The organism is Enterobacter sp. Bisph1 (genome assembly GCF_000814905.1).
In the GTDB taxonomy this organism is placed as follows: Bacteria; Pseudomonadota; Gammaproteobacteria; order Enterobacterales; family Enterobacteriaceae; genus Kosakonia.
Genome location: NZ_JXAG01000047.1, coordinates 1 through 56,368, shown reverse-complemented (window position 1 = coordinate 56,368; position 56,368 = coordinate 1). Strand labels below are relative to the sequence as shown.

59 protein-coding genes and 1 pseudogene (1 of these 60 cut by a window edge) are annotated in these 56,368 nt (G+C 54.9%); 44 read left to right on the top strand and 16 right to left on the bottom strand.

From position 1 onward, the window contains the following. The 3 genes from hslR to RW65_RS15695 form a co-directional block, all read right to left on the bottom strand. Positions 1–49, bottom strand: partial view of a ribosome-associated heat shock protein Hsp15 gene (gene hslR / locus RW65_RS15705; protein ID WP_039057721.1) — the start only. 353 nt of this gene lie to the left of the window's left edge; only the first 49 of its 402 coding nucleotides appear in the window; the start codon lies at positions 47–49; its stop codon lies off the left edge, out of view. Then, the gene (yrfG, locus tag RW65_RS15700) at positions 49–726 is read right to left on the bottom strand and encodes a GMP/IMP nucleotidase (RefSeq protein ID WP_039057720.1); all 678 of its coding nucleotides are present in this window, start codon (positions 724–726) and stop codon (positions 49–51) included. Before yrfG ends, hslR begins: the two co-directional genes overlap by 1 nt. A gap of 61 nt (positions 727–787) precedes the next feature. Then, complete coding sequence (locus tag RW65_RS15695; protein ID WP_039057719.1) at positions 788–2,932, bottom strand: intracellular growth attenuator family protein; 2,145 nt, start codon at positions 2,930–2,932, stop codon at positions 788–790. A gap of 315 nt (positions 2,933–3,247) precedes the next feature. Between RW65_RS15695 and nudE the strand changes: the two genes are divergently transcribed. Beyond that, complete coding sequence (nudE, locus tag RW65_RS15690) at positions 3,248–3,808, top strand: ADP compounds hydrolase NudE (protein WP_039057718.1); 561 nt, start codon at positions 3,248–3,250, stop codon at positions 3,806–3,808. Positions 3,809–3,885: 77 nt separating this feature from the next. On the opposite strand, the gene mrcA is transcribed toward nudE, so the two are convergent. After that, the gene (gene mrcA, locus RW65_RS15685; protein WP_039057717.1) at positions 3,886–6,438 is read right to left on the bottom strand and encodes a peptidoglycan glycosyltransferase/peptidoglycan DD-transpeptidase MrcA; all 2,553 of its coding nucleotides are present in this window, start codon (positions 6,436–6,438) and stop codon (positions 3,886–3,888) included. A gap of 119 nt (positions 6,439–6,557) precedes the next feature. Between mrcA and RW65_RS15680 the strand changes: the two genes are divergently transcribed. The 12 genes from RW65_RS15680 (at position 6,558) to trpS (ending at position 16,593) form a co-directional block, all read left to right on the top strand. Further along, positions 6,558–7,343, top strand: a complete 786-nt coding sequence (locus RW65_RS15680) for a hypothetical protein (protein ID WP_039057716.1) — start codon at positions 6,558–6,560, stop codon at positions 7,341–7,343. Continuing rightward, positions 7,343–7,879 (top strand): PilN domain-containing protein, encoded by a 537-nt coding sequence (locus RW65_RS15675; protein WP_039057715.1) that lies wholly within the window; start codon positions 7,343–7,345, stop codon positions 7,877–7,879. The genes RW65_RS15680 and RW65_RS15675 overlap by 1 nt, the downstream gene beginning before the upstream one ends. Then, on the top strand, positions 7,863–8,324 hold the full coding sequence (locus RW65_RS15670) for a HofO family protein (protein ID WP_231564397.1): 462 nt from the start codon (positions 7,863–7,865) through the stop codon (positions 8,322–8,324). The genes RW65_RS15675 and RW65_RS15670 overlap by 17 nt, the downstream gene beginning before the upstream one ends. Continuing rightward, on the top strand, positions 8,314–8,661 hold the full coding sequence (locus tag RW65_RS15665) for a HofP DNA utilization family protein (protein ID WP_039057714.1): 348 nt from the start codon (positions 8,314–8,316) through the stop codon (positions 8,659–8,661). Before RW65_RS15670 ends, RW65_RS15665 begins: the two co-directional genes overlap by 11 nt. Then, positions 8,627–9,862 carry a DNA uptake porin HofQ gene (hofQ, locus tag RW65_RS15660; protein ID WP_039057713.1) on the top strand — a complete coding sequence of 412 codons (1,236 nt, stop codon included), beginning with the start codon at positions 8,627–8,629 and terminating at the stop codon, positions 9,860–9,862. Before RW65_RS15665 ends, hofQ begins: the two co-directional genes overlap by 35 nt. 286 nt (positions 9,863–10,148) lie before the next feature. Further along, positions 10,149–10,670 carry a shikimate kinase AroK gene (gene aroK / locus RW65_RS15655; protein WP_039057712.1) on the top strand — a complete coding sequence of 174 codons (522 nt, stop codon included), beginning with the start codon at positions 10,149–10,151 and terminating at the stop codon, positions 10,668–10,670. Between the two features lie 55 nt (positions 10,671–10,725). Beyond that, positions 10,726–11,814 (top strand): 3-dehydroquinate synthase, encoded by a 1,089-nt coding sequence (gene aroB, locus RW65_RS15650; RefSeq protein WP_039057711.1) that lies wholly within the window; start codon positions 10,726–10,728, stop codon positions 11,812–11,814. Positions 11,815–11,901: 87 nt separating this feature from the next. After that, positions 11,902–13,227: a cell division protein DamX gene (gene damX, locus RW65_RS15645; RefSeq protein WP_039057710.1), complete on the top strand. Its 1,326-nt coding sequence runs from the start codon at positions 11,902–11,904 to the stop codon at positions 13,225–13,227. Between the two features lie 67 nt (positions 13,228–13,294). After that, on the top strand, positions 13,295–14,116 hold the full coding sequence (dam, locus tag RW65_RS15640) for an adenine-specific DNA-methyltransferase (protein ID WP_039057709.1): 822 nt from the start codon (positions 13,295–13,297) through the stop codon (positions 14,114–14,116). A 51-nt stretch (positions 14,117–14,167) separates the two neighbouring features. Then, a complete protein-coding gene (rpe, locus tag RW65_RS15635; RefSeq protein WP_039057708.1) occupies positions 14,168–14,845 on the top strand; it encodes a ribulose-phosphate 3-epimerase in 678 nt (225 codons plus the stop codon). Further along, complete coding sequence (gph, locus tag RW65_RS15630) at positions 14,838–15,596, top strand: phosphoglycolate phosphatase (protein WP_039057707.1); 759 nt, start codon at positions 14,838–14,840, stop codon at positions 15,594–15,596. The genes rpe and gph overlap by 8 nt, the downstream gene beginning before the upstream one ends. Further along, the gene (gene trpS, locus RW65_RS15625; protein ID WP_039057706.1) at positions 15,589–16,593 is read left to right on the top strand and encodes a tryptophan--tRNA ligase; all 1,005 of its coding nucleotides are present in this window, start codon (positions 15,589–15,591) and stop codon (positions 16,591–16,593) included. The genes gph and trpS overlap by 8 nt, the downstream gene beginning before the upstream one ends. A gap of 46 nt (positions 16,594–16,639) precedes the next feature. Here trpS and cysG read toward each other — a convergent pair whose 3' ends face one another. The 4 genes from cysG to nirB form a co-directional block, all read right to left on the bottom strand. After that, complete coding sequence (gene cysG, locus RW65_RS15620; RefSeq protein ID WP_039057705.1) at positions 16,640–18,004, bottom strand: siroheme synthase CysG; 1,365 nt, start codon at positions 18,002–18,004, stop codon at positions 16,640–16,642. 18 nt (positions 18,005–18,022) lie between these two features. Next, entirely contained in the window at positions 18,023–18,832 is an 810-nt protein-coding gene (nirC, locus tag RW65_RS15615; RefSeq protein ID WP_039057704.1) for a nitrite transporter NirC, read from the bottom strand. A gap of 79 nt (positions 18,833–18,911) precedes the next feature. Beyond that, the gene (gene nirD, locus RW65_RS15610; protein WP_039057703.1) at positions 18,912–19,238 is read right to left on the bottom strand and encodes a nitrite reductase small subunit NirD; all 327 of its coding nucleotides are present in this window, start codon (positions 19,236–19,238) and stop codon (positions 18,912–18,914) included. Next, positions 19,235–21,778 carry a nitrite reductase large subunit NirB gene (gene nirB / locus RW65_RS15605; RefSeq protein ID WP_039057702.1) on the bottom strand — a complete coding sequence of 848 codons (2,544 nt, stop codon included), beginning with the start codon at positions 21,776–21,778 and terminating at the stop codon, positions 19,235–19,237. The genes nirD and nirB overlap by 4 nt, the downstream gene beginning before the upstream one ends. 240 nt (positions 21,779–22,018) lie before the next feature. Here nirB and RW65_RS15600 point away from each other — a divergent pair, with 240 nt between their 5' ends. The 6 genes from RW65_RS15600 (at position 22,019) to argD (ending at position 26,814) form a co-directional block, all read left to right on the top strand. Beyond that, on the top strand, positions 22,019–23,314 hold the full coding sequence (locus RW65_RS15600; RefSeq protein WP_039057701.1) for a cytosine deaminase: 1,296 nt from the start codon (positions 22,019–22,021) through the stop codon (positions 23,312–23,314). A gap of 156 nt (positions 23,315–23,470) precedes the next feature. Continuing rightward, positions 23,471–24,043 carry a peptidylprolyl isomerase A gene (gene ppiA, locus RW65_RS15595; RefSeq protein ID WP_039057700.1) on the top strand — a complete coding sequence of 191 codons (573 nt, stop codon included), beginning with the start codon at positions 23,471–23,473 and terminating at the stop codon, positions 24,041–24,043. Between the two features lie 105 nt (positions 24,044–24,148). Next, positions 24,149–24,319, top strand: a complete 171-nt coding sequence (gene ficA, locus RW65_RS22125; RefSeq protein ID WP_072037775.1) for a FicA/YhfG family antitoxin — start codon at positions 24,149–24,151, stop codon at positions 24,317–24,319. Continuing rightward, a complete protein-coding gene (locus RW65_RS15590) occupies positions 24,309–24,911 on the top strand; it encodes a putative adenosine monophosphate-protein transferase Fic (protein WP_039057699.1) in 603 nt (200 codons plus the stop codon). Before ficA ends, RW65_RS15590 begins: the two co-directional genes overlap by 11 nt. 31 nt (positions 24,912–24,942) lie before the next feature. Continuing rightward, complete coding sequence (gene pabA, locus RW65_RS15585) at positions 24,943–25,506, top strand: aminodeoxychorismate synthase component 2 (protein ID WP_039057698.1); 564 nt, start codon at positions 24,943–24,945, stop codon at positions 25,504–25,506. 87 nt (positions 25,507–25,593) lie between these two features. Next, positions 25,594–26,814, top strand: a complete 1,221-nt coding sequence (argD, locus tag RW65_RS15580) for a bifunctional acetylornithine/succinyldiaminopimelate transaminase (RefSeq protein WP_039057697.1) — start codon at positions 25,594–25,596, stop codon at positions 26,812–26,814. Here the strand turns inward: argD and RW65_RS15575 are convergent. Both RW65_RS15575 and crp read right to left on the bottom strand, forming a co-directional pair. Beyond that, the gene (locus RW65_RS15575; RefSeq protein WP_039057696.1) at positions 26,804–28,882 is read right to left on the bottom strand and encodes a YccS/YhfK family putative transporter; all 2,079 of its coding nucleotides are present in this window, start codon (positions 28,880–28,882) and stop codon (positions 26,804–26,806) included. The two genes, argD and RW65_RS15575, sit on opposite strands and share 11 nt — an antisense overlap. 45 nt (positions 28,883–28,927) lie before the next feature. Continuing rightward, positions 28,928–29,560, bottom strand: coding sequence for a cAMP-activated global transcriptional regulator CRP (gene crp / locus RW65_RS15570; protein WP_000242758.1), 633 nt, complete (start codon positions 29,558–29,560; stop codon positions 28,928–28,930). A gap of 308 nt (positions 29,561–29,868) precedes the next feature. Between crp and RW65_RS15565 the strand changes: the two genes are divergently transcribed. Next, a complete protein-coding gene (locus RW65_RS15565; RefSeq protein ID WP_039057695.1) occupies positions 29,869–30,273 on the top strand; it encodes an OsmC family protein in 405 nt (134 codons plus the stop codon). A gap of 41 nt (positions 30,274–30,314) precedes the next feature. Here RW65_RS15565 and RW65_RS15560 read toward each other — a convergent pair whose 3' ends face one another. From RW65_RS15560 to RW65_RS15550, 3 genes are read right to left on the bottom strand one after another with little or no spacing between them, the layout of a single operon-like run. Continuing rightward, complete coding sequence (locus tag RW65_RS15560) at positions 30,315–31,184, bottom strand: phosphoribulokinase (protein ID WP_039057694.1); 870 nt, start codon at positions 31,182–31,184, stop codon at positions 30,315–30,317. A 55-nt stretch (positions 31,185–31,239) separates the two neighbouring features. Beyond that, positions 31,240–31,458, bottom strand: coding sequence for a YheU family protein (locus RW65_RS15555; protein ID WP_039057693.1), 219 nt, complete (start codon positions 31,456–31,458; stop codon positions 31,240–31,242). Continuing rightward, entirely contained in the window at positions 31,455–32,474 is a 1,020-nt protein-coding gene (locus RW65_RS15550) for a hydrolase (protein ID WP_039057869.1), read from the bottom strand. The genes RW65_RS15555 and RW65_RS15550 overlap by 4 nt, the downstream gene beginning before the upstream one ends. A 176-nt stretch (positions 32,475–32,650) precedes the next feature. On the opposite strand from RW65_RS15550, the gene RW65_RS15545 reads away from it, so the two are divergent. The 11 genes and pseudogenes from RW65_RS15545 (at position 32,651) to mdcH (ending at position 42,384) form a co-directional block, all read left to right on the top strand. Further along, complete coding sequence (locus tag RW65_RS15545; RefSeq protein ID WP_039057692.1) at positions 32,651–33,775, top strand: toxic anion resistance protein; 1,125 nt, start codon at positions 32,651–32,653, stop codon at positions 33,773–33,775. Between the two features lie 14 nt (positions 33,776–33,789). Next, the gene (locus tag RW65_RS15540) at positions 33,790–34,755 is read left to right on the top strand and encodes a 5-bromo-4-chloroindolyl phosphate hydrolysis family protein (protein ID WP_039057691.1); all 966 of its coding nucleotides are present in this window, start codon (positions 33,790–33,792) and stop codon (positions 34,753–34,755) included. Between the two features lies 1 nt (position 34,756). After that, positions 34,757–34,999 (top strand): annotated as a pseudogene (locus RW65_RS15535) (nicotinate phosphoribosyltransferase); the annotation flags it as partial. Positions 35,000–35,210: 211 nt separating this feature from the next. Then, positions 35,211–36,866: a malonate decarboxylase subunit alpha gene (gene mdcA / locus RW65_RS15530; RefSeq protein WP_039057690.1), complete on the top strand. Its 1,656-nt coding sequence runs from the start codon at positions 35,211–35,213 to the stop codon at positions 36,864–36,866. Beyond that, entirely contained in the window at positions 36,866–37,723 is an 858-nt protein-coding gene (locus RW65_RS15525) for a triphosphoribosyl-dephospho-CoA synthase (RefSeq protein WP_039057689.1), read from the top strand. The genes mdcA and RW65_RS15525 overlap by 1 nt, the downstream gene beginning before the upstream one ends. A gap of 9 nt (positions 37,724–37,732) precedes the next feature. Further along, positions 37,733–38,032: a malonate decarboxylase acyl carrier protein gene (gene mdcC, locus RW65_RS15520; RefSeq protein ID WP_039057688.1), complete on the top strand. Its 300-nt coding sequence runs from the start codon at positions 37,733–37,735 to the stop codon at positions 38,030–38,032. Beyond that, positions 38,025–38,861, top strand: coding sequence for a biotin-independent malonate decarboxylase subunit beta (locus tag RW65_RS15515; RefSeq protein WP_039057687.1), 837 nt, complete (start codon positions 38,025–38,027; stop codon positions 38,859–38,861). The genes mdcC and RW65_RS15515 overlap by 8 nt, the downstream gene beginning before the upstream one ends. Next, entirely contained in the window at positions 38,858–39,658 is an 801-nt protein-coding gene (gene mdcE, locus RW65_RS15510) for a biotin-independent malonate decarboxylase subunit gamma (protein WP_039057686.1), read from the top strand. The genes RW65_RS15515 and mdcE overlap by 4 nt, the downstream gene beginning before the upstream one ends. A 244-nt stretch (positions 39,659–39,902) precedes the next feature. Further along, entirely contained in the window at positions 39,903–40,862 is a 960-nt protein-coding gene (locus tag RW65_RS15505) for an AEC family transporter (protein WP_039057684.1), read from the top strand. A 2-nt stretch (positions 40,863–40,864) separates the two neighbouring features. Continuing rightward, positions 40,865–41,482, top strand: coding sequence for a malonate decarboxylase holo-ACP synthase (locus RW65_RS15500; RefSeq protein ID WP_039057683.1), 618 nt, complete (start codon positions 40,865–40,867; stop codon positions 41,480–41,482). Further along, entirely contained in the window at positions 41,482–42,384 is a 903-nt protein-coding gene (gene mdcH, locus RW65_RS15495; protein WP_039057682.1) for a malonate decarboxylase subunit epsilon, read from the top strand. Before RW65_RS15500 ends, mdcH begins: the two co-directional genes overlap by 1 nt. Here mdcH and RW65_RS15490 read toward each other — a convergent pair. Continuing rightward, positions 42,368–43,312: a LysR family transcriptional regulator gene (locus RW65_RS15490; protein WP_039057867.1), complete on the bottom strand. Its 945-nt coding sequence runs from the start codon at positions 43,310–43,312 to the stop codon at positions 42,368–42,370. The two genes, mdcH and RW65_RS15490, sit on opposite strands and share 17 nt — an antisense overlap. Before the next feature lie 21 nt (positions 43,313–43,333). Then, entirely contained in the window at positions 43,334–45,241 is a 1,908-nt protein-coding gene (locus tag RW65_RS15485) for an ABC transporter ATP-binding protein (RefSeq protein ID WP_039057681.1), read from the bottom strand. A gap of 166 nt (positions 45,242–45,407) precedes the next feature. Here RW65_RS15485 and kefG point away from each other — a divergent pair, with 166 nt between their 5' ends. The 4 genes from kefG (at position 45,408) to slyD (ending at position 48,657) form a co-directional block, all read left to right on the top strand. Next, complete coding sequence (gene kefG / locus RW65_RS15480) at positions 45,408–45,959, top strand: glutathione-regulated potassium-efflux system ancillary protein KefG (protein WP_039057680.1); 552 nt, start codon at positions 45,408–45,410, stop codon at positions 45,957–45,959. Continuing rightward, positions 45,959–47,764: a glutathione-regulated potassium-efflux system protein KefB gene (kefB, locus tag RW65_RS15475; protein WP_039057679.1), complete on the top strand. Its 1,806-nt coding sequence runs from the start codon at positions 45,959–45,961 to the stop codon at positions 47,762–47,764. Before kefG ends, kefB begins: the two co-directional genes overlap by 1 nt. A 10-nt stretch (positions 47,765–47,774) precedes the next feature. After that, positions 47,775–47,975 (top strand): YheV family putative zinc ribbon protein, encoded by a 201-nt coding sequence (locus RW65_RS15470; RefSeq protein ID WP_017459891.1) that lies wholly within the window; start codon positions 47,775–47,777, stop codon positions 47,973–47,975. A gap of 94 nt (positions 47,976–48,069) precedes the next feature. Continuing rightward, positions 48,070–48,657 carry a peptidylprolyl isomerase gene (slyD, locus tag RW65_RS15465; protein WP_039057678.1) on the top strand — a complete coding sequence of 196 codons (588 nt, stop codon included), beginning with the start codon at positions 48,070–48,072 and terminating at the stop codon, positions 48,655–48,657. An 87-nt stretch (positions 48,658–48,744) separates the two neighbouring features. Here the strand turns inward: slyD and RW65_RS15460 are convergent, their stop codons facing one another. After that, entirely contained in the window at positions 48,745–48,963 is a 219-nt protein-coding gene (locus RW65_RS15460; protein WP_039057677.1) for a protein SlyX, read from the bottom strand. A gap of 239 nt (positions 48,964–49,202) precedes the next feature. Here RW65_RS15460 and fkpA point away from each other — a divergent pair, with 239 nt between their 5' ends. The 9 genes from fkpA to tuf form a co-directional block, all read left to right on the top strand. Beyond that, positions 49,203–50,054, top strand: coding sequence for an FKBP-type peptidyl-prolyl cis-trans isomerase (gene fkpA / locus RW65_RS15455; RefSeq protein WP_039057676.1), 852 nt, complete (start codon positions 49,203–49,205; stop codon positions 50,052–50,054). A gap of 158 nt (positions 50,055–50,212) precedes the next feature. After that, positions 50,213–50,935, top strand: a complete 723-nt coding sequence (locus tag RW65_RS15450) for a helix-turn-helix transcriptional regulator (RefSeq protein ID WP_017459895.1) — start codon at positions 50,213–50,215, stop codon at positions 50,933–50,935. Continuing rightward, a complete protein-coding gene (gene tusD / locus RW65_RS15445) occupies positions 50,935–51,321 on the top strand; it encodes a sulfurtransferase complex subunit TusD (protein ID WP_039057675.1) in 387 nt (128 codons plus the stop codon). Before RW65_RS15450 ends, tusD begins: the two co-directional genes overlap by 1 nt. Next, positions 51,321–51,680 (top strand): sulfurtransferase complex subunit TusC, encoded by a 360-nt coding sequence (gene tusC, locus RW65_RS15440; RefSeq protein ID WP_039057674.1) that lies wholly within the window; start codon positions 51,321–51,323, stop codon positions 51,678–51,680. The genes tusD and tusC overlap by 1 nt, the downstream gene beginning before the upstream one ends. 7 nt (positions 51,681–51,687) lie before the next feature. Further along, positions 51,688–51,975: a sulfurtransferase complex subunit TusB gene (tusB, locus tag RW65_RS15435; protein ID WP_039057673.1), complete on the top strand. Its 288-nt coding sequence runs from the start codon at positions 51,688–51,690 to the stop codon at positions 51,973–51,975. Between the two features lie 124 nt (positions 51,976–52,099). After that, a complete protein-coding gene (rpsL, locus tag RW65_RS15430; protein WP_003023654.1) occupies positions 52,100–52,474 on the top strand; it encodes a 30S ribosomal protein S12 in 375 nt (124 codons plus the stop codon). Positions 52,475–52,570: 96 nt separating this feature from the next. Continuing rightward, entirely contained in the window at positions 52,571–53,041 is a 471-nt protein-coding gene (gene rpsG, locus RW65_RS15425) for a 30S ribosomal protein S7 (RefSeq protein ID WP_039057671.1), read from the top strand. A 99-nt stretch (positions 53,042–53,140) separates the two neighbouring features. Further along, positions 53,141–55,255: an elongation factor G gene (fusA, locus tag RW65_RS15420; RefSeq protein ID WP_039057670.1), complete on the top strand. Its 2,115-nt coding sequence runs from the start codon at positions 53,141–53,143 to the stop codon at positions 55,253–55,255. Positions 55,256–55,325: 70 nt separating this feature from the next. Continuing rightward, positions 55,326–56,368 (top strand): elongation factor Tu (gene tuf / locus RW65_RS15415; protein WP_039054661.1); only part of this gene is annotated, 1,043 nt, incomplete at its 3' end.

The following is a 56,368-nucleotide window of genomic DNA, read 5'->3' as shown; positions in this document are numbered from 1 at the left end:
CCCAGAGCCATTTATCCAGACGAACGTCCTGCGCAGGCTGCTGTTTCATCACATCTCCTTGAGAAGAGAAGGGATCAGGCCGCGGTAGTCATTTGTGCCTGGATGGCGCAGGTAACTTTTTTCCGCCAGCCCTGAATCCGGGTTGGTCACGCCCAGGCAGTAACGGATGCCAAATTTCGCTGCCGCATCAAGAATCGGTTCGCTGTCATCGATAAACAGCGTACGTTCCGGGTTAAGCCCCGTTTCTTGCGCGACGGCCTGCCACAGGCGCTGATCCTCTTTCGGATACCCAAATGTATGGGTAGAAAGTAATAAATCAAGGTGTGACGCAAGGCCGGTATGCTCAAGCTTCACCGCCAGATTATGCGGGTGCGCATTGGTCAGCAAAATGCGGCGCTTACCGCTTTTCTGTAATGCATCCAGAAAAGGGACCGTATCGTCACGCAGCACCGCGCGTGGACCTTGCTGGGTGGTCATGGCGCAAATATCGAGGCCGAGACGTTCGCTCCAGTAATCCAGACAGTACCAGTTTAGCGTATGCTGCACGGCGTGATACTCCTGGCGCAGAGCGTTATGCGCCTCTTCGGGCGTTAAGCCTTGCTTGATGCCGAAGGTTTCGGGCACCAGTTTTTGCCAAAAGAAGTTATCAAAAGCGAGATCGAGCAGCGTGCCGTCCATATCCAGCAGAACGGTATCGACGTCCTGCCAGGGGATATCAAGATGCATTAGAAACTCCAGCGGGAAGAAAACGTGCGCGACAGGTTAACACAGAGTGCAGGGTGGATCGTTAATCGGCCAGGCTATCCTGACCTTGCAAAAACGGGGGATTCAGACAGCTTGCATAATAGTGTTGGATCTCTTCGATACGCGTGCGATTGCGCTGATAACGCCGCAGCGCCAGCACGCCGTTATAGAGGCTACACACCACCATAGCCACCAGCAGCAGCGTAGTAGCCGCGTAGCGCCACAGCCCGGCCGCATCAGGCATGCGATGCAGGCTGATATGTTTGGTACCGTTGGCATCGGTATAGAGATTGGTAATGATCCCTTCGGCATGGAACGGGGTGCGCATCAGCATCTGCGCCAGTCGCTGGAACTCATTCCACTGCTCCTGGGCCGGATAGTCATACAGCGCGATCGGCGGCCAGGGCTGATCAACCAGCTCGCTGCCCTCTTCACTGCTGATAACAAAACCGCCCGGCGCCGGGCTATTCAGCGCCTGAGCCGCACGGGTGGTTTCGCGCATAATGAAGGGCGCGGTCGATGTCGTGACTAAATTATCCAGCGACTCGGCGCTGACCGGGCGCAGCAATACGTTAACCCCGGTCAGTTTCCCTTCGCTGGCGCGCTTGGTCAGCGTCTCCCAGTCTTTACTGTTGCCGAGGTTAACCAGCGCATTCTTCAACCGCAAACACTCGTCATCGGCGGCGCACAGCTGCTGGGTTTTCAGTACGATATCGGCAAAGTCATCCACCAGCACCATGCCGGATTTCTGAATGGCCGAGCGCAGCACCGGGCTGACGCGAGAATCTTCTTCGGTGGTCGGGTGCAACTGGCGACTCACCGCCTGAGCAAGGGCGGTGGCTTTATTGACGATATCGGATTCCGGCAACGGCAACGGCGGGGCGTTGTTCCAGATAATTTGCGAGCAGTCGAACGGTGTGAACGGCAACGTCTGGCGCGAAGCCCAGTTGCCTTGTGCATGAATGTTACACATGCCGGTTCCGCTGATGCGCAGCGTATCACCAATGCGCAAACCGGCCGCTTCGAGCTGGTTAACGCTGCTCGCTTCAACGGTCTGCGCGCCTTTTATCCACGAGACGGTAAATTTGATCGGCATATCCAGCGGCACCCACATCAACAACATCGCCAGTACCACCAGCGAACCAACAGAGATTACCGCGCTGCGTACCCAATGCTGGAGCGGGAAGTTTTTCACTTCATCATGTAAAGAGAGAAAACGGCCCTGACGCACAACGTGGCGATCGAGGTAGATATCGATATCGGTCTGCTGGCCTAAATCCTGGGTGATAAAGGGCTGCCAGTGACGCGGATAGATCAGGTCGATAATACCTAAAGAGATATTATTCATTTGCTCCTGATTATTCTCACCGAACAGCCCCCAGCGCTTTGGCGTGCCACGCAGACAATGAATCTCCCGTAGCGTGTTTTTTGCCGGCGGCGCGTATAACCCCCAAAGCCCGGCGGCAAGCAGCATCACGCCGCCGCCCGCCAGCCAGGGAATAAAGACGTCGGGCGAGGCGAGACAGAAGAAAAACATCATAAATGAAAGCGAGATCAGCAAGGCCTCGCGCATCCCATCCGGGCGGCTTAAGGCATACTCTTCGACGGTTTCCCGGCGAATATTCAGCAGCTCAATTTGCTCGCTCTCTTCGCCACGAATAGCGGACTGATTCGTCGCTACGCGCTCCAGTTCGGTGCCGCCGCCGCGCTCTTCATGCCTGTATTCGCTAAGAGTGTGCCCGTTAAGCGAAATAATGAGCGGCAATGAGTCGGTACGGATCAGTTCAACGCGGTTTTCGTCGGTGATGTACTGCTCCCAGGAGGGCGGCAGATGGACTTCTACAGAATCGAGATAGTAGCGCCATTTGTTCGGCGCGTCGGTGGTGATGCCATAGCGGGTGATGGAGTGGGTCACCAACAGTACCGTATTGCTGTGGGCATTCAGTTTGATAGCAACCGGCGCGGCAATGGCCCCGGTAGGTGCAGGATCGTTTTGCGTGCGTGAAAGGGCCTCAAGATAGCTCTCGGCCGTTTCACGCTCTTCTGAAGTCAGTTTACGGGTGGTCGCGCCGGTGAATGCCTGCAAATGAGGCAATCGGTACCGACGTTGCGACCTGAACCTGAAAATCCATCCGGTGAGGAATGCGCAGGCCAGCATAGCAGCGAAAAAAATCAAAATGGTGCTCATGCTTTCCCCATCTTACTTTTGCTAACAGGTGTAGTCAGTTGCACCCTTCACGTAACTATCTAATGTGGCTGGCCGTTTAAGCAAGCAATTACTTGAGTATTTTTAAGCGCATACCAATCGGGGTGAGAATAGCAAAACCCCCTGGGTGGGAATATCAGCAAATTCTTAGTTTTATTTCAACCTATTGACTTTTAGATTAAATTGGGGATTGAATCGGGAGAGGTTGCAAGAATGTAAATTAGCGGCAAAGTACATTGCTCAAACAGTGCGTAGTGTCGCACAATAACGCAAGTTTCTCTGCAAAGACCGGTAATAATGAGCGAATCATTGCAAAAACCCACCATTCTTAACGTTAAAACCGTCGCCTCTTCACGACTTTTTAACGTTGAAAGCGTGGATCTTGAATTCAGCAACGGCGTGCGCCGCGTTTATGAGCGTATGCGTCCCTCAAAACACGAAGCCGTGATGATTGTGCCGATTGTCGACGATCATCTGATTCTGATCCGCGAATATGCTGTTGGTACAGAATCCTACGAACTGGGGTTCTCCAAAGGGCTTATCGATCCGGGGGAGAGTATATACGAAGCGGCGAACCGAGAGCTAAAGGAAGAAGTCGGTTTTGGTGCAAAAGAGCTTACTTTTCTGAAAAAACTCAGTATGGCACCCTCCTATTTCTCCAGCAAAATGAACATTGTCGTTGCAGAGGATCTCTATTCCGAGTCGCTGCCGGGCGACGAGCCGGAGCCGCTACCGCAGGTACGCTGGCCGCTGAAGCATTTGATGGATCTGTTAGAAGATCCGGACTTCACCGAGGCTCGCAATGTCAGTGCACTGTTTTTAGTCCGCGAGTGGCTAAAAGGTCAGGGGCGGCTCTAAACCTCGGGATTCATCAATATAAAGGGCGCCGAAGCGCCCTTTTTGCTGCCTGTCGGCCGGGCTTTCCCGGCGCGACATTAAAACAGCTCGTGGGTCTCACCATTATCGATTAACGTCGTGCCCACTTCATGTACCGCCTGCTGCGTCGGCTGGGTACCTTCGATAAAGTACTCCTGACGGCTACTGCCACCGTTCGCCAGTTGGCCGGTGCTGCGGTCGATATTTACCGTTACTACGCCAGGCGGCGGCGTTAACGGCTCTTCCGGCACGCCTTCCAGCACCGCTTTCATATAGGCATCCCACGCAGGCTGTGCGCTTTTCGCGCCGCCTTCATAGCCGGAGATCTGATCTTTAATCGCCCCGGATGCGGTGGTACGTCCCAAATCCCGACGATGATCGTCAAAGCCGATCCACACGGAAGTCACCACGCCCGGCCCATAACCTGAGAACCAGGCATCTTTTGAGCTGTTGGTGGTCCCGGTTTTGCCGCCAATATCGTTGCGCTTGAGATCGCGACCCGCGCGCCAGCCTGTTCCCTGCCAGCCGGGTTCGCCGAAAATGTTACTGTTCAGGGCGCTTTTAATTAAAAACGACAGCGGGGTGCTGATAACGTGCGGGGCGTACTCTTCAGCGCCGACTCGCTGTACCAGCGCCTGGTTAGCCTGTTCAAGCTGCGGCTGCGGTACCACGGTGTTCTGTTGCTCCTGCGAGGTTGCCACGTTTTCCATATCTTTATTTTCCAGCACGTTTGATTTCGGCGTATCGCCGTAAATCACCGGAATATCGCAATCGGGGCAGGCGACTTTAGGACGGGCTTCAAACAGCACAGTGCCCTGATCGTTCTCGATTTTGCTGATGAAATAAGGGTCGACCAGGAAGCCGCCGTTCGCCATCACCGAATAGCCGCGAGCCACCTGCATTGGTGTAAAAGAGGCGGAACCGAGCGCCAGCGATTCTGTATGCACAATGTTTTGCGCCGGGAAGCCGAAACGCTGCAGATATTCTGCTGCGTAATCAACGCCCATTGCGCGCATCGCACGTACCATCACCACGTTTTTTGACTGTCCCAGCCCTTGGCGTAAACGAATCGGCCCGGCATACTCGTCCGGGGAGTTTTTAGGCCGCCAGTCTGAGCCTGCGCCCGCATCCCAGCGAGATATTGGCGCATCGTTCAGCACGCTTGCCAGCGTCAGGCCTTTATCCATCGCGGCGGTATATAAGAAAGGCTTGATGTTGGAACCGACCTGGCGAAGCGCCTGGGTCGCGCGGTTAAACTTGCTCTGATTAAAATCGAAGCCGCCAACCAGCGCCAGCACGGCACCGTTACGCGGGTTGATAGAGACCAGCGCGGAGTTCACGTCCGGCACCTGCGCCAGCCACCAGGCGTCACCCACCTTGCGCACCCAAATTTGTTGCCCGGCCTGCACCACATCGGTGACTTTGCGCGGCGTGGCGCCCTGCTGTGTATCTGAGCGGTATGGTCGCGCCCAGCGCATGCCATCCATATGTAACGCGACGGAGGTGCCATCCGCCATCATCGCTGTTGCTTCCTGCGGATTGGCGCTGGTCACGACGGCCGGAGACAGGGGACCGTAGTTCGGCAGCGTTTTCAGGGAGTCGGTAATTTTTTTACTGTCCCACGCCGCTTCGCCCACTTTCCACAGCACATTCGACGGGCCGCGATAACCGTGGCGCATGTCGTAATCCATCACGTTATTACGCACCGCATCCTGTGCCGCCTGCTGCACTTTTCGGGTAATGGTGGTGTAAACGCGGTAGCCATCTTCATAGGCTTTTTCGCCGTAGCGATTCACCAAATCCTGACGCACCATTTCCGACAGATAAGGGGCGGAAAAAGCAATTTCCGGCGCATGGTAATTAGCGTCAATCGCTTCACTGCGCGCCTGCTCATACTGCTGGTCAGTGATGTAGCCTTCGCTTTGCATACGCGCCAGCACGACATTGCGGCGCGCGGTGGCACGGTCGAGGGAGTAGAGCGGGTTAAAGGTTGACGGCGCTTTCGGCAGACCGGCAATCACCGCCATTTCGCTCAGGGTTAGCTGATCGACAGATTTACCAAAATAGACCTGTGCGGCAGCGCCCACGCCATATGCGCGGTAACCGAGATAGATCTTATTGAGGTAAAGCTCAAGGATTTCGTCCTTGCTCAGTAACTGTTCAATACGAATCGCCAGGAATACCTCTTTGATCTTACGCATAATCGTGCGTTCCGGACTCAAAAAGAAATTTCGCGCCAGCTGTTGCGTAATGGTACTTGCGCCCTGCGACGCACGTCCGGAGAACATGGCGACGCTGGCGGCGCGGAAAATCCCCACCGGATCGACCCCGTGATGCTCATAGAAACGGCTATCTTCGGTGGCGATAAACGCTTTGATCATTTCAGGCGGGATTTGGCTCAGCGTCAGTGGGATACGGCGCTTTTCCCCATACTGCGCGATCAATTCGCCATCAGCGCTATAGACCTGCATTGGCAGCTGTAGCCGTACATCTTTCAGCGTGGCGACGTCAGGTAACTGTGGCTCAATAAATTTGTACAGACCGAAAATCGAGCCTGCTCCCAGCAGTATGCAAATTACTGCAAGGATGAATAAGTACTTTACGAACTTCACTGGAGGTTTCCCATTTAGAGTCATTTGGGCAGTTTATAAACAACCGCGCGGTAGTATAAAGGCAAGGCTGATGCATTGATATAGCGTCATCCAGAGAGACGATAAGGAGATCGGGATTTATGGCCTTTAGACACTGGCAAATTGGTTTGCATATTCAACAAGATGGCATCTTCATTGTTGCCCTTGCCGCCGGGCGTCGCGGACAGGCGCTGCGCCGCTGGTGGCATCTTCCGTTAGCCCCGCAGGTGGTCACGCAGGGGCGTATCAAAGCGCCAGAACAGCTGCTCGCAGTGCTCCGTCCATGGCGGCAATCTCTACCGCAGCGCCACTGCGTGCGCATGGCATTTCCCGCCGGGCAAACCCTGCAAAAGAAGCTGCCGCGCCCGGCCATTGTCCTGCGCGAACCCGCGCTGACAAGCTGGGTTTCACAGGCGATGGCGCGCGAGCTGGAGATGGCAGAAAGCGAGCTCTGTTTTGACTTCACCGAAGACGAATTCGGCAAAGCGTATGGCGTGACGGCGGCACAAAACAGAGATGTGGCGACACTGATGGAGATAGCGCAGACGCTTTCGCTGCACCTTTCTTCTATTACCCCGGATGCCAGCGCCCTGCAGCACTTGTTACCCTGGCTTGCGGCACCGGCCCGTTGCCTTGCCTGGCGTGACGAGCAGCAATGGTTATGGGCGACCCGTGAAAGTTGGGGACGACGCGCGCGGGATGAGGCTGAAAATGTGGTCTCACTTGCCGCCGTGCTGGGGCTGCCCGTAGATGAAATAGCGCAGTGTGGCGAGATGCCCGGCGAGTTTGATTGCTGGAGCGCTATCCCATCGCGCCAGCCGCCGCTGCCCACCGGCGGTGAGCGCTTCGCCATTGCGCTGGGATTGGCCGTGGCCAGGGGTTACTAATGCAGCCGGTGGTGAATTTTCTCCCCTGGCGACGTCGACAACGGCGGCGTTGTCTGCGCTTCTGGGCGACCGTTTTCCTTGTGACAGCGGTAACGCTTACCGTGGGCGGTACGCTATGGCGAGCATCCGTGGCGGTTGAACTTCGCATAGAAACCCTGTGGCAGCAATCTGATGCTTCGCAACTCGCGAGGCTGCTTGCCGCCGAGCAGCCATTACAGGTTCGATACCAACGTTGGCAGCAGTCACAGGCGAAGTTATTCCGTCGGCAGCGTACCGAGGCGTGGCGACAAACCCTTACTGCCCTTAGCGAAAATTTACCGGCGAAAGCCTGGCTGACGGCTCTGCGCTGGCAGCAAAACCGGCTTGATGTCTCGGGGCTTGCCAGCTCCTTTCACGCCCTTAGAGAATTGCAGCAGGGGCTACAGACGGTTAAGGGATTCCATCTGCAACCCGCTGGCGCGATGGAACGTGACGCGCAGGGGCGCTGGCAATTCCACTTTCAGCTAAACCGGGAAAGTGATGATGCTCAACCCTGAAGGCTGGTTTGCTTTGTCATGGCCAATACGGGCGCTCTGCTGGCTGCTCAGCACGCTTTGCGCCCTGGTACTTTTTGGGTGGCTGGTCATTCGCCCGGTAACGGAGGCGCAGACGCGGCTGGCGAATCAACACCAGCAGCAACATGCCGCCCAGCGTGAACAGTGGCGAAAATTACGCGCGCTGTCGATCCCCTCCGACGCGCTGGCTATTCCGGCGCTGGTTGCCTTTAGCCCGCTGGATTTTCAGTCGCCTGAGCGCCAGCTGGTTCGCTGGCAACCCGCGACGGGTGGCGGAGAGTTAGTGCTGGAAACGGGCTGGAACGAAGTTATTGAGACCTTTGTGCTGCTGACGGAGCGCGGTATGCAGGTACCCGCATTTTCGCTATTGCCCGTTGAAGGCGCGCTGCATTTTACCTTGCGAGTGGAGCAAGATCATGCGGACTAAACGCCTGTTACTGGCCGGCCTGCTTTGTCTGTTGCTGAGCGGCATGCGCGATCCTTTCCAGCCGCCGTTAGATACCTGCCGACTATCTCAACTCAGCCACTGGCAATTTCACGGTGCCGTCATCGGTGAGCACACCATTGGGTTTCTGCGCGATGACGCCGGGCGCTGGTATCGCGTCGCGCCAGGTGAAACGCTGACCAGCGGATGGCGCGTCATCGCTATCAACCAGAACGAGCTGGTGATTGAGATCGGTAAAGAGTGCACTCCAGCGCAATGGCGCTGGCAACGACAAGGAACGCAAAATGCGAAGATGGATAGCAACAACGCTGCTTTTTAGCCTGCCGTTTGCCTGCGCGCAAACCCCGCGGCTGGTGACCCTGACCGTCGACGAGGTGCCGGTCGCCCAGGTGTTGCAGGCGCTGGCGGCGCTGGAAAAACAGAACATGGTGGTCTCCTCTGAGGTTAGCGGCACGGTCTCCCTTAACCTTCAGGACGTGCCCTGGCAGCAGGCGCTACAGATTGTAGCGGCCAGCGCCGGGCTAACGCTAAACCAGCAGGGGAATATCTGGCAGGTAAATACCGTTGCGTGGCGGGAGAAAAAACAGGCGGAGCAGGAAGCGGCGCAACGGCAGCGTAAGCAGAACACACCCACGCAGACGCGCAGTTTCGTGTTGCGTTATGCCGATGCGCAGGAGCTGGCCAAAGCCGGTGAAAAGGTGCTTAGCCCGCAGGGGGCGATTACCGTTGATACGCGCCTTAACCGGCTACTGGTTATTGATACCAAAGCGGGGCTGGCCGCACTGGAACAGTGGATCAGCAAAATGGATTTGCCAGTCGAGCAGGTCGAACTGGCGGCCTGGATCGTCACCATCAATCAGCAAAGCCTGCGTGAACTGGGCGTGAAGTGGGGGCTGGTGGAGGATAAACCTGCTGCTCGCGGCCAGCTCGGCGGTGTTTCCGCTGATTTCTCGGTGGCCAATGCCAGCACGCGTGTCGGCTTTAATATCGGCAGTATCAATGCGCGGTTGCTGGAACTGGAATTGTCGGCGCTGGAGAAAAAACAGCAGTTGGAAATTATTGCCAGCCCGCGTCTTTTGGCCTCCCATCGCCAGCCCGCCAGTATCAAGCAGGGCAGCGAAATCCCCTATCAGGTCGCCAGCGGCGACAACGGCAACACGGCGGTGGAGTTCAAAGAAGCGGTGTTGGGAATGGAAGTCACGCCAACGGTGCTGCCGGATAGCCGCATCAGGTTAAAGCTGCGTATTAGCCAAAATATGCCTGGCCGGGTGTTACAGCAGGCCGGGGGCGAAGCGCTGGCCATAGACAAGCAGGAGATTGAAACCCAGGTAGAAATTAAAAGCGGCGATACGCTGGCTCTTGGCGGGATCTTTTCGCAAAAGCGCTATGTCGATCGTGCGCAGGTTCCGGGTTTAGGCTCCCTCCCTGGTATTGGCAGGTTATTTCGCCAGGACGCGAAAGATGATGAGCGGCGCGAGCTGGTCGTGTTTATCACCCCAAGGTTAGCTGCGGTACATTAAACCCGCCATTATCCCTCTTTTTCTATCGAACTTGGTTCAGGTGTTTGACGTGAGAGATGATTTAGCTTACAAGGAGTACCGATTTGAGCGTCAGTGGTCTCCGTCGAACATTGGGCGGCATTATGAATTGCGTGTTTATTCAGTTGCCAAACCAGCCGGAGTACTGAGATAATTTTCGATCTGACTCTCGCACTATCGCATATGAGGTTTCAGTTCATGTCCTGCTACGCCGGGTATTTGGGCAGCGGGTTTATCATCAACGAATAGTCTTAGTAGTACCGAAAAAATGGCAGAGAAACGCAATATCTTTCTGGTTGGGCCTATGGGTGCCGGCAAAAGCACTATTGGGCGTCAGTTAGCTCAACAACTCAATATGGAATTTTACGATTCTGATCAAGAGATTGAGAAACGAACCGGAGCTGATGTGGGCTGGGTCTTCGATGTTGAAGGTGAAGAAGGTTTCCGCGATCGCGAAGAAAAAATCATCAATGAGCTGACTGAAAAACAGGGCATTGTGCTGGCTACCGGCGGCGGTTCTGTAAAGTCTCGCGAAACCCGTAATCGTCTCTCCGCCCGCGGCGTAGTGGTTTATCTGGAAACTACTATTGAAAAGCAGCTGGCTCGCACTCAACGTGACAAAAAACGCCCGCTTTTGCAGGTGGACGCGCCACCGCGTGAAGTGTTGGAAGCATTGGCCGACGAACGTAATCCGCTGTATGAAGAGATTGCCGACGTGACCATCCGTACTGACGATCAGAGCGCAAAAGTAGTGGCAAACCAGATTATACATATGCTGGAAGGCAACTGATTCTGGCTCAATTCACACGCCTGCGGGTTTAAGCAACTAAGGTGGATGTCGCGTCATGGAGAGGATTACCGTCACTCTCGGGGAACGTAGTTACCCTATCGCTATCGCGGCTGGTTTGTTTAGCGATCCAGCTTCCTTCTCGCCCCTGAAGTCGGGCGATCAGGTTATGCTGGTGACCAACGAGACGCTGGCTCCGCTCTATCTTGATAAGGTCCGTCGTGTTCTTGAACAGGCTGGCGTGAGAGTGGATAGCGTGATTCTGCCGGATGGCGAGCAGTATAAAAGCCTTGCGGTGATGGACACGGTATTCACCGCGCTGTTGCAAAAACCCCATGGGCGCGATACCACACTGGTCGCGCTTGGCGGTGGCGTTGTGGGTGATTTGACCGGCTTCGCGGCAGCCAGCTATCAACGTGGCGTACGCTTTATTCAGGTGCCGACCACGCTTCTTTCTCAGGTTGATTCCTCCGTTGGCGGTAAAACCGCGGTGAACCATCCCCTCGGCAAAAACATGATCGGTGCCTTTTATCAGCCCGCATCGGTAGTTGTCGATCTCGATTGTCTGGCGACGCTTCCGGCCCGCGAGCTCTCTTCCGGTCTCGCGGAGGTGATCAAATACGGCATTATTCTCGACGGCGAGTTTTTTAACTGGCTCGAGCAGAATATGGACGCCTTGCTGCGCCTTGATGGCCCGGCGCTGGCGTACTGTATTCGCCGCTGTTGCGAGCTGAAAGCGGATGTTGTCGCCGCCGATGAGCGGGAAACCGGCTTACGTGCTTTACTGAATCTGGGCCATACCTTCGGCCATGCTATCGAAGCTGAAATGGGCTACGGTAACTGGTTACACGGTGAAGCTGTCGCCGCAGGAATGGTGATGGCGGCCCATGCGTCTGAACGCCTCGGTCAGTTCAGCGCGGCGGATACGCAGCGGATTATCGCCCTGCTTAAACGCGCTGGTTTACCGGTGCAGGGGCCGCAGGAGATGTCCGCGCAGGCTTATTTGCCCCATATGATGCGCGATAAAAAAGTGTTGGCGGGAGAGATGCGCTTAGTGCTCCCGTTGGCCATAGGGAAGAGTGAAGTGCGCGGCGGAGTGTCGCATGAGGTCGTACTTGGCGCCATTGCTGATTGCCAGCAGGCGTAACTATTAGAAAGGTCTGGTCACGCGTCGCGTGGCGTTTAACTTCGGGTGGATGCATGTTGCAGTATCCGCCTTTGTGTGGGGTGTTAAATGGATGAATTCAAACCAGAAGACGAGCTGAAACCCGATCCCAGCGATCGTCGTACTGGTCGTTCTCGTCAATCTTCCGATCGTGTCGATGAGCCGCAAATCAACTTTGATGATATTGAGGTTGAGGCTGACGAACGCCGTCCTTCACGCAGCCGTCGGGCGCGTGATGAGCGACAAGAAGAGAGCTATGCAGAAGATGAAGAAGCCCTTGACGAGGAGCGCGAAGAGCGCCGTCCGCGCAAGCGCAAAAACGCGGCTGCCGCAAAACCTGCCTCCCGCCAGTACGTGATGATGGGCGTGGGGATTCTGGTTCTGCTGCTGTTAATCATCGGTATTGGTTCTGCGCTGAAATCTCCTGCACCTTCCACCAGCAATCAACAAAACGCGCCGGCGGAGAAGAGCATTGATCTTGCCGCGGGCAATAGCAATGCGACGAATACCGGCGCTGCGGATCAGGCAAACGGCGCGCAGCCCGCACCTGGACAGCAGCAAACCGCTGGCAACGCATCTGCACCGCAGGACGTCTCCCTGCCGCCAATTTCCTCCACGCCATCGCAAAGCGAAACACCAGCAGCGCCTGCAAATCAGCAGCGCGTTGAAGTGCAGGGTGATCTGAATAGCGCGCTGTCGCAGCCGCAAAATCAGACCCAGCTTGATAGCGCGGTGAACTCCACGCTGCCGACAGAGCCTGCAACCGTAGCGCCTGTGCGAAACGGCAACGGCGCTGCCCCACGGCAGGCTCAGGCAACGCCTGCGGAAACGCATAACACCGCGCAGCGTAGCGAACGCAAGCAGATGGTCATCGAGCCGAAAACGGTCGCAAAAGAGCCGGCGGCAAAAGCGGAACCGAAAGCCGAATCTAAACCTGTCGCTCAGCCGCCAAAACGGACTGAAACCGCGGCGACCGCACCGGTAAAAGCTCCGGTAGCAACGGCGACACCAACGGCGACGCCAACGCCTGCGCCGACCCAGACGAAAACAGCAACCACAACCGCGCCAGCGGCCAGCGCAGCACCTGCTGCCAACGCTGTTGCCTCTAGCGGCAATGTCGGTGCGCTGAAATCCGCGCCGGGTAGCCATTACACGCTACAGCTGAGCAGCTCATCGAACTACAGCAACCTGAATACGTGGGCGAAGAAAGAGAACCTGAAAAACTTCGTGGTCTATCAAACGACGCGTAACGGTCAGCCGTGGTATGTGCTGGTGAGCGGCGTTTATGCTTCGAAAGATGAAGCGAAGCGCGCCGTTGCGGCGTTACCTGCGGACGTTCAGGCGAAAAACCCCTGGGCCAAACCGATACATCAGGTTCAGGCCGATCTGAAATAATGTATAAAGCGCAGGATGCTGTCGGAGCTTTTTCCACAGCCGGAGAGAGTGTAAGTAATCAGTCAGCATGAAAAAGAATCGCGCTTTTTTGAAATGGGCAGGGGGGAAATACCCCCTGCTGGACGATATCGGAAGGCATCTGCCGCAGGGCGAATGCCTTATCGAGCCGTTCGTTGGCGCGGGTTCGGTGTTTCTCAACACGTCGTACTCCCGTTACATCCTCGCTGATATCAACAGCGACTTGATAAGCCTCTACAACATCGTTAAAGACCAGCCGGACGAATATGTTCGCCAGGCGCGGAAGCTCTTCGCACCAGAAACCAATCAATCTGCGGTTTACTATGAGCTGCGCACAGAGTTCAACCTGTGTCGGGAGCCTTTCCGCCGCGCGCTGCTGTTTTTATATCTCAACCGGCATGGCTACAACGGCCTGTGCCGCTATAATCTGCGCGGTGAATTCAACGTGCCGTTCGGGCGTTATAAGAAGCCCTATTTCCCGGAAGCGGAGCTGTACCACTTCGCCGAGAAAGCGCAGAACGCCTTTTTTTACTGCGAATCTTACGCTGACAGCATGGCCCGCGCAGACGCGAACTCCGTTGTCTATTGCGATCCGCCTTATGCGCCGCTGTCGGCGACGGCCAATTTTACGGCGTATCACACCAACAGCTTTAGCCTTGAGCAGCAGGCACATTTGGCGGCCATTGCCGAAAACCTGGTGCAAAACCGAATCCCGGTGCTGATTTCTAACCATGACACGCTGCTGACGCGCGAGTGGTATAGCCAGGCAAAATTACACGTGGTCAAAGTGCGGCGCAGTATCAGCAGTAACGGCGGCACACGCAAAAAGGTGGATGAACTGCTGGCGCTCTATCGCCCGGCTTCGCGATAAGTCGCCTTCACCGCGCCGCTGCTGACCCCCTATTTTCTCAAGGAGATGCGGATGAAACAGTATTTGATTGCCCCCTCGATTCTGTCGGCTGATTTTGCTCGCCTGGGCGAAGATACCGCCGCCGTACTGGCGGCGGGCGGCGATGTCGTCCATTTCGACGTCATGGACAACCATTATGTGCCGAATTTGACCATCGGCCCGATGGTGCTTAAAGCGCTGCGCAACTATGGTATTACCGCTCCAATCGATGTTCACCTGATGGTAAAACCCGTCGATCGCCTGATCCCGGATTTTGCTGCGGCGGGTGCCAGTATCATCACCTTCCATCCTGAAGCCTCCGAACATGTCGATCGCTCACTGCAGCTGATCAAAGAACACGGCTGTAAAGCGGGGCTGGTGTTTAACCCGGCAACCCCCTTGAGCTATCTGGATTATGTGATGGATAAACTGGACGTGATCCTGCTGATGTCCGTTAACCCAGGCTTTGGCGGTCAATCTTTTATTCCGCACACCCTTGATAAGCTGCGTGAAGCGCGCCGCCGTATTGACGCTTCCGGTTTTGATATTCGTCTTGAAGTCGACGGTGGCGTGAATGTCGACAATATTGGCGCTATCGCTGCTGCGGGCGCGGATATGTTTGTTGCGGGCTCGGCGATTTTCAATCAACCGGATTACAAACACGTTATTGATGAAATGCGTAGCGAACTGGCAAAGGTAAGTCATGAATAAAATGCAGTCGATTAAAGGGATCGCGTTCGATCTTGACGGCACGCTGGTCGACAGCGCGCCGGGGCTGACCGCGGCGGTGGATAACGCCTTGTATGCCCTTGAACTGCCGCAGGCGGGGGAAGCACGGGTCGTCACCTGGATTGGTAACGGTGCGGATGTGCTGATGGAACGCGCGTTTAACTGGTCGCGCCAGGAGCGCACCAGCCAGCGAGCGGCGCAGGGCAAGCCCGATATCGATAGCCAGATCCCGCAGGAAGAGCAGGTGCGCATGCTGCGTAAGCTGTTTAATCGCTATTACGAAGAGACGGTGGAAGAGGGCAGTTTTCTTTTCCCTGACGTGGCGGAAACGCTGGCCGCGCTGCATGCCAAAGGGCTACCGCTGGCGCTGGTGACCAATAAGCCGACGCCGTTTGTGGCACCGCTGCTTGAGGCGCTGGGTATTGCGCAATATTTCACCTTTGTGGTTGGCGGCGATGATGTGGCGAATAAAAAGCCGCACCCGGAACCGTTGCTTCTGGTGTGCAAAAAGCTCACTATTCAACCTCATGAGTTACTCTTCGTCGGTGATTCACGCAACGATATCCTGGCCGCTAAGGCGGCAGGCAGCGTGTCGGTCGGAATGACCTACGGCTATAACTACGGCGAAGTGATTACCGCCAGCGAGCCGGACTATGTGTACGATCGCTTCAAAGATTTACTGCCCGCACTCGGGCTTTCGCACAGTGAACATCAGGAAATGAAAAATGACTAAGCCCATCGTCTTTAGCGGCGCGCAGCCCTCAGGTGAATTGACCATTGGCAACTATATGGGTGCGCTGCGTCAGTGGGTGAACATGCAGGACGACTATCACTGTATCTACTGCATCGTTGACCAGCACGCTATTACCGTGCGCCAGGATCCGCAGGCGCTGCGCAAGGCAACGCTGGACACGCTGGCCCTCTATCTGGCATGCGGTATCGATCCGCAAAAAAGCACCATTTTCGTTCAGTCCCACGTGCCGGAACACGCACAGCTTGGCTGGGCGCTGAACTGCTACACCTATTTCGGCGAACTGAGCCGAATGACGCAGTTTAAAGACAAATCCACGCGTTACGCCGAAAACATTAACGCCGGTCTGTTTGATTACCCGGTACTGATGGCGGCGGACATTCTGCTGTATCAAACGACTCAGGTGCCGGTGGGCGAAGACCAGAAACAGCATCTGGAGCTGAGCCGCGATATCGCCCAGCGTTTTAACGCTATCTATGGCGATATCTTCAAAGTCCCTGAGCCGTTTATTCCGAAATCCGGCGCGCGCGTTATGTCACTGCTGGAACCCACCAGGAAAATGTCCAAGTCCGACGATAACCGCAACAACGTTATCGGCCTGCTGGAAGATCCGAAATCGGTAGTGAAAAAGATCAAACGTGCCGTGACCGACTCCGACGAGCCGCCGGTGGTGCGTTACGATATCGCCAACAAAGCGGGGGTTTCCAACCTGCTGGATATCCTCTCTGCCGTGACCGGTCAGAGCATTGCTGAACTGGAACAGCACTTTGACGGCAAAATGTACGGTCATCTGAAAGGGGAAGTGGCGGACGCGGTATCCGCTATGCTGACGGAGCTGCAGGAGCGTTATCATCGCTATCGCAATGATGAAGCCTTCCTGCAACAGGTGATGAAAGAGGGTGCGGAAAAAGCCAGCGCTCGCGCATCGGAAACCTTGAAAAAAGTCTACGAAGCGATTGGCTTTGTCGCCAAACCGTAACCGGCGTTAACAATGAGAAGGGCAGGTTTAACCTGCCCTTTTTTTATCAGAACCACTTCAACTTATCGCGCAGACCCACAACGCGGCCAACAATGATCAGCGCCGGGCTTTGTACCTGCTCTGCCAGTTCACCCAACTGCGCTAAATCGCCGCTGACCACTTTTTGATTTACCGAGGTGCCGTTTTCCACCAGCGCCACCGGCATATCCGCCTGCATACCGTGTTCAATCAGCTGCGCCTGAATGGTTGCCGCCTGATTCAGCCCCATATAGAACACCAGCGTCTGCTTTTCTGCCGCCAGATTGGCCCAGTCCAGCTCGCCGCCGGTTTTCAGGTGGCCGGTAATCAGCCGCACGCTTTGCGCGTAATCGCGATGGGTTAACGGAATGCCGGAATAGGCCGAGCAGCCGGATGCCGCCGTGATGCCCGGCACCACGGAGAAGGGAATACCCGCGTGACACAAGGTTTCAAGCTCTTCACCGCCGCGCCCGAAAATAAAGGGATCGCCGCCTTTAAGACGCACAACGCGTTTGCCGCTTTGCGCCTCTCGCAGCAGGATTTGGTTAATCTCCTCCTGCGGCACGCAGTGAAAGCCCGCGCGTTTGCCCACAAATACCCGGTCGGCGTCGCGGCGCACCAGGTTCATGATCTCATCAGAAACCAGCCGGTCATACACCACCACATCTGCCTGCTGGATCTGCTGCAAACCTTTTAATGTCAGCAGCCCGGCATCGCCAGGACCTGCGCCCACCAGCACCACTTCGCCACGATTATCCAGCGGTTCGCAAAGCAACTGCTCGGTAATCTTGTCAACCGCGGCCATATCCTGGTTCGCCAGGGATTGGGCGAGGCGATCGTTAACAAACAGTTTTTCCCAGAAACGGCGACGCTCGCTCATGCTGGCAAACTGCTTTTTGACCCGGCTGCGCAACTGTCCGGCGAAACGGGCGACATGGCCTAAATGCTGCGGCAGCAGTGATTCAAGTTTTTCGCGCAGTAAACGGGCCAGCACCGGCGAGGTGCCGCCGGAGGAGACCGCCACCATCAGCGGCGAGCGATCGATAATCGACGGCATAATAAAGCTGGCCTGTTTCGGCGCGTCCACTACGTTGCAGAAGATACGGCGCTGCTCTGCCGCATCGCTGACGCGCTGATTCACTGCGTCGTTATCCGTTGCGGCAATCGCCAGCCAACACTCATCGAGCAGCGTTTCGCTGAAATCACCCATAACCAACGTTAGCATCCCCTCTTCGGCCCACGCGGTGAACTGCGGGACAAAAGAGAGGGCATTGACGGTAAGCCGTGCACCTGCATCCATTAACAGCCTGGCTTTACGTTCTGCAACATCACCACCGCCAACGAGCAAACACTGGCGATCGCGGAGCTGACAAAAAATTGGCAAATGGTCCACGACATTACCTCATCATTTTTAGTTATTGGCTGCAGGCTGGCCTGTTACGCGCTCTTGCGCGCAAGGGCGCTCACTTTTTGGCGTAGCATACCAGTAACCCAATCCCATAAATACTGCGCCTGAGAAAGTATTGCCCAGCGTTACCCACAGCAGATTGTGACCAATCCCGGAGAGGGTAAACGCTTCGTTGTGATGACCAAACCAGGAGAGGGCGAAGACCGTCATATTGGCGATGGAGTGCTCATAGCCCGAGGCGATAAACGCCAGCAGGCACCACCAGATGGCGAGGAATTTTGCTGCGCCTTCGGTACGGATTGCCATCCAGATTGCCAGACATACCAGCCAGTTACACAGCGCGCCTTTAAAGAACAGGACGGTGGCTGGAGCCGTGGTTTTTGCCAGCGCAGCCGTGTGCAGCAGGCTGGTGTCGACCGGCAGTAAACTGCCGCCGCCCCAGCAGTAGAGCAGGGCGACAAACACGGAACCGAGCAGGTTACCGAGCCAGGTCTGCGGCAGAATCGCCCACATTTGACCGTGGCTAATAGTGCCGGCTTTTACGCCTAATGTCAGAAACATGGTATGACCGGTAAACAGCTCGGAACCGGCGATAATCACCAGCGTTAAGGCAATCCCGAAGGTTGCGCCCATTACCAGCGGACGAACCGCCGGATCGAGCAGGTTGCCGAGGGTGAAAATCAGGATAATGCCAAGCCCTACATACGCGCCCGCCATGGCGGAGCTTATCCAGAAGCCCAGAGGATTTTGTGCGAAGAGGCGAGCGATGCGCGCAGCGTTAGCCGCGCACTTATTAATAGTGTCGGTAAACATAGTGTTGATTATCCAAAGTTAAAGAGAAAAGGTTTAAAAGAAAAATTAAAAGCGGGAGCATTGCGCCCCCGCAAAGGGGTTACGCTTTAATCTGTACTTCTCCCTCTTTCACGCGGACATCGAAGTGCGTGACAGAGCGGCTCTCATCTTCCATGCACAGGCCATCGCGCAGGCGGAAGCGTTGTTTTTTCAGCGGGCTGGCAACCCACAGTTCGCCCTGATGTTCAGCAATCAGGCCGCGAGAGAGTACGCTGGCCTGGAAAAACGGGTCGATATTGCTGATGGCGTACAGCTGATCATCATGACGCGGGCGGAAAATCGCGACCTGATGCTCTTTTACCAGCGCGCAGACGCCGGTTGCCGGGATGATGTCGTTGATGTTGCAAACGGTGTTCCACTGGCTCATGCGTTTTCCTCCACTAACACAACCGGAATACGTTCATACGGCGTTGCCGGGCGATGTTGCTGACGTTCTGGCACCACCTGCACGTTGGGATCGCGGCGGTCGCTATTGATAAAGTGTTTGAAGCGCTCCTGCGCGGCCGGGGTATTCACCGTTTCGGTCCATTCGCAGATAACCGCTTCACGCAGACGGGTCATTTCTTCTTCCAGCTGCGCGTCAAAGCCCAGTTTGTCATCAATAATCACGCTGCGCAGATAGTCGATGCCGCCTTCCATGCTTTCCAGCCAGGAAGCCGTACGTGTCAGTTTGTCAGCGGTACGGATGTAGAACATCATAAAGCGGTCGAGATAGTGCAGCAGAGTCTCGCGGTCGAGATCCGCCGCCAGCAGATCCGCGTGGCGCGGTTTCATACCGCCGTTACCGCAGACATACAGGTTCCAGCCTTTTTCCGTGGCGATAATGCCCACGTCTTTACCCTGTGCTTCCGCACATTCACGGGTACAGCCAGAGACGCCAAACTTCATTTTGTGCGGTGTACGAATGCCTTTGTAGCGGTTTTCCAGCTCGACGCCGAAGCCGACGCTGTCGCCCACGCCGTAACGGCACCAGGTTGAACCGACACAGGTTTTCGCCATGCGTAGCGCTTTCGCGTAAGCGTGACCGGTTTCGAAACCGGCGTTAATCAACTGACGCCAGATTTCCGGCAGGTCATCTTTTTGCGCGCCGAACAGGCCGATACGCTGGGAGCCGGTGATTTTGGTGTAGAGATTAAATTCACGGGCGATACGGCCCACTTCCATCAACCCTTCCGGGGTGATTTCGCCGCCCGCGGAGCGCGGGATGACGGAATAAGTGCCATCTTTCTGGATATTGGCGAGGAAGTTATCGTTGGTGTCCTGCAGCGGCGTGTGCTGCGGTTTCAGCACATACTCGTTCCAGCAGGAGGCCAGCAGAGAACCGACCGTCGGTTTACACACTTCACAGCCGTAACCTTTGCCGTATTTCGCCAGCAGTTCATCGAAGGATTTAATCCCTTCAACGCGGATCAGGTGGTACAGCTCCTGGCGCGAGTAAGCGAAGTGCTCGCACAGGTTATTAGTGATTTCGATACCCTGTTTCGCCAGCTCTGCGTTCAGCACCTGGGTGACCAGCGGGATACAGCCGCCGCAGCCGGTACCGGCTTTGGTTTCCGCTTTCAGCGCCGCAACGGTGTGGCAGCCTTTGTTAATAGCGCTAATCAGATCGCCTTTGGTCACGTCGAAGCAGGAGCAGATTTGCGCGCTATCCGGCAGTTTATCAACGCCGATTGACGGTTTACCGCCAGCCGCGTGGGCGGGCAGGATCAGCGCGTCGGGGTTTTCCGGCAGCTCAATAGCATTCAGTACCAGCTGCAGCAGGTTGCCGAAATCGCTGGTATCACCCACCAGCACGGCACCGAGCAGGGTTTTGTTATCCGGGCTGACAATCAGGCGTTTGTAGACTTCTTTGCTTTCGTCGAGATAGACGTAGCTGCGTGCGCCCGGCGTGCGGCCATGGGCATCGCCGATACCGCCAACATCAACGCCAAGCAGTTTCAGTTTGGCACTGAGATCGGCGCCTACAAAGGCGTTAGCCGTGCCGAGGATATGATCTACCGCGACCTGCGCCATTTTGTAGCCAGGTGCAACCAGGCCATACACGCGGTTGTTCCAGCTGGCGCACTCGCCGATAGCATAGATACTTGGGTCGGAAGTCTGGCAGCTATCGTTAATGACGATGCCGCCGCGCTGAGCCACTTCCAGCCCGCACTGGGTCGCCAGTTTGTCACGTGGGCGAATACCGGTGGAGAAGACGATAAAGTCGACTTCCAGCTCGCTACCGTCGGCGAAGCGCATGGTTTTACGCGCTTCAGTGCCTTCCTGCACGATCTCTTTGGTGTTCTTGCTGGTGTGCACGCGCACGCCCATGCTCTCAATTTTGCGCTTCAGCTGCTCGCCGCCCATGTTGTCGAGCTGTTCCGCCATCAGCATGGGCGCGAATTCGATCACGTGGGTTTCAACGCCTAAGTTTTTCAGCGCCCCGGCGGCTTCCAGACCGAGCAGGCCACCACCAACGACCGCACCGCGGCGGCTGCGGCGTGCGCAGGATTCAATGGCGTTCAAATCTTCAATGGTGCGGTACACGAAGCAGTCTTGCGTTTCGGAACCTTTAATAGGCGGGATCCAGGGGTAAGAGCCCGTTGCCATGATCAGCTTGTCGTAATAAACCGTGCGTCCGGCGCTGGAGTGGATCACTTTTTCCTGACGGTTGATAGTGATCGCACGTTCGCCAATCAGCACTTTAACGCCGTGTTTCTCATAAAATCCTTCACGCACCAGCGACAGCTCTTCAGCCGTATGGTGGGAGAAGTAGGAAGAGAGATGGACGCGGTCGTAGGCTTTACGCGGCTCTTCACAGAAGACGGTAATATCGAACTGGCTGGCTTCGGCTTTATCGAGGAGATCCTCAATAAAACGGTGGCCGACCATGCCATTACCGATTACAGCGAGTTTGACTTTGCTCATTTTTGCCTCGATATCTTTTCTATTACTGCCTACCTTAACGATTCAGCTTTGTGGGTTATTGATGTACATCAAATACACCTTCGCATACCACTTAATGAGTAGATCTTTGATTTTTAGTGGTTTTTCTAAGTTGCGGATATCACTGGTATTTATGGTTTGCGGAATTTCTGTACAAAAAATGAGGGTTTTTACTCCGGCGTCTGCTACAAATGAGCGCAGGGAAAAAAAGGGAGTAACGCTATGTCAGCAGCACCGCTTTGGTTAATTCAGAATGTGCATTTACCCGATCGCGACGGGTTATGGCAGATTGCCATTGAAAAGGGGCATTTTGGCGAAATCACCCCGATGGCTGAGACGCATAACGATAATATTGAAGCCCTGAATGCACGCGGTGGACTGGCGCTACCGCCCTTTGTCGAGCCGCATATTCATCTGGATACTACGCAGACCGCCGGAGAGCCGCACTGGAACCAATCCGGCACCCTGTTTGAAGGCATTGAGCGCTGGGCCGAACGCAAGGCGTTGTTGAGCCATGAAGATGTCAAAGCGCGCGCCTGGCAGACACTGAAGTGGCAAATGGCCAATGGCGTGCAGTTTGTGCGTACCCATGTTGATGTCTCCGATCCAAGTCTGACGGCGTTAAAAGCGATGCTGGAGGTCAAGGCGGAAGTTGCCCCGTGGATTGAGGTGCAAATTGTTGCCTTCCCGCAGGAGGGGATCCTCTCGTATCCTAACGGTGCCGCACTGCTTGAAGAGGCGCTCCAGCTTGGCGCGGATGTCGTGGGTGCCATCCCGCATTTTGAATTCACCCGTGAGTATGGCGTTGAGTCACTGCATATCGCTTTCGCGCTGGCGCAAAAATATGACCGCCCCCTCGATATCCACTGTGATGAAATCGATGATGAGCAGTCGCGTTTTGTCGAAACCGTTGCGGCGTTAGCGTTGAAAATGGGTATCGGCCCGCGCGTTACCGCCAGCCATACCACCGCCATGCACTCCTACAATGGCGCCTATACCTCGCGTCTATTTCGCTTATTAAAACTCTCCGGCATCAACTTTGTCGCTAACCCGCTGGTGAATATTCATTTGCAGGGGCGTTTTGACGATTATCCCAAACGTCGGGGTATTACGCGCGTAAAAGAGCTGCTGGCGGCGGATATCAACGTTTGTTTCGGTCATGATGACGTTTTTGATCCCTGGTACCCGCTCGGCACGGGCAATATGTTGCAGGTGCTGCATATGGGGCTGCATGTTTGCCAGTTGATGGGCTATCAGCAGATTACTGATGGGCTGCGGCTGATCACCGATAACAGCGCCAGAACCTGCGGATTAACCAAGTACGGTATTCAGACCGGGAATCCGGCCAATATGATTATCTTGCCCGTTGATAACGGTTTTGATGCGGTGCGCTGCCAGTCGCCGGTGCGCTGGTCGATTCGACAAGGGCGCATTATTGCTACTACCCAGCCCGCCCAAAGCTGGATAAAAGTAGATAACGGTGGCGAAGAAGTGCTATTTAATCGTCTGCGCCCCTGATGGGGAGAAAGCAGAACGGCACAGCAGGTTGTGAGCGGTGTGACGTTACATCTGGTACAAATTACGTAAAATTAGGTAAAAGGCTGGCCTGCTGGCTGACGGCTCTTTAGAATCAAGCAACTCGCTTTCTTTACTGCTCTTCGTTAAGGAAACCTTATGGTTAAATCGACTCTGGCGGCTGTTGCGGCTGTAATAGCCCTTTCTGCCTTTTCGTCTGCTGCGCTGGCGGCAAAAGGCGATCCTCATGTTCTGCTCACCACCTCCGCCGGCAACATCGAACTGGAGCTGAACAATCAGAAAGCCCCTGTGTCGGTGAAGAACTTCCTTGATTACGTCAATAACGGCTTCTATAACAACACCACCTTTCACCGCGTAATCCCGGGTTTTATGGTGCAGGGCGGCGGTTTTAACGAACAGATGCAGCAGAAGCAGCCTAATCCGCCGATTAAAAACGAAGCCGATAACGGTTTGCGTAATACGCGCGGCACCATTTCGATGGCGCGTACCGCCGATAAAGACAGCGCGACCAGCCAGTTCTTTATCAACGTTGCCGACAACGCATTCCTCGATCACGGTCAACGCGACTTTGGCTATGCGGTGTTTGGTAAAGTGGTGAAAGGCATGGACGTGGCCGATAAGATTGCCCAGCTACCGACGCACGATGTTGGGCCTTATCAGAATGTCCCGACCAAACCCGTCGTTATCCTCTCCGCGAAAGTGCTGCCCTAAGTTTCCCCGGCACGGGTCATTCGACCCGTGCTTCTTTAGCTTCCCGGCGTAACGTCCCATTTCTGCATATAATTTGGGCACAGATATGTGAAACAGGGAGGCGCAATGAAGAAAAAACTCACCGACCGGCAAAAATCCCGCCTTTGGGAGCAGCGACGCAATGCCAATTTTCAGGCCAGCAGACGGCTGGAAAACGTCGACAGCGAGCTGATAACGCTGAGTAGCGAGGAAGCCGAAGAGCGTCTTGCAGAACTGCGGAGGGAGTATGAGCGATAAATTTGGCGACGGACGCGATCCGTATCTCTATCCGGGTCTGAATGTGATGCGCAATGAGTTGGGCATCCGCCAGCCACAGCGGCTTGAACAGGCTGCCTGGCAGTTCACCGCCTTGCGCGCCGCAACCCTGGAGCTTGGCCCAATGGTGCGCGGTCTGCCGCATCTTTGTGCCATTCATCAGCATCTCTATCAGGATGTCTTCGACTGGGCCGGGCAGATCCGCGAAGTGGACATTTACGAGGGCGATACCCGTTTTTGCCATTTCGAATATATCGAAAAAGAGGGCAACGCCCTGATGCAGCAGCTCGAAGATGAAGAGTGGCTGTGCGGGCTGGAGAAAGAGGCGTTTGTTGAACGGCTGGCGCATTATTACTGTGAGATCAACGTGCTGCATCCGTTCCGCCTCGGCAACGGTATTGCCCAGCGCATCTTCTTCGAACAGCTGGCGCTCCATGCCGGTTTTACCCTCGACTGGCGTGATATCGACCCCGACCAATGGCGCGATGCCAACCAGACGGGCGCGATGGGCGATTTAGCACCGCTGGCTAACCTGTTTCATAAAGTGGTGAGCGAAGCCGTCGAAAGTGAGTAAACTAGGGCGGTCTGTCACTTCTGAGGCCGCTATGATCCTGCTTATCGACAATTACGACTCCTTTACCTGGAACCTGTATCAATATTTTTGTGAGCTCGGGGCACAGGTAGAGGTGCGGCGTAACGATGAGATAACCCTCGCGGATATCGCCGTGCTGGCGCCGCGCAAAATCGTGATATCGCCGGGCCCCTGCACGCCGGATGAGTCCGGCGTTTCGCTGGCGGTGATTCAACATTATGCGGGTAAATTGCCGATACTGGGCGTTTGCCTTGGCCATCAGGCGATTGCCCAGGTGTTTGGTGCCACTATTATTCGTGCGCAGCGAGTAATGCACGGCAAAACATCCCCCATCACCCATAACGCGACGGGCGTTTTCTGCGGGCTTAATAATCCGTTAACCGTCACCCGCTACCATTCGCTGTTAATCGATCCGCCTACGCTACCGGCGTGCTTTGAAGTCACCGCCTGGAGTGAAAGCGACGAGATTATGGGCATTCGTCACCGCGAGTGGGATCTGGAAGGGGTGCAGTTCCACCCGGAAAGCATTCTCAGCGAGCAGGGCCATCAGTTATTGAAAAACTTCCTCGATCGCTGATTTCAGGTTGCCATTCAGTGATTTTTTATGCATATTTCGTGATTATATTTTCACTATCAAAATCATCTATGACGGGATGGGCATTCGATGGCAACTCAGCAAGACGCGGTAACACGTGCAAACTTCGATGACGTTATTCTGCCAATTTACGCGCCGGCCGAGTTTATCCCGGTGAAGGGTAAAGGCAGCCGGGTGTGGGATCAGCAGGGTAAAGAGTACGTTGATTTTGCCGGGGGAATTGCGGTAACCGCGTTGGGACACTGTCATCCGGCGCTGGTGGAGACGCTAAAAACCCAGGGCGAAACGCTGTGGCACACCAGCAATGTCTTTACCAACGAACCCGCCTTACGCCTGGCACGTAAACTTATCGATGCCACCTTTGCCGAGCGCGTGGTGTTTATGAACTCCGGCACGGAAGCTAATGAAACGGCCTTTAAGCTGGCGCGTTTTTATGCATCTACTCGCCACAGCCCCTACAAAACGAAAATTATCGCCTTCCATAACGCTTTTCATGGACGCTCGCTGTTTACCGTCAGCGTCGGCGGTCAGCCGAAATATTCCGACGGCTTTGGCCCTAAACCGGCGGATATTATCCATGTGCCGTTTAACGATCTCCATGCCGTTAAAGCGGTGATGGACGATCACACTTGCGCGGTGGTGGTAGAGCCGATTCAGGGCGAAGGTGGAGTGACTGCCGCGACGCCGGAATTCCTCACAGGCCTGCGCGAGCTGTGCGATAAACATGACGCGCTGCTGGTGTTTGATGAAGTGCAGTGCGGCATGGGCCGCAGCGGCGAGCTGTTTGCCTATATGCACTATGGCGTTACGCCGGATATTCTCACCAGCGCCAAAGCCCTCGGCGGCGGTTTTCCCATTAGCGCGATGCTGACTACTCATGACATCGCCAGCGTGTTCCACGCCGGTTCCCACGGTTCTACCTACGGCGGCAATCCGCTGGCCTGCGCCGTTGCCGGTACGGCATTTGATATTATTAACACGCCGCAGGTGCTGAACGGCGTGCAGGAAAAACGTCAGCTGTTTGTGCAGCATTTACACCAAATTAGCGATAAATTCGACCTGTTCCGCGACATTCGCGGTATGGGGTTGTTGATTGGCGCAGAGTTGACGCCGAAGTATCACGGCCGCGCGCGCGATTTCCTCTATGCCGCTGCTGACGCAGGGGTGATGGTATTGAACGCAGGGCCGAATGTGATGCGCTTTGTCCCCTCGCTGATTATCGAGGCGCAGGATATTGAGGAAGGGATGAAACGCTTTACCGACGCGGTCGCAAAGGTCGTTAACGGTTAAGCCTGCGATTAAGCCAGATACCGTGATGCGGGCGCTGACGCCACGCCACCGACGAAATGGTGTGCATGGTGTTCAGATGCCCGATAACACGCTGCAAGTGCTGCTCAAGCGTGCTCATTGGCCCGTGCGTAAGGGTTTCAGGCGCTTCCAGAATATTCACATCGCCGGAATCCCCCGGCCCGTCATACTCCAGCCGCTGCTGACAGCGCTGCAGGCCAATTTCGCAGGCTTGTAAATAACGCTGCGCCAGGTCCGGCGTAAGCATCGTATGTTCACGCGCCAGCGTCGTCATCGCATTAATATGCTCGACGATAAACTGGCTGTGAGTGACCCATAATTTCATATCCGCCAGATAGCGTGTATTGAATCCCGGCTCCTGCATCGCCTGGTTAAGGGAGTTAAATAAGGCGTTATGGGCCTGATTAACGCGCATACGTTGCCAGGCCAGCGGTGTTGGCTCCGGGTTATCGCTTAAGATCAGGCGAATTGCCTGCTGATCCATTTCCAGCGCATCGTGGGCATTCTGGCGCAGTAAACCGCTTTGCCACTGCGGCCACAGCCAGACTATACCGCCGAAGGCAATCAGGCAGCCAATCAGCGTATCAATCAGCCGGGTGACGATAAACTCTTCACCATTGAGCGTCAGCAACTGCAGGGTATAGACGGCGGTGATAGTAAAACCTACCATCGCCCAGCCGTAGTTTTTGCGAATAATCAGGTAGCTTATCAGGGTGATTACCAGCATCGTCGCCAGCGTAAAACCGAGCGGAACGTGGAAGTGGAGTGTCGCTCCGGCAACCACCAAACCCGCGAACGTACCGGCTGCCCGATGCAGGATACGCACGCGCGTGGCACCATAACCGTTTTGCGTCACAAACATAATCGTCATCAGGATCCAGTAGGGCTTCGGCAAATCCAGTGCGATACCCATCAGGCTGCCGATACTGAGCATTACGCTGATCCGTGCCGCATTACGCAGCGCGGCGGACTTAAACGATAAGTAGCTTTTCAGCGCCTGGAAAAGTGGTAAGCGACGCTCTTTTTCCTCCATCAGATCGCGCGTATAGAGCGGGCGCTGAGTCTGCAGTACGCGGGCGATATGGCTAAAATGCCATGCGCAAAACTGTCCAACGGGATTATCCGGATGCTGACGGGCGATTTTTTCCAGCGCGCCAATTTGTGCTTCCATCGTAAAGTGCGTGGGGTAGCGATGATAAAGAATATCATCCGCCACCACGCGCAGGCGGGCGGCAACGGTTTGCGCGTTCCAACGGATCACCTGTTCGGCGCGGGTTTGTTCCACCAGCTTTTGCACCTCTGCGGGATGGTGCAGACTTACGGAGATGTGCTCTTGTAGATCTAAACCCATTTGAAAAACGCGCAGCAGCGGTTTGTAATCGTTATTTTGATTGGCGGCCAGCATATGCAGTTGCTGATAGCACTGGCTTATCATATCCACTGCCATTTGTTGACGAGAAAGCAGAGGCGGCAGCGCGGTTTCCGGATCGACGTGCTGCGTTAGCAGGCTATATTTTGCCTCGCAGTAATCCGCCAGTTGCCGATAGAGCAGGCTCAGGGATTCACGCAGCGGCTGCTCTCGCCACAGCCAGAACCAAAACCAGTTGAACAGTCCATACCACAGCGTACCCAGCACATAAATAAGCAGCGGTTGCCATACCGGCATAGTACCGGCGAGACTCAAGGTAAAGATGGCGGCAATCAGTGACGCGGGTAACAGACGACCGTGTAACGCGCTGATTTCAGCGGTAATGCCTAAAACCAGCGTCAAACCGATAAAGATAATCGGCAAGGGAAGATTTTCTGCCAACAGGAGCTGAACGGTGAGGCTGCTGCCGGCAAACAGCGTTCCGCCGACGATAAGTCGCTTAAAGAAGCGTTGGTGAGGAGTATCAAGACCGGCCATGTTGCAGCAGGCGGGAACGAGAGAAAATAGCAGACCTTGTTGCAGATGACCGAGCACAAGCCCGATTGACACAGGGAGACACAACACCAGCGTTTGCCGCAGTGCATAGTTGACTTCCGGATGGTAAATCAGCCTGCGCCACATGAGGAAGGAGAACGACGCAGCGGTGATGCTGCGCCGTTAGACGGATTAACGCGTTCCGTAAACTACGATGGTTTTACCGTGGGCGGAAATCAGATTCTGATCTTCCAGCATTTTCAGAATACGGCCCACCGTTTCGCGGGAACAACCAACGATCTGACCGATTTCCTGACGAGTAATTTTAATTTGCATGCCGTCCGGGTGGGTCATTGCGTCCGGCTGTTTTGCCAGGTTCAACAGCGTTTGTGCGATACGACCGGTTACGTCCAGGAAGGCCAGGTTGCCTACTTTTTCTGACGTCACCTGCAGACGACGCGCCATCTGCGAAGAGAGACGCATCAGGATGTCCGGGTTAACCTGGATTAACTGACGAAATTTTTTATAGGAGATTTCGGCCACTTCACAGGCAGTTTTAGCGCGTACCCATGCACTACGCTCCTGACCCTCTTCGAACAAGCCCAGTTCACCAATAAAATCTCCCTGGTTAAGGTAAGAGAGGATCATCTCTTTACCCTCTTCATCCTTGATTAGCACTGCCACTGAGCCTTTAACGATGTAATACAGCGTTTCCGCTTTTTCACCCTGGTGAATTAGCGTGCTCTTCGACGGGTACTTATGAATGTGGCAATGAGACAAGAACCATTCAAGCGTCGGGTCTGTTTGTGGTTTGCCAAGCACCATGCGCGATTATCCTCTGTTATAAGCTGTCTCCAGACACAGGATGAACCCCTGCGTCCAGGGTTGCAATCTAAGCTTTCCGCTTCCTGGGAAATGGACCGTCAGCGTCATCTGCGGTCTCAAAAGTATGATGTCCTTTGCGTACATGCATAAAACTCTATGTATCTCTGTAGCATCCCGATTGTTTTAGCATAGCTTTATCCGTGTGTCTCCTGGTGTCTCGCTTCAGCATGACCCAGGTCGCCTTCCGTTGCGAGTTTTGTTATGTACGCGTAATCTGTAAAGAAATTTGTCACTGCGGAGTGAATAAAATGCAGGCACGTGTGAAATGGGTTGAAGGGTTAACCTTCCTGGGTGAGTCCGCTTCGGGCCATCAGATTCTGATGGATGGCAACTCCGGCGACAAAGCGCCAAGCCCGATGGAAATGGTGCTGATGGCGGCAGGCGGCTGTAGCGCTATTGATGTCGTCTCAATTTTGCAAAAAGGGCGTCAGGAGGTGACCGATTGCGAAGTGAAACTCACTTCAGAGCGTCGCGAAGAAGCTCCCCGCTATTTTACTCACATCAACCTGCATTTTATCGTCACCGGCAAAGAGCTGAAAGACGCGGCGGTTTCCCGCGCGGTAGACCTTTCAGCCGAGAAGTATTGCTCCGTGGCGCTGATGCTGGAAAAGGCGGTAAACATCACGCACTCTTACGAAGTTATCGAAGCCTGATCCCAAAAGCCCGGTGGCGCGCGGCGTACCGGGCTTCTGTATTACTTAATTTTTTTGCCTTCCATCAGCCTTTGCACCAGCGGCGTCATAATCAACTCCATCGCCAACCCCATTTTCCCGCCCGGTACCACTAACGTATTGATGTGCGAGATAAACGAACCCTGCAACATTGCCAGTAGCCATGGGTAATCAATCCCTTCCAGATTACGAAAGTGAATGACCACAAAACTTTCATCCAGCGACGGAATGCCTTTTGCGGCAAAAGGATTGGAGGTATCCACCGTCGGTACGCGCTGGAAGTTGATGTGCGTGCGGGAGAACTGCGGCGTAATAAAGTTGATGTAATCTTCCATCGAACGCACGACGGAATCCATCACCGCTTCACGAGAATGCCCGCGCTCGCTGGTATCGCGTACCAGTTTTTGGATCCACTCCAGATTGACAATCGGCACTACGCCGACGAGTAAATCCACATGCCGTGCGACATCGTTATGCGGCGTGACTACGCCACCGTGCAGCCCTTCGTAAAACAGCACATCGGTCGGCTCCGGCAATGGCTGCCAGGGGGTAAATGTGCCGGGCACCTGATTCCACGGTACGGCTTCATCATAAGTATGCAGATATTTGCGCGCCTGGCCTTTGCCGCTCTGGCCGTACTCATGAAAGGTTTGTTCCAGCAGCGGAAAATCATTGGCTTCCGGGCCGAAATAGCTCACATGCCGTCCCAGATCGCGGGCTTTACGGATAGCCATATCCATTTCCGGGCGGGTATAACGGTGGAAGCTGTCACCTTCCACCTCGGCCGCATGCATATTGAGCTGGGCGAAGATTTTACGGAAGGCGAGGCTGGTAGTGGTGGTTCCCGCGCCGCTGGAGCCCGTGACGGCAATAACCGGATGTTTGGCGGACATAGCAACTCCCTGAATAAACGATTGTTTTCAGTATAGCCAGCCGCCTTAAAGCCTGTTAGTCGTGAAACTGCCCGCGCGGCATAATATTGACCGTCTCGTGCAGTTCCGACCACACCAGCACGGCTTCGCCGCGTTGCAGCTGTCGTTTAACATCGGCGACCTTTTGCTCAAGTGAACGCTCATGTTCACCATAATCAGTGCCTTCGCGCAAGACAAAGCTCTCAATCAGGTTGTCCAGCGTCTGCGGGTCAATCTCTTGCCAGGGAATAATCATCGTCTTTCCAGATAAGTGGATAACCAGGCCGGAATGCGTTTTTCCAGCCACATTTCCGGGCGACGTAAGGTACCGCCGACAAACCCGACGTGGCCGCCGTGATCCGTCAGCTGATACTCAATATTAGACGGTAGATGTCCGCTATCCGGGATGACATGGTGATCCATAAACGGGTCGTCTTTCGCGTGGATGATCAGCATCGGTTTGCGAATGTCCGGCAATACCGGCATCGCGCTGCAGCGGCGATAATAGTCCAGCGCGTCGGCAAAACCATGGATTTTGGCGGTAATCAGATCGTCAAACTCGCGGATACGACGTAATTTACGCAGCGCAGGCAAGGTGGTGGGCAGCGAGCCGGGGTAAGCACGCAGTTTGCGTGCGGCATTGGCTTTCAACAGATTGAGCAAATAGTGCTGATAGACCCGAGAAAAGCCTTTATCCATATGCGCGCTGCAGGCTTCCAGCACCAGCGGTGCAGAGACAATGACCGCTGCATCGACAGGTAAATCATCATCCGCTTTCGCCAGTAAACAGCCGAGCATATTCCCGCCCAGCGAGTAACCCACCGCCGCAGTGGGTGCCGGGCCGAACTCCTCACGTAGCCACTGTAAAAACCAGGTGCCATCCTCGGTTTCACCGGAGTGATAAATACGGTTCAGGCGATTTGGAATCCCACTACAGCCGCGAAAATGCATCACCACGCCAAGCCAACCGCGCTGTTTCGCCGCATGTATTAATCCGTGCGCGTAGGGGCTGTGCAGGCTTCCTTCAAGGCCGTGAAACACCACCAGCCGCGGCTTGTGTTTCGCCTGACGCGGCTCTTCACTCCATGCCAAATCAACGAAGTCGCCATCCGGTAACTCAAGGCGCTGCCACCAGGGATCGAACTGCAGGCGACGGCGCAAAATGCGTGGCAGCATCGTTTGCAGATGCGGATTACGCGCACCCGGCATCGGATGAAAGAGATGTGTCTCTTCCATCGGATTATGGAAATTTGCAGGGGTTATGTCTGCCATCATGTCAATAAACGTAAGGAACCAGGCAATGATTATACTTGCTAATAAATAGGCTGTTTAATACTTTGCTGCTGTTGTAACGTATAGCTGCTTGTATTTGCGTCAATATTTTTTTTAAAAGCAGATGATTTCAGACAAACTGCTGCCTATTTTTTTGAACAATAAGGATGTTTAAGGTGACGGATATTACCTCGCACGAACTTGCCACATCTCCACAGCAAAGCCCCGTTATTAACGATCTGCCCGGCAATGAAACATTAACCCTGGCTGAAAAAGAAGAAATGAATAGAATTTTCAGCGAGATAAATATCTACGATCCGATTTCTTCGCTCTCGTTTGGCGCGAAAACCATGAACCAAATTTCTCAATTTTCTGACGCGTTAATGCAGGAAGTACGGGCCAAAGACGCAGGTGTGATTGGCGGGCAACTGACCGATCTGCTTCAGAAAATCAAAAAAGTGGATATCAGCGCTCTTGAGCAAAAGCCGGGTCTGCTTGCCTCGCTTCCGTTGCTGGGATCGTTATTTAATCGTATTGAACGCACGATGCTTGAGTACCAGACGCTGGCGCAGCAGGTCGATACCATTACAGGCAAACTCAATCAGGCAATGGTCGAACTGCTGCGTAATCTTTCGATGCTGGAGATCCTTTTTGAACGTAACCGGGATGTTTTCCAACAAATCACGCTACATCTGGTTGCGGGTAAGCAAAAGCTTGAGGAAATTAAGCAGAACGAGTTACCTGCAATGCAAGCTCAGGCAACAGCCAGTCCGTTGGATGCGCAGCGTTTACGTGATCTTCTTGACGGAATCCAGCGTTTCGAGCGTCGTTTACATGATTTGATGTTGTCACGCACCATTGCCATGCAAAGCGCACCGCAAATCCGTCTTATGCAAAGTAACAGCCAGTCACTGGCGGAAAAGATCCAGAGCAGCATTCTTTCGACCATCCCCATCTGGAAAAACCAGATCGCATTGTCAATGTCCCTGCAAACTCATCGCCGTGCCGCGAAGCTGCAAAAAGACGTTGCTGATACCACGAATGATTTACTGCGTCGTAATGCCGAAATGTTGCAAACCGGCACCATAGATACGGCCCGCGAAGTAGAACGCTCAGTCGTGGATATTGAAACACTGCGAGAAGTCCAGTCGCGGTTACTCAACACACTCGAAGAGTCTGTCAAAATTGCCGCTGATGCCCGGACGCGTCGCGCTGAAGTCGAAAAAGAGCTTATCTCTATGGAAGATCAAATGCGCAGTCGATTGGCGAGCATCGCCGGTAGTAATGGTGGGCAGGCTTAAGACAGGGAAACGTCATGTTAAAAAAGCTAGCAAATGCTTTAGATAAAATCAGTTGCAGCATATGGATGCGTATTATCCTTCACTGCATTCTTTTTATTTGTGCATCGGTTTTTTCTATTAAAACCAGCGAGTATGTCAGCGAGGTACTCCCTGGAATAGTCTCTGAAACCGGTTGGGTGGGGGCGTTATTGTTTCTCAACTGGATGGCTTTTTCTATTTTGTGCAGGGGACTTCTTTTTGATCGTCCCGCTTTAGGGTTGGGTGCGTCAGCGGGAATCGTATGGTTATTCTTTGGCGATGCAGCGGCAATGCCTTTTTGGGCGGCAACCATGACGCTGCTCTATCACCTGTATCGCAGCCGGCGTAACGTCAGGGCCATTCATTTTTGGTATCTTTTTTTAGGGATCGGTGCGTTCGTAGCTTATAGGAAACTTTATTCTTTCACCGCACATCCGGTTTACCTTTCACTCTTTATCCTGCTGCCCGCTGCGTATTATTTTATTAAATATGTATTGCAGAACGTTGAGGCACGTAAACAGCGCCAACAACAGGCGATGCAAGAAAATCTCACATGTGAACGTGAGGCAAAAGATGCAATAGTGCGAATGATTTTCCAACTGGAACGTATCGACGATTTACCTGCGCTTCTGCAAAGTGAGCTACGTGGCATTACCCGCTACGCCAGTATGATTGAAAAGTGCATGCGGGAAGATAAAAGGGATGAGGTGGCGGGGCGGCAATTTCTTGAGCGCTACTTGCCAATGGTCGAGATGGTTGTGACTAAAGGGGCTTCACTTTCGCTGCAATTACCTACTGATAAGCAAGAACAGGCTTTCAATGAGCAACTCGCCGCATTACAAAAGCTCACTCATGCCTTTTATGAGAAACACCAGGAGCTGTTAATAAACGATCAAACCGATTTGCAAACGGAACTTTCTACGCTGGATAAAATGTTAAAAACCGACGGGTACAGTAAATAACGGTGCGGTCAACGGCGAAGGGCGGATGATTTTCAAAGAGCCGAAAACCGACAGCGGACTGAAACGCTCGGCGCGCGGTCTGCTGCGCGTGGAACGTGATGCGCAGGGCGAGCTGCAACTGCATGATGAACAGAGCCGGGAGCAGGAGCAGGGCGGTGAGCTGAAAACCCGCTTCCTGGACGGTAAGCTTTACCAAACTGAGCACTTCGAACAGATTCGCCAGCGTCTGGCCAGCCAACAATAACCCTCTGCCATCGGCGGTACGCCTGTACCGCCAGCTTCCATAAAACTTTTCTCGCCTGTTGAAACTGATCTACATCACGAATTGTTTTATTGATTATTACTCTCAGGCTAACGATTCGCCCTCCTGCTTAATTGATGACTTTCTCACCAGCGCGCACACTGAACTTAGTGTTAAGCAAGTCAAAATGATGAGCTGAATCAGGAGGTTAATAATGTTATCTGGGCAAACGCCAGCAACGGTATGGAACACGCGGCGCAGCGAGAAACAGCGCCGCCTGGCGTCCATTCCCGTACAGGGCAAGGTATTGCCGACCGGCGACCTCGTCGCCATGCTGGAAAAACTGATCGCACCGGGCGACCGTGTGGTACTCGAAGGCAACAACCAAAAGCAGGCGGATTTTCTCTCCCGCTCGCTGGCGGAAGTCAACCCACAAAAAGTCCACGACTTGCATATGATTATGCCAAGCGTCGGACGCAGCGAACATCTTGATATTTTTGAAAAAGGTATCGCCCGTAAGCTGGATTTCTCCTTCTCCGGGACGCAGAGCCTGCGCATTTCGCAGCTTCTGGAAGATGGCCTGCTGGAAATCGGTGCCATTCATACTTACATCGAACTTTACTCCCGCCTGTACGTTGACCTGAGCCCGAATGTGGCGCTGATTGCCGGTTATAAAGCCGACCGCAAAGGCAACCTCTATACCGGCCCAAGTACCGAAGATACCCCAGCGCTGGTAGAAGCCGCTGCTTTTCGCGACGGCATCGTTATCGCTCAGGTTAATGAACTGGTTGATGAAGAGTGCGATCTGCCGCGCGTCGACATTCCCGGCTCGTGGATCGACTACGTGGTAGTGGCTGACAAACCCTTCTTTATCGAACCGCTGTTTACCCGCGATCCGCGTCTGATCAAGCAGGAACACATCCTGATGGCGATGATGGCCATTAAAGGCATCTACGCAGAACATCAGGTGCAGTCCCTTAACCACGGTATCGGTTTTAACACCGCCGCGATTGAGCTGCTGCTGCCGACCTACGGCGAACAGCTCGGCCTGAAGGGCAAAATCTGTAAACACTGGACCCTGAACCCGCATCCGACGCTGATCCCGGCGATTGAAAGCGGCTGGGTGGAGAGCGTGCACTGCTTCGGCGGCGAACTGGGGATGGAAGAGTATATCCGCGCCCGCCCGGACGTTTTCTTCACCGGTTCCGACGGTTCAATGCGTTCCAACCGCGCTTTCTGCCAGTTAGCGGGCCAGTACGCGGTGGATATGTTTATCGGTTCGACGTTACAGGTCGATGGCCTGGCGAACTCTTCCACCGTTACTCGCGGTCGTCTCTCTGGTTTCGGCGGTGCGCCGAATATGGGCCACGATCCGCACGGCCGCCGTCATGCGACGCCCGCCTGGCTGAACATGATCACCGAGCCGGATCCCATGCAGCGCGGGAAAAAGCTGGTGGTACAAATGGTTGAGACCTTCCAGGCCGGTGCAAAACCGACCTTCGTGGAAAAACTCGACGCCGTCGAAGTAGCAAAAACCTCCGGTATGCCGCTGGCCCCGGTGATGATTTATGGCGATGACGTGACCCATGTGCTGACGGAAGAGGGGATTGCTTACCTCTATCGTGCGGAAAGCCTCGAAGAGCGCCGTGCCATGGTAGCGGCCGTCGCAGGTATCACCGATATCGGTCTCGGCGTCGATGCCAAACGCGTCGCTGCGCTGCGTAGCAGCGGCAAAGTGGTCTACCCGGAAGATATGGGCATTCGTCGCACCGACGCCACCCGCTCACTGCTGGCTGCCAGCAGCGTCGCGGATCTGGTGGAGTGGTCCGGCGGTCTTTATAACCCACCTGCGAAATTCCGGAGCTGGTAATGAAACTTCTGCCACGGATTGATGCTGAAGGCGGTGCCGAATGGCTGGCACGAGCCGCCACGCTGTGTCTGATTGACGAAGCGCGCTTAAGCCCGAAGCCCGGTCTGGTGGACAGTCGGGGGAACGGCGCGCACCACGATTTAACGCTCGAACTGATGGAGCGTTCTGCCTATAGCCTGACCCCCACGTTTCAGGCACTGGCGCAACAAAGCTGGCAACGTCCAGCGGATGTGGCGCTCAGACAAACCATCGGGCGAATTGGTCGCGAAGGCGAGCAGCAGATGATGGCCGCCACCGGCGGGGTAAATACCCATCGCGGCGCGATTTGGGCGCTGGGGTTGCTGGTGAGTGCCGTCGCGATGTCCGGCGGTAATAACACGGCAGCAGCGATTGCCTCAAGCGCCGCAAAGCTGGCGCAACTGCCGGATGATGCCGCACCCAAGACCTTCAGCAAAGGTCTGCGCGCGACGCACCGTTACCGGGTGCCGGGCGCACGTGAAGAGGCGCAGCAAGGCTTTCCGCACATCGTCAAGCTGGCGCTGCCGCAGCTACAACACAGTCGCCAGCGTGGCGGCAGTGAAGAGCAGGCAAGGCTCGATGCGCTAATGGCGATCATGACCTCCCTAAGCGATACCTGCGTGCTTTCACGCGCCGGGCTGGAAGGGCTGGAAACCATGCGCCAGGGCGCACACGCGGTGCTGCAAGCCGGAGGTGTCGCCACGCAGGCCGGTCAGCAGGCGTTAGCGGAACTCGATGCGCGGATGCTGGCCCTTAACGCGTCGCCGGGCGGCGCGGCAGATTTACTGGCTGCGACACTGTTTCTCGATCGCGTCACGACGCCCTATTTAGCGAATTAAGAGGAAGTTATGGAACACATCACGATAACCGTGCCTGCCGGCCGCGAATTACGCGGTAAAGCACTGGCGGGCGTTGTGGGCTCCGGGGATATGGAGGTGTTATTCACCGCCGCCCAGGGGCAAACATTGACCATTGAGATCACCACTTCCGTGGATAACAGCCGCGGACGTTGGGAAGCGCTGTTCAACCGCTTAGGACTGGTGAGCACGCTGCCGGCAGGCAAGCTTGTGATCCACGATTTCGGCGCGACGCCCGGTGTGGCGCGCATCCGTATCGAACAAGTATTCGAAGAGGTGAGCTATGCGTGACGATCGCAGTTTTATCGAATTAAAAGCGCGTCAGCGCGCCCATGCGCTACTCGACGAAGGTAGCTACCGCGAACTGCTGGATCCCTTTGAAGGCATTATCTCGCCGTGGTTAGGGCCGCAGGGCATTGTCCCCCAGGCCGATGACGGCATGGTGGTCGCCAAAGGCACCATCAACGGCCAGCCCGCAGTGGTTGTGGCAATCGAAGGCGCGTTTCAGGGCGGCAGTATGGGCGAAGTCTCCGGCGCGAAAATGGCGGCAGCCCTTGAACTGGCGGCGGAAGACAACCGTAACGGCATTCCTACTCAGGCGGTGCTGTGCCTTGAAACCGGCGGCGTACGTTTGCAGGAAGCCAATCTTGGGCTGGCAGCGATTGCCGATATTCATGCGGCGATTGTCGATCTGCGTCGTTACACCCCCGTAGTCGGCATTGTTGCCGGGACGGTCGGCTGCTTCGGCGGCATGTCTATCGCCGCCGCGCTGTGCAGCTATCTGATTGTGACCCGCGAGGCGCGTCTTGGTCTCAACGGTCCGCAGGTTATCGAACAGGAAGCCGGTATTGACGAGTACGACTCCCGCGATCGCCCGTTTATCTGGAGCATGACCGGCGGCGAAGTGCGCTACCACAGCGGGCTGGTTGATGCGCTGGTTGGCGACGGCGTGAATGCGGTGAAACAGGCGATGAACGAGGCGATTGCTAAAGGCGTGCCGGTAAAACATCGCACCGATAACTACAACGACTATCTGCAACGTCTGACCCATTTCGACATCCGTAAACAAGCGGATGCAGAACAGATCAGCGCGTTGTTTGCCGGGGAGGGTAAAGCATGAATACAACAGTGAGCCGCGGCGCGTTATGGCTGGAAAAACTGGCGCCAAACGCCCAGCGTTTGAGCGGACTGTGCCCGTCCGTTCAGGCGGTGGATGGCAATATTAACGGTGAAGCGGCGCGTTTTATCGCCGTCGTGCCGGATGCGAACAACCATTACCCACGGGCGGCAAAAGGCGAAGTGGGTCTACTGGAAGGCTGGACGCTGGCAAAAGTAGTGAGCGAAACCGTCGCCGCCGATGCCAACAGCAGTGTTAAGCGTCCAATCATCGCGGTAATTGATGTGCCAAGTCAGGCCTACGGTCGCCGCGAAGAGGCGTTTGGTATTCACCAGGCGTTAGCCGGTGCGGCTGCGGCCTATGCCAATGCGCGTCTGGCGGGCCATCCGGTGATTGGCTTGATTGTCGGTAAAGCGATGTCCGGCGCGTTTCTGGCCCACGGTTATCAGGCCAACCGTCTGATCGCCTTTAACGATTCTGGCGTGCTGATCCACGCGATGGGTAAAGCCTCTGCGGCGCGCATCACTTTGCGTTCTGTTGAAGCGCTGGAAAAACTGGCGGCCACCATTCCGCCGATGGCCTATGACATTAGCAACTATGCCACGCTGGGCCTGCTGGCGGATCTGCTGGATATCAGCAACCCGGATGCGCCAACAAATGCCGACCTGGCGCAGGTGCAGAAAACCTTACAACAGGCCATTAACGACGCGCGTCAGGACACCACCTTGAAAAACCGTCTCGGTGCTGACAACCGCCGCAGCTCCGCTCTTGTGCGCGAACGCATGAAGGCGAGCTGGTAACTATTTAGAAACCTGCCAGATAGCAACACATGGGCGCGCGTGTCGCGCCCGGAAAAACGTTGCTGCTGAAAATAATAACCATCGCACCCAAAGGTTTTGAACGCTGAATTCTTCGCTGTTTATCAAGGTGGTAACGCAGCGCATTGCCGGAAGCTTAACGAATTAAGTTTTCACAATGAGCACGGGTTACCCACTGTGTGCAGGCGAAGGATGAGGTGATTTCTTTATTTCTTACAGGTGATTTATGACTTATGTAATTGTTCATGCCCTCGCACCGATTTTTGTCATCATGCTGCTGGGTTTCTGGGCGGGAAAGGCCAAAATGGTCGACAACAAAAACGTTTCCCTGCTCAATATCTTCGTAATGGATTTCGCCCTGCCCGCCGCGTTGTTTAGCGCTACCGTACAGACGCCCTGGACCGGCATTCTTGCCCAGTCACCGCTGATTGTGGTGCTGACGCTGTCGATGTGGATCACCTACGCCGCGATCTATTTTCTGGCAACTACCGTGTTTAAAAAATCACCGCAGGATGCGGCGGTGCTGACGCTCACCGTCGCGCTGCCGAACTATGCAGCACTTGGCCTGCCGATTCTGGGCAGCGTGCTGGGGGAAGGCTCATCGACCTCTCTTTCCGTTGCGGTCTCTATCGCCTGCGGCTCGGTACTGATGACGCCGTTCTGCCTGCTGATCCTTGAACGTGAAAAAGCACGCGCAGAGGGCGGCAATACCGGCTCTACGCTGGCGATGTTGCCGGTGTTGATGTGGCGCTCGGTGAAAAAACCGATTGTCTGGGGACCGCTGCTGGGTGTCGTGCTTTCCGCTATTGGTATCAAAATGCCGGAGCTGGTTCTCTCCGCCATTAAACCTCTTGGCCTTGCGGCAACGGCTGCGGCGCTGTTCCTGACCGGTGTGATCCTCTCGGCGCGTAAGCTTTCGATCAATACCATGGTTATTTCCGCGACCATTACCAAACTGCTGATCCAACCGGCGATTGCCTGGGGCATTGTGCTGGTATTGGGTCTGCATGGCTCTGTGGCGATCACCGCTATTTTGATGATTGCGCTGGCGGCGGGTTTCTTCGGCGTGGTATTTGGTAACCGCTTTGGCGTGCAATCACCGGATGCAGAAGCTGTGCTGCTGTTGAGCTCCGTGCTCTGTATCCTGTCGCTGCCGCTGTTTATTTCGCTGACGTCAGGAATGTAAGTATGAATACAACATTACGCCCGCACGATCTTCTCTGGCTGCGTTCACAAGAAGCGCTGGAAGAGGTCAATGAGCCCTGGGTCGCACAGACCTGGCACGCTGGTTTACCGCTGGTGGTGCGGCGTGATGTTGAAAATGCAGGGCGCATCCCCGTTGGCGTGCGCGGCCTGCGCCGGGACCAGCGCGCAGCGGGGTGGGTAAAGCCTGAAGCTGTAGTGCGCGTTGTTTCGCCGGAACAGCTTGTCGCACCGCAGACACTGCTGGCTTCGCCGTTTATCTCCCAGCCGCCGGTACAGCTCACGCTGCAACTGGCGCACTTTAGCTGGCCGTGGATATGGGGTGTAACGGGCAGCACCGGCTATGCGCTGGCGACCGGGATCCCGGTTATCCATGCCACAAGCGATCTCGACCTGCTTATTCGCGCACCTGAACCGCTGGCGGCAAACGATCTGGCTCGCTGGCAACAACAAACAAGCAGTGGCCTATGCCGGGCAGATACCCAGGTTGAAACACCCAACGGTGGTTTCGCCTTAGCGGAGTGGCTACGCGATGGGCGCGTAATGTTGAAAACTAACCATGGGCCTCGGCTGGTCAGCGATCCGTGGTACAGGGAGGCGTAATGAAAATATTGTTCACTTTTCCGGGGCAGGGAACACAACGGCCGGGCATGTTGCAAGGGCTGCCGGGCAGGGAGCTGGAAGAGGCCCGCGCGGTGCTGGGCGCAGAAGTTAATACCCTTGATAGCGCCGAGTCGCTAAAACACACCCGAGCGGTACAGCTGGCACTGCTGATTGCGGGTGTCGCCTGGGCGCGTGAATTACAGCGCAGGGATGTTAAAGCCGATATTGTTAGCGGTCTGTCGATTGGCGCTTATCCGGCGGCGGTCATCGCGGGTGCGCTCGAGTTTCAGGATGCGTTATGGCTGGTGGCGCTGCGTGGCGATTTGATGGAGCAGGCATATCCGCACGGTTACGGCCTGACGGCAATTATGGGTTTGACGTTGCCGACGGTGGAAACGCTGATTGAAGATAGCGGAGCCTATATCGCCAATCTGAATGCGGAAACGCAGATTGTTATCGCCGGGAGCGACGAGGCAATGGCGCAGGTTGCGCAGCGCGCGCTGGCAAAAGGGGCCAGCAAGGCGCAACGTCTGGCGGTTAGCGTACCTTCTCACTGCGCACTGCTGGCAGAACCGGCCGCAAAACTGGCACAGGCATTTACCGCGGTAACCCTTCGCAGGCCGCAGTGCGCATACTTAAGCGGCAGCACCGGGCGCGTATTATGGCAGCCGGAGAAGATTGCCGACGATTTAGCGTGGAATATGGCGCGTACTGTTCGCTGGCAAGAGGCGGTGGTTGCGGCGAATGAGCGTGAGGCGCGGCTGGCGATTGAGATGCCGCCGGGTGGGATCCTCACCTGCCTGACCCGCCAGGCGGCATGGAATGGCGAAACCATTTCACTGGAGCGCAGCGGCGCAGATGTGGCCGTTCATCTGGCGAACCGCCTTAGGGCGCAGGGGTAATATTTTCCTGCAGGCTGCGGGCGTACATGCGGCTTTCCGCCGCCAGCGCCAGCAGGTTAGGGTCGCGCTCGCGGTTGCGGGAAAAGACAACGGCAATGAGCTGCTGCATCTGATACGGCTCAGCGAGGCGTAACATCTGCACTGAACCTTCGTAGACCTTCTTCATTCTTCCCGGCATCAGGGTAAATCCAACGCCCGCCTGAACCAGGCTCAGCATCGAGAAGATGTCATTAACGCGGGTGACAATCTCCGGCTCAAAACCGGCAATATGAAACGCTTCCTGAAACCCGGCATAGGTGGCGAAACCCTCGGCGAGGGAGACAAACTTTTGCGTACGGTAGTCGCGCAAGTCAGCTAACGCATCGGTTTTCAGCGTTGCGCTCGCCGGCGCGGCAAGAAAGATGTCGTCATGAAACAGCGGCAGTACTTCGAGGTTGTTACGATCGATTTCGCTTTCGGAAATGGAGATCAGAATGGCATCCAGCACGCCCTCTTCGAGCATATGCAGCAGCGCCTCATTAGATCCCATGGTGAGATCCATCTCCAGATCAGGGCGACGCAGTTTCATCCCCATGATCAATCGCGGTACGGTTTCCAGCGTCAGGGAGTAGAGCGTGCCCACGCGTAAACGCCCCTGACCGACGCCTGCGGTTTTACGCGCTTCATCCAGCCCACGCTCCATTAGCTGCATGACTTCCTGGCAATACTCCAGTAGCGTCCACGCCGCGGGCAGCGGGAGCAGGTTACGGCCTTTATGAACAAACAGCGGGCAGCGAACATTCTCTTCCAGCGTATGCAGCGCGCGATGCACGCTTACGCCGCTGAGATTCAGCGCTTCGGCAGTGCGCGCAATATTGCCTTTGTCCATAAAGGCCATAAAGATAGTGAGCTTGCGAAACGTAATGTCGTTGTTGATATCCAGATTCATAAGCTCCCTCGCCGCCATGAGTTACTCCCCTTGCAGCATCGTCTCCAGCTGTTCATGGGCGTCCAGCCAGGCCATTTCGCACTCTTCGAGCCCTGACTTCGCTGCCGCTTGCTGATGCAGGCAGGCGGTGAGCTCCGCTTTGCGGCTCTGATCGTACAGCCCGCTGTCGCCGAGCTTCTCTTCGGCTTCCGCTAGCTGCGCATTCCATTTTTCCATCTCTTTTTCCAGCCGGGCGATCTCTTTACGCAGCGGCTGGGTTTGCGTGCGCAGTTCTGCTTCGCGACGCTTCTGATCTTTGCGCGCCTGGGCGCTGTTGGCGCTCTCTTTGGCCGTTGCGTCCGCAGGCTGGCTCTCCTGTTTTTGCACCTCGCTCAGCCACTGCTGATAATCCTCCAGGTCACCTTCAAACGGTTCGACTTTGCCGTCGTGTACCAGATAGAGATCGTCGGTGGTGGAGCGAATAAGATGGCGGTCGTGCGAAACGACAACCAGCGCGCCTTCAAACTCAATTAGCGCTTCGGTCAGCGCCTGGCGCATATCCAGATCGAGGTGGTTGGTCGGTTCATCGAGCAGCAGCAGGTTCGGGCGTTGCCAGACAATGAGGGCCAGCACCAGGCGGGCCTTTTCGCCGCCGGAGAAGCGCTCAGTCACTTCCGTCACTTTATCGCCCTGAAAACCAAAACCGCCGAGGTAATCCCGCAGCTTCTGCTCCAGCTCCTGTGGCGCCAGACGCGCCAGGTGCTGTAACGGCGATTCATCGGCGCGTAAAAACTCCAGCTGATGCTGAGCGAAGTAGCCAAGCTTGATACCTTTCGCCAGTCCGATTTCGCCGCTCTGCGCCGCCAGTTCACCGGCCAGTAACTTTATCAGCGTCGATTTACCGGCACCGTTACGCCCCAGCAGGCCAATACGTGAACCCGGCACCAGATTCAGTTTAATGGCGTTGAGAATGGTGCGATCGCCGTAACCCGCGCTCACTTTCTCCATTTTCAACAGTGGATTAGGCAAACTCTCCGGCGGGCGGAAGCTAAAGTGGAACGGGTTATCCACATGCGCGGGCGCAATCAGCTCCATACGTTCGAGCATTTTGATACGGCTCTGCGCCTGCTTCGCTTTACTGGCTTTGGCTTTAAAGCGGTCGATAAAGCTTTGCAGATGGGCAACGCGCTGCTGCTGACTCTCATAAGTGGCCTGCTGCTGGGCGAGGCGCGTGGCGCGCTGGCGCTCAAACGAACTGTAGTTGCCGGTGTATTCGAACAGGCTTTGCTGCTCAATATGCAAAATTTTGTCCACCACCGGATCGAGAAAATCACGGTCGTGGGAGATAAGGATTAACGTGCCCTGGTAGCTTTTCAGCCACTTCTCCAGCCAGATCACCGCATCAAGATCGAGGTGGTTGGTCGGTTCATCGAGTAGCAGCAAATCGGAACGGCAAATCAGCGCCTGGGCGAGGTTTAAACGCATGCGCCAGCCGCCGGAAAAATCACTTACCGGGCGTTCAAGCTGCTCGTTACTGAAACCCAGACCGTGCAACAAGCTGGAGGCGCGAGAGCGAATCGTCCACGCCTCAATCGCGTCCAGCTTACCGTGCACCGTGGCGATAGCGTGCCCGTCATTACGCTCGTTGGCGGCGTTCAGCTCGGCTTCAAGCCGACGGTATTCGCGATCGCCATCAATGACATAGTCGATAGCCGCTTCGTTAAGAGCCGGCGTTTCCTGATTTACCCATGCCAGTTGCCATGTGCCAGGAAAGGTGAAACTTCCGCCATCGGCACCTATCTCGTTTTTCAACAACGACAGCAGGGTCGATTTACCACAGCCGTTTTTACCCACCAGGCCTACTTTCTGGCCCGGGTTAATGGTGGCTGAAGCGTTATCCAGCAGGACACGCACGCCGCGACGAATTTGTAACGAGGAGAAAACAATCATAAGGCGCCGTATGTTCAGACTATGTTAATTTGTCATTATGATAATGTAAGAGCGCGTCCAGGTGGCACGCCAGGGCCGCAATGGTAGCCCAAAACGAAGACGATAGACAAAATCATTCTGGCAGCGACGGTAAGCTTGCCGGAGTTTGACGCCCGGGAGGGGAATGATGTCGCAGACAGCGAAGGTGTTGCTGCTTTATGCCCATCCGGAATCACAGGACTCGGTAGCGAACCGGGTTTTGCTTAAGCCGGCAATGCAGCTGCAAAACGTAACGGTGCACGATCTGTACGCCCGTTACCCCGACTTTTTTATTGATATTCCGCGCGAACAGGCGTTGCTGCGTGAGCACGATGTCATTGTTTTTCAGCACCCCCTTTACACCTACAGCTGTCCGGCGCTGCTCAAAGAGTGGTTTGACCGCGTCTTGAGCCGCGGCTTTGCCAGCGGTATTGGTGGGAACGAACTGGCGGGAAAGTACTGGCGCAGCGTGATCACCACCGGCGAGCCGGAGACTGCCTATCGCCACGATGGGCTTAATCGCTACTCCCTGAACGATATTTTGCGTCCCTATGAACTGACCGCCGCCATGTGTCATATGCACTGGTTAAGCCCGATTATTGTTTACTGGGCGCGCAGGCAGCCGCCAGAGAAGCTGGCGAATCACGCAAAAGCCTATGGCGAATGGCTGGCGTCGCCGCTGCCTGCAGGAGGACGATAATGGAAGGTTCCGCACTGTTACTGGCCGGTGTGCTGTTTCTTTTCGCTGCGGTGGTCGCTGTTCCCCTTGCCGCCCGTTTAGGCATTGGTGCCGTGCTGGGTTACCTGCTGGCGGGGATCGCCATTGGCCCCTGGGGATTAGGGTTTATCAGCGACGTCGATGAGATCCTCCATTTTTCTGAGCTCGGCGTGGTGTTCCTGATGTTTATCATCGGGCTCGAGCTGAATCCACGCAAGCTGTGGGAGTTGCGTCGTTCGATCTTTGGCGTCGGTGCGGCGCAGGTGCTGTTTAGCGCGGCAATCCTCGCCGGGCTGCTGATGCTGACGCAGTTCTCCTGGCAGGCTGCGATCATCGGCGGTATTGGTCTGGCGATGTCCTCCACGGCGATGGCGCTGCAGCTTATGCGCGATAAAGGGATGAACCGTAACGAAGCCGGGCAACTTGGTTTTTCGGTGCTGCTGTTTCAGGATCTGGCGGTGATCCCGGCGCTGGCGCTGGTGCCGCTACTGGCGGGCAACGGCGATGAGCATCTCGACTGGATGAAAGTAGGGATGAAAGTGATGGCTTTCGCCGGCATGTTGATTGGTGGGCGTTATCTGCTGCGCCCGCTCTTCCGCTTTATTGCTGGTTCCGGCGTGCGCGAGGTGTTTACCGCCGCAACGCTTTTACTGGTGCTGGCCTCGGCGCTGTTTATGGATGCGCTGGGATTATCGATGGCGCTGGGAACCTTTATTGCTGGCGTGCTGCTGGCGGAAAGCGAATACCGCCACGAACTGGAAATCGCTATCGAACCCTTTAAAGGGTTGCTGCTGGGGCTATTTTTTATCTCCGTTGGTATGGCGCTGAACCTGGGCGTGCTTTACACCCATCTTTTATGGGTAGTAATGAGTGTGGCGGTGCTGGTGGCGGTGAAAACGGCGGTGCTGTACGGCCTGGCGCGCGTCTATGGATTGCGCAGTTCAGAACGTATGCAGTTTGCCGGTGTATTAAGCCAGGGGGGAGAGTTCGCCTTCGTTCTCTTCTCTTCGGCCTCTTCGCAACGCTTGTTCCATAATGATCAAATGGCGCTGCTGTTAGTGACCGTCACGCTGTCGATGATGACCACGCCGTTGCTGATGCGATTTATCGATAAAAAACTCTCCCGGCGTTTTAACACCCCGGAAGATGAAGATGAAACGCCGTGGGTGGATGACGATAAACCGCAGGTGATTGTGGTGGGCTTTGGGCGTTTTGGTCAGGTTATTGGCCGTCTGTTAATGGCCAATAAGATGCGTATTACGGTGCTGGAGCGGGACATCAGCGCCGTTAACCTGATGCGTAAATATGGCTATAAAGTCTATTACGGCGATGCGACGCAGGTGGAGCTGCTGCGTTCGGCGGGCGCCGAGGCGGCGCAATCTATCGTGATCACCTGTAACGATCCGCTGGATACCATGAAGCTGGTGGAGATTTGCCAGCAACATTTTCCAAATCTGTCGATCCTCGCCCGAGCACGCGGGCGTGTTGAAGCCCATGAACTGTTGCAGGCGGGCGTCACGCAGTTTTCCCGTGAAACCTTCTCCAGTGCGCTGGAGCTGGGGCGCAAGACGTTAGTTACGCTGGGGATGCATCCCCATCAGGCTCAGCGTGCGCAACTGCACTTTAAACGTTTAGATATGCGCATGCTGCGTGAGCTGATGCCGGTGCATACGGATACGATCCAAATTTCCCGTGTGCGCGAGGCGCGACGCGAGCTGGAGGAGATTTTCCAGCGTGAAATGCAGCAAGAGCGTCGTCAGCTTGATGGCTGGGACGAGTTTGAATAAGGGGAATCGAATGGCTGTACGAAAACGTTTTATCGCCGGTGCCGTTTGCCCGGCTTGCCAGGCGAAGGACTCAATGGCCATGTGGCGTGAGAATAATGTCGATATCGTTGAGTGTGTTAAGTGCGGACATCAGATGCGTGAAGCGGATAAAGAAGCCCGCGAGCACGTACGCAAAGACGAACAAGTGATTGGGATTTTTCATCCGGACTAGCGAGATCGGGCAGCTTTTTTTAAGCTAAAGGGTACACAGGTGCAGAATTCCGTTACAATCTGCGCCAGTAATTTTCCCACGCTCAGGAGATATCATGAAAGTAGCAAAAGACCTGGTGGTTAGCCTGGCCTATCAGGTACGTACAGAAGACGGTGTATTGGTTGATGAGTCTCCGGTGAGTGCGCCGCTGGACTACCTGCACGGTCACGGTTCCCTGATCTCCGGTCTGGAAAACGCGCTGGACGGTCACGAAGTCGGCGACAAATTCGATGTGGCTGTTGGCGCAAATGACGCTTACGGTCAGTATGACGACAACCTGGTGCAGCGTGTACCTAAAGACGTCTTTATGGGCGTTGATGAGCTGCAGGTTGGCATGCGTTTCCTGGCGGAAACCGACCAGGGTCCAGTACCGGTAGAGATCACCGAAGTTGAAGACGACCACGTTGTTGTCGACGGCAACCACATGCTGGCGGGTCAGAACCTGAAGTTCAACGTTGAAGTTGTCGCTATCCGCGAAGCGACCGAAGAAGAACTGGCTCATGGCCACGTTCACGGTGCGAATGGTCACGATCATGATCACGACCACGATCATGATGGCTGCTGCGGCGGTCACGGCCACGATCACGGTCACGACCACGGTAAAGGTGGTTGCGGCGGTAACGGCGGCTGCGGTTGTCACTAATATAACGCAGCGTTTTTCGCACAGCCGAATCGCCGTACGAAAAACATAGCGTAACGAAAAAGCGGGGAAACCCGCTTTTTTTTCGTCTCAATAATGAGGCGGCGGTGTCTCTTCAGCAGGGGAGGCCAAATGCGAAGGCTGGCTCGCTTTCAGTTTTTCCGCCATTAAACGCAGATGTTCACGCAGCTTCGCCATTTCAAGCTCGTGGGCGACAACCGTCTGGTTGAGTTCCTCGATGGTCATCTCCTGAAAAGCCAGTCTGCTTTCCAGCTCCGCCAGTCGCGCTTCTAAATTTAAGTCTTGCATACTTCACCTCGGGGTTGCGTCCGGCTCGGTTGTTATTAAACGGACGAATTTTACTGCACTTTTGCGGCGGGTACAGCACAGACAAAGAAAAGCAGAAACTTATTTAAACAAAAATAGTCTCAAAACAGGTGAATTCAGAGAGCATGGTTATGTTGATTTCCACCACAACGCTTTATAGTACGTCTCTTACATTATTTGTTTAACCCTGGGGCGAGATGCCCCGGCCCCTGGAGAAATGGATGAAATCACTGTTTAAAGTCACGCTGCTGGCGACTACCATGGCCGTCGCCCTTCATGCGCCGATCTCTTCCGCCGCCGATACCGCTGCAAAGAAAGAGCCGGCCGCAGCAGCTGACAGCAAAGCGGCATTTAAAAATGACGACCAGAAATCTGCCTATGCGCTGGGCGCATCGCTGGGCCGCTATATGGAAAATTCCCTGAAAGAGCAGGAAAAACTGGGTATCAAACTGGATAAAGCCCAGCTGATCGCCGGTGTTCAGGACGCGTTTGCCGATAAGAGCAAACTGAGCGACCAGGAGATCGAACAGACCCTGCAGGCGTTTGAAACCCGCGTGAAAACCGCCGCGCAAGATCGCATGGAAAAAGACGCTACCGAGAATGAAACGAAAGGCAAAGCCTTCCGTGACACCTTCGCAAAAGAGAAAGGTGTGAAAACGTCTGATACCGGTCTGCTGTACAAAGTAGAGAAAGAAGGTACCGGCGATGCGCCGAAAGACAGCGACACTGTCGTCGTTAACTACAAAGGTACGCTGATCGACGGTAAAGAGTTCGATAACTCCTATACCCGCGGTGAGCCGCTCTCCTTCCGTCTTGATGGCGTTATCCCTGGCTGGACCGAAGGCCTGAAAAACATCAAGAAAGGCGGCAAGATCAAGCTGGTTATCCCACCGGCACTGGCTTACGGTAAAACCGGCGTTCCGGGTATCCCGGCAAACTCCACGCTGGTCTTCGACGTAGAGCTGCTGGATATTAAAGCCGCACCGAAAGCGGATGCCGCAGCGCCAGAAGCTGCTCCGGCAGCGGGCGATAAAGCCGCAGACGCACCGGCAGCGGATGCCAGTAAGAAATAAAACTGCAAAAGCGCCGCCTTCGGGCGGCGTTTTTTTTTGCGCCAGGGATATAATTCTGGAAAGCTTAACCTACGATGTATTAATTTATATCCCCATATAAATAATGAGCCTGCCCTGAAAACATAACGACAGGCTCCTGAAAAGGAGTGTTTTTTTTCATGTCCAGGTCGCTATTAACCAACGAAACCAGTGAGCTTGATTTGCTGGATCAACGTCCTTTCGATCAGACCGACTTCGACATCCTCAAATCCTATGAAGCGGTGGTGGACGGGTTAGCGATGCTCATTGGTAGCCATTGTGAAATCGTTCTGCACTCCCTGCAGGATTTGAAATGTTCTGCAATCCGCATTGCCAATGGCGAACATACGGGGCGTAAAATTGGTTCGCCCATTACCGATCTTGCTCTGCGCATGCTGCATGATATGACCGGTGCCGACAGCAGCGTATCGAAGTGCTATTTCACGCGCGCTAAAAGCGGCGTGCTGATGAAGTCAGTGACAATTGCTATCCGTAACCGCGATCATCGTGTGATTGGACTGCTGTGCATCAACATGAACCTGGATGTACCGTTCTCGCAAATCATGAGCACTTTTGTACCGCCGGAAACGCCGGACGTCGGTTCCTCCGTCAACTTTGCCTCCTCGGTAGAAGATCTGGTGATGCAAACCCTGGAGTTCACCATTGAAGAGGTCAACGCCGATCGTAACGTTTCTAACAATGCCAAGAATCGCCAGATTGTGCTGAACCTTTATGAGAAAGGCATCTTTGATATCAAAGACGCTATCAATCAGGTTGCCGACCGCCTCAACATTTCGAAGCACACCGTTTATCTCTACATCCGCCAGTTTAAAAGCGGCGATTTTTCCGTACAGGATCGTTAATGCGTTTCGCCCTGATGGTCACCGGCCCGGCTTACGGTACGCAGCAGGCCAGCAGCGCCTACCAGTTTGCACAGGCGTTACTGAATGCCGGACATACGCTGGCCAGCGTCTTTTTTTATCGTGAAGGCGTAAGCAATGCCAACGCGCTTACCGCGCCTGCCAGCGATGAGTTTGACCTGGTGCGCGCCTGGCAGCGTCTGCATGATGAACATCAGGTTGAATTGCATATCTGCGTGGCGGCCGCGCTGCGTCGCGGCATTGTGGATAATGTTGAAGCGCAACGGCTGGCGTTGAACAGCGCCAATTTACAACCGGGATTTTCTTTGACCGGCCTCGGTGCGCTGGCGGAAGCCGCGCTCACTTGCGATCGGGTAGTTCAGTTCTGATGAAACGCATCGCCTTTGTCTTTACTTCTGCACCCCACGGCTCCTCTTCCGGCCGGGAAGGGCTCGATGCGCTGCTGGCTACCTCGGCGTTAACTGATGATATCGGCGTGTTTTTTGTCAGTGACGGCGTATTCCAGCCGCTGGCTAATCAGCAACCGGCGGCGGTGCTGGCGCGCGATTACATCTCCACCTTTAAAGTCCTTGCGCTGTATGACATCGATTCATGCTGGCTGTGTGCGGCCTCTTTGCGCGAGCGTGGATTAGGTGAGGAGACGGCGTTTGTCCTTCCCGCTCAGCGCCTGGAACCCCAGGCGCTAAGTGAAAAGCTTGCCAGCTACAGTGTTATTCTGACCTTCTGAGGCGCGTATGCTGCATACTATGTCCCGATCTCCCTGGCAGTGCGATATGGCGGCGATGCTACGTTTGATGAACCCTGGCGACGATCTCTTGCTGCTCTCGGATGGCGTGACGGCCGCGCTTAAGCAGGGCCGCTACATTGAGTTACTGCTAAATGCCCCCATTAAGGTGCACGTGCTGAAAGAAGATATCGCTGCGCGTGGGCTGGATGGTCAAATTTCGCACAGCGTCGTCAAGGTTGACTATAATGATTTCGTTAGCCTGACGGTGAAAAACGCCGTTCAGCTACATTGGTAGTGTGTGATCGCTGTATATTTCTTGACACCTTTTAAGCACAGCCATAAAATTCTGCGTCCTCATATTATATGAGGTCGTTTTATTACGTGTTTACGAAGCAAAAGCTAAAACCAGGAGCTATTTAATGGCAACAGTTAACCAGCTGGTACGCAAACCACGCGCTCGCAAAGTTGCAAAAAGCAACGTGCCTGCGCTGGAAGCATGCCCGCAAAAACGTGGCGTATGTACTCGTGTATATACTACCACTCCTAAAAAACCGAACTCCGCGCTGCGTAAAGTATGCCGTGTTCGTTTAACCAACGGTTTTGAAGTGACTTCCTACATCGGTGGTGAAGGTCACAACCTGCAGGAGCACTCCGTGATCCTGATCCGTGGCGGTCGTGTAAAAGACCTCCCGGGTGTTCGTTACCACACTGTACGTGGCGCGCTCGACTGCTCCGGTGTTAAAGACCGTAAGCAATCTCGCTCCAAATACGGCGTGAAACGTCCTAAGGCTTAATGGTTCTCCGTTAAGTAAGGCCAAACTGTTTTAACTAAATGTCAAACTAAACTCTATGAGTTTTGGACAATCCTGAATTAACAACGGAGTATTTCCATGCCACGTCGTCGTGTGATTGGTCAGCGTAAAATTCTGCCGGATCCGAAGTTCGGATCAGAACTGCTGGCTAAATTTGTAAACATCCTGATGGTAGACGGTAAAAAATCTACTGCAGAAACAATCGTATACCGCGCGCTGGAGACCCTGGCTCAGCGCTCTGGTAAAAATGAACTGGAAGCTTTCGAAGTAGCTCTCGAAAACGTGCGCCCGACTGTCGAAGTTAAGTCTCGCCGCGTTGGTGGTTCTACTTATCAGGTTCCGGTTGAAGTCCGTCCGGTTCGTCGCAATGCCCTGGCAATGCGTTGGATCGTTGAAGCTGCTCGTAAACGCGGTGATAAATCCATGGCTCTGCGCCTGGCGAACGAACTTTCTGATGCTGCGGAAAACAAAGGTACCGCAGTTAAGAAACGTGAAGACGTTCACCGTATGGCCGAAGCCAACAAGGCGTTCGCACACTACCGTTGGTAATCCCTTCGGAGTGATAGTCACCAGGCGGGCGCTTCCAGTAAGTCGCCCGCCGTTTGGCAACTTAAATCTGAACGCCTAAAGAGACAAACGAGGAATCAAATGGCTCGTACAACACCCATCGCACGCTACCGTAATATCGGTATCAGCGCGCACATCGACGCCGGTAAAACCACGACTACCGAACGTATTCTGTTCTACACCGGTGTAAACCACAAAATCGGTGAAGTTCATGACGGCGCCGCAACCATGGACTGGATGGAGCAGGAGCAGGAGCGTGGTATCACCATTACCTCCGCAGCGACTACTGCATTCTGGTCTGGTATGGCGAAGCAGTATGAACCGCATCGCGTTAACATCATCGACACCCCGGGGCACGTTGACTTCACCATCGAAGTAGAACGTTCCATGCGTGTTCTTGACGGTGCGGTAATGGTTTACTGCGCCGTTGGTGGTGTGCAGCCGCAGTCTGAAACCGTATGGCGTCAGGCAAACAAATATAAAGTTCCGCGCATCGCGTTCGTTAACAAAATGGACCGCATGGGCGCTAACTTCCTGAAAGTTGTTGGTCAGATCAAATCCCGTCTGGGCGCGAACCCGGTTCCGCTGCAGCTGGCAATTGGTGCTGAAGAAGGTTTCACCGGTGTTGTTGACCTGGTGAAAATGAAAGCCATCAACTGGAACGATGCAGACCAGGGCGTAACCTTCGTATACGAAGATATCCCGGCTGAGATGCAGGACCTGGCTGAAGAATGGCACCAGAACCTGATCGAATCCGCTGCTGAAGCTTCTGAAGAGCTGATGGAGAAATACCTGGGTGGTGAAGAACTGACTGAAGAAGAGATCAAAAAAGCTCTGCGTCAGCGCGTTCTGAATAACGAAATCATCCTGGTAACCTGCGGTTCAGCGTTCAAGAACAAAGGTGTTCAGGCGATGCTGGATGCGGTAGTTGACTACCTGCCATCCCCGACTGACGTACCGGCGATCAACGGTATGCTGGACGACGGTAAAGATACTCCGGCTGAGCGTCACGCAAGTGATGAAGAGCCGTTCTCTGCGCTGGCGTTCAAAATCGCTACCGACCCGTTCGTAGGTAACCTGACCTTCTTCCGCGTTTACTCCGGTGTGGTTAACTCTGGCGATACCATCCTGAACTCCGTGAAATCTGCACGTGAGCGTTTCGGTCGTATCGTACAGATGCACGCTAACAAACGTGAAGAGATCAAAGAAGTTCGCGCGGGCGACATCGCTGCTGCAATCGGTCTGAAAGACGTGACCACCGGTGACACTCTGTGTGACCCGGATCACCCGATCATTCTGGAACGTATGGAATTCCCGGAACCGGTAATCTCCATCGCGGTAGAACCGAAAACCAAAGCTGACCAGGAAAAAATGGGTCTGGCTCTGGGCCGTCTGGCGAAAGAAGACCCGTCATTCCGCGTATGGACTGACGAAGAATCCAACCAGACCATTATCGCCGGTATGGGTGAGCTGCACCTCGACATCATCGTTGACCGTATGAAACGTGAGTTCAACGTTGAAGCGAACGTCGGTAAACCTCAGGTTGCTTACCGCGAAGCGATTCGTGCGAAAGTTACCGATATCGAAGGTAAACACGCTAAACAGTCTGGTGGTCGCGGTCAGTACGGTCATGTTGTTATCGACATGTACCCGCTGGAGCCGGGCTCTAACCCGAAAGGTTACGAGTTCATCAACGACATCAAAGGTGGTGTAATTCCTGGCGAATACATCCCTGCCGTTGATAAAGGTATCCAGGAACAGCTGAAATCTGGTCCGCTGGCGGGTTACCCGGTAGTTGATCTCGGCGTGCGTCTGCACTTCGGTTCTTACCACGACGTTGACTCCTCTGAACTGGCGTTTAAACTGGCTGCGTCTATTGCCTTTAAAGATGGCTTTAAGAAAGCAAAACCAGTTCTGCTTGAGCCGATCATGAAGGTTGAAGTAGAGACTCCGGAAGAGAACACCGGTGACGTAATCGGTGACCTTAGCCGTCGCCGTGGCATGCTGCGCGGTCAGGAATCTGAAGTGACTGGCGTTAAGATCCACGCTGAAGTACCGCTGTCTGAAATGTTCGGATATGCAACTCAGCTGCGTTCTCTGACCAAAGGTCGTGCGTCTTATACGATGGAATTCCTGAAGTATGATGATGCGCCGAACAACGTTGCTCAGGCCGTAATTGAAGCCCGTGGTAAATAAGCCGCAGGGTTAAAACCAAAGTCCCGTGCTCTCTCCAAAGAGGGAGAGCACTATAGTAAGGAATAAAGCCGTGTCTAAAGAAAAATTTGAACGTACAAAACCGCACGTCAACGTCGGTACTATCGGCCACGTTGACCATGGTAAAACTACTCTGACCGCTGCAATCACTACCGTTCTGGCAAAAACCTACGGTGGTTCTGCTCGCGCATTCGACCAGATCGATAACGCGCCGGAAGAAAAAGCACGTGGTATCACCATCAACACGTCTCACGTTGAATATGACACCCCGTCTCGCCACTACGCACACGTAGACTGCCCGGGCCACGCCGACTATGTTAAAAACATGATCACCGGTGCTGCGCAGATGGACGGCGCGATCCTGGTTGTTGCTGCGACTGACGGCCCGATGCCGCAGACTCGTGAGCACATCCTGCTGGGTCGTCAGGTAGGCGTTCCGTACATCATCGTGTTCCTGAACAAATGCGACATGGTTGATGACGAAGAGCTGCTGGAACTGGTTGAGATGGAAGTTCGTGAACTGCTGTCTCAGTACGATTTCCCGGGCGACGACACCCCGATCGTACGTGGTTCTGCTCTGAAAGCGCTGGAAGGCGACGCTGAGTGGGAAGCGAAAATCATCGAACTGGCTGGTCACCTGGACTCTTACATCCCGGAACCGGAACGTGCGATTGACAAGCCGTTCCTGCTGCCGATCGAAGACGTATTCTCCATCTCCGGTCGTGGTACCGTTGTTACCGGTCGTGTAGAGCGCGGTATCATCAAGGTTGGTGAAGAAGTTGAAATCGTTGGTATCAAAGATACCGCGAAATCAACCTGTACCGGCGTTGAAATGTTCCGCAAACTGCTGGACGAAGGCCGTGCTGGTGAGAACGTTGGTGTTCTGCTGCGTGGTATCAAACGTGAAGAAATCGAACGTGGTCAGGTACTGGCTAAGCCGGGTTCCATCAAGCCGCACACCAAATTCGAATCTGAAGTGTACATCCTGTCCAAAGACGAAGGCGGCCGTCATACTCCGTTCTTCAAAGGCTACCGTCCGCAGTTCTACTTCCGTACAACTGACGTGACTGGCACCATCGAACTGCCGGAAGGCGT

Excerpts from the sequence above, each read along its gene's own strand:
- yrfG (WP_039057720.1), bottom strand. The coding sequence starts at position 726 with ATGCATCTTGATATCCCCTGGCAGGACGTCGATACCGTTCTGCTGGAT.
- RW65_RS15695 (WP_039057719.1), bottom strand. The coding sequence starts at position 2,932 with ATGAGCACCATTTTGATTTTTTTCGCTGCTATGCTGGCCTGCGCATTC.
- nudE (WP_039057718.1), top strand. The coding sequence starts at position 3,248 with ATGAGCGAATCATTGCAAAAACCCACCATTCTTAACGTTAAAACCGTC.
- RW65_RS15680 (WP_039057716.1), top strand. The coding sequence starts at position 6,558 with ATGGCCTTTAGACACTGGCAAATTGGTTTGCATATTCAACAAGATGGC.
- RW65_RS15675 (WP_039057715.1), top strand. The coding sequence starts at position 7,343 with ATGCAGCCGGTGGTGAATTTTCTCCCCTGGCGACGTCGACAACGGCGG.
- RW65_RS15670 (WP_231564397.1), top strand. The coding sequence starts at position 7,863 with ATGATGCTCAACCCTGAAGGCTGGTTTGCTTTGTCATGGCCAATACGG.
- RW65_RS15665 (WP_039057714.1), top strand. The coding sequence starts at position 8,314 with ATGCGGACTAAACGCCTGTTACTGGCCGGCCTGCTTTGTCTGTTGCTG.
- hofQ (WP_039057713.1), top strand. The coding sequence starts at position 8,627 with ATGCGAAGATGGATAGCAACAACGCTGCTTTTTAGCCTGCCGTTTGCC.
- aroK (WP_039057712.1), top strand. The coding sequence starts at position 10,149 with ATGGCAGAGAAACGCAATATCTTTCTGGTTGGGCCTATGGGTGCCGGC.
- aroB (WP_039057711.1), top strand. The coding sequence starts at position 10,726 with ATGGAGAGGATTACCGTCACTCTCGGGGAACGTAGTTACCCTATCGCT.
- damX (WP_039057710.1), top strand. The coding sequence starts at position 11,902 with ATGGATGAATTCAAACCAGAAGACGAGCTGAAACCCGATCCCAGCGAT.
- dam (WP_039057709.1), top strand. The coding sequence starts at position 13,295 with ATGAAAAAGAATCGCGCTTTTTTGAAATGGGCAGGGGGGAAATACCCC.
- rpe (WP_039057708.1), top strand. The coding sequence starts at position 14,168 with ATGAAACAGTATTTGATTGCCCCCTCGATTCTGTCGGCTGATTTTGCT.
- gph (WP_039057707.1), top strand. The coding sequence starts at position 14,838 with ATGAATAAAATGCAGTCGATTAAAGGGATCGCGTTCGATCTTGACGGC.
- trpS (WP_039057706.1), top strand. The coding sequence starts at position 15,589 with ATGACTAAGCCCATCGTCTTTAGCGGCGCGCAGCCCTCAGGTGAATTG.
- nirC (WP_039057704.1), bottom strand. The coding sequence starts at position 18,832 with ATGTTTACCGACACTATTAATAAGTGCGCGGCTAACGCTGCGCGCATC.
- nirD (WP_039057703.1), bottom strand. The coding sequence starts at position 19,238 with ATGAGCCAGTGGAACACCGTTTGCAACATCAACGACATCATCCCGGCA.
- nirB (WP_039057702.1), bottom strand. The coding sequence starts at position 21,778 with ATGAGCAAAGTCAAACTCGCTGTAATCGGTAATGGCATGGTCGGCCAC.
- RW65_RS15600 (WP_039057701.1), top strand. The coding sequence starts at position 22,019 with ATGTCAGCAGCACCGCTTTGGTTAATTCAGAATGTGCATTTACCCGAT.
- ppiA (WP_039057700.1), top strand. The coding sequence starts at position 23,471 with ATGGTTAAATCGACTCTGGCGGCTGTTGCGGCTGTAATAGCCCTTTCT.
- ficA (WP_072037775.1), top strand. The coding sequence starts at position 24,149 with ATGAAGAAAAAACTCACCGACCGGCAAAAATCCCGCCTTTGGGAGCAG.
- RW65_RS15590 (WP_039057699.1), top strand. The coding sequence starts at position 24,309 with ATGAGCGATAAATTTGGCGACGGACGCGATCCGTATCTCTATCCGGGT.
- pabA (WP_039057698.1), top strand. The coding sequence starts at position 24,943 with ATGATCCTGCTTATCGACAATTACGACTCCTTTACCTGGAACCTGTAT.
- argD (WP_039057697.1), top strand. The coding sequence starts at position 25,594 with ATGGCAACTCAGCAAGACGCGGTAACACGTGCAAACTTCGATGACGTT.
- RW65_RS15575 (WP_039057696.1), bottom strand. The coding sequence starts at position 28,882 with ATGTGGCGCAGGCTGATTTACCATCCGGAAGTCAACTATGCACTGCGG.
- crp (WP_000242758.1), bottom strand. The coding sequence starts at position 29,560 with ATGGTGCTTGGCAAACCACAAACAGACCCGACGCTTGAATGGTTCTTG.
- RW65_RS15565 (WP_039057695.1), top strand. The coding sequence starts at position 29,869 with ATGCAGGCACGTGTGAAATGGGTTGAAGGGTTAACCTTCCTGGGTGAG.
- RW65_RS15560 (WP_039057694.1), bottom strand. The coding sequence starts at position 31,184 with ATGTCCGCCAAACATCCGGTTATTGCCGTCACGGGCTCCAGCGGCGCG.
- RW65_RS15555 (WP_039057693.1), bottom strand. The coding sequence starts at position 31,458 with ATGATTATTCCCTGGCAAGAGATTGACCCGCAGACGCTGGACAACCTG.
- RW65_RS15550 (WP_039057869.1), bottom strand. The coding sequence starts at position 32,474 with ATGGCAGACATAACCCCTGCAAATTTCCATAATCCGATGGAAGAGACA.
- RW65_RS15540 (WP_039057691.1), top strand. The coding sequence starts at position 33,790 with ATGTTAAAAAAGCTAGCAAATGCTTTAGATAAAATCAGTTGCAGCATA.
- mdcA (WP_039057690.1), top strand. The coding sequence starts at position 35,211 with ATGTTATCTGGGCAAACGCCAGCAACGGTATGGAACACGCGGCGCAGC.
- RW65_RS15525 (WP_039057689.1), top strand. The coding sequence starts at position 36,866 with ATGAAACTTCTGCCACGGATTGATGCTGAAGGCGGTGCCGAATGGCTG.
- mdcC (WP_039057688.1), top strand. The coding sequence starts at position 37,733 with ATGGAACACATCACGATAACCGTGCCTGCCGGCCGCGAATTACGCGGT.
- RW65_RS15515 (WP_039057687.1), top strand. The coding sequence starts at position 38,025 with ATGCGTGACGATCGCAGTTTTATCGAATTAAAAGCGCGTCAGCGCGCC.
- mdcE (WP_039057686.1), top strand. The coding sequence starts at position 38,858 with ATGAATACAACAGTGAGCCGCGGCGCGTTATGGCTGGAAAAACTGGCG.
- RW65_RS15505 (WP_039057684.1), top strand. The coding sequence starts at position 39,903 with ATGACTTATGTAATTGTTCATGCCCTCGCACCGATTTTTGTCATCATG.
- RW65_RS15500 (WP_039057683.1), top strand. The coding sequence starts at position 40,865 with ATGAATACAACATTACGCCCGCACGATCTTCTCTGGCTGCGTTCACAA.
- mdcH (WP_039057682.1), top strand. The coding sequence starts at position 41,482 with ATGAAAATATTGTTCACTTTTCCGGGGCAGGGAACACAACGGCCGGGC.
- RW65_RS15490 (WP_039057867.1), bottom strand. The coding sequence starts at position 43,312 with ATGAATCTGGATATCAACAACGACATTACGTTTCGCAAGCTCACTATC.
- RW65_RS15485 (WP_039057681.1), bottom strand. The coding sequence starts at position 45,241 with ATGATTGTTTTCTCCTCGTTACAAATTCGTCGCGGCGTGCGTGTCCTG.
- kefG (WP_039057680.1), top strand. The coding sequence starts at position 45,408 with ATGTCGCAGACAGCGAAGGTGTTGCTGCTTTATGCCCATCCGGAATCA.
- kefB (WP_039057679.1), top strand. The coding sequence starts at position 45,959 with ATGGAAGGTTCCGCACTGTTACTGGCCGGTGTGCTGTTTCTTTTCGCT.
- RW65_RS15470 (WP_017459891.1), top strand. The coding sequence starts at position 47,775 with ATGGCTGTACGAAAACGTTTTATCGCCGGTGCCGTTTGCCCGGCTTGC.
- slyD (WP_039057678.1), top strand. The coding sequence starts at position 48,070 with ATGAAAGTAGCAAAAGACCTGGTGGTTAGCCTGGCCTATCAGGTACGT.
- RW65_RS15460 (WP_039057677.1), bottom strand. The coding sequence starts at position 48,963 with ATGCAAGACTTAAATTTAGAAGCGCGACTGGCGGAGCTGGAAAGCAGA.
- fkpA (WP_039057676.1), top strand. The coding sequence starts at position 49,203 with ATGAAATCACTGTTTAAAGTCACGCTGCTGGCGACTACCATGGCCGTC.
- RW65_RS15450 (WP_017459895.1), top strand. The coding sequence starts at position 50,213 with ATGTCCAGGTCGCTATTAACCAACGAAACCAGTGAGCTTGATTTGCTG.
- tusD (WP_039057675.1), top strand. The coding sequence starts at position 50,935 with ATGCGTTTCGCCCTGATGGTCACCGGCCCGGCTTACGGTACGCAGCAG.
- tusC (WP_039057674.1), top strand. The coding sequence starts at position 51,321 with ATGAAACGCATCGCCTTTGTCTTTACTTCTGCACCCCACGGCTCCTCT.
- tusB (WP_039057673.1), top strand. The coding sequence starts at position 51,688 with ATGCTGCATACTATGTCCCGATCTCCCTGGCAGTGCGATATGGCGGCG.
- rpsL (WP_003023654.1), top strand. The coding sequence starts at position 52,100 with ATGGCAACAGTTAACCAGCTGGTACGCAAACCACGCGCTCGCAAAGTT.
- rpsG (WP_039057671.1), top strand. The coding sequence starts at position 52,571 with ATGCCACGTCGTCGTGTGATTGGTCAGCGTAAAATTCTGCCGGATCCG.
- fusA (WP_039057670.1), top strand. The coding sequence starts at position 53,141 with ATGGCTCGTACAACACCCATCGCACGCTACCGTAATATCGGTATCAGC.